At 61.1% G+C, this 55,853-nt stretch carries 54 protein-coding genes (2 of these 54 running past the window's edge); 27 read left to right on the top strand and 27 right to left on the bottom strand.

Annotated features, from left to right (window positions below):
- Positions 1-456 carry the 3' portion of a YdcF family protein gene (locus PPUTUW4_RS24200; RefSeq protein WP_015096966.1) on the top strand. The gene continues 324 nt to the left of window position 1, outside the view, so the window shows 456 of its 780 coding nt (coding positions 325-780); its start codon lies off the left edge, out of view; the stop codon is at positions 454-456.
- 132 nt (positions 457-588) lie between these two features.
- Here the strand turns inward: PPUTUW4_RS24200 and lnt are convergent, their stop codons facing one another.
- From lnt to miaB, 5 genes are all read right to left on the bottom strand, one after another.
- A complete protein-coding gene (gene lnt, locus PPUTUW4_RS24195; RefSeq protein ID WP_015096965.1) occupies positions 589-2,112 on the bottom strand; it encodes an apolipoprotein N-acyltransferase in 1,524 nt (507 codons plus the stop codon).
- A gap of 8 nt (positions 2,113-2,120) precedes the next feature.
- On the bottom strand, positions 2,121-2,960 hold the full coding sequence (locus PPUTUW4_RS24190; protein ID WP_015096964.1) for an HlyC/CorC family transporter: 840 nt from the start codon (positions 2,958-2,960) through the stop codon (positions 2,121-2,123).
- Positions 2,961-2,965: 5 nt separating this feature from the next.
- Positions 2,966-3,460, bottom strand: a complete 495-nt coding sequence (ybeY, locus tag PPUTUW4_RS24185; protein ID WP_015096963.1) for an rRNA maturation RNase YbeY — start codon at positions 3,458-3,460, stop codon at positions 2,966-2,968.
- Positions 3,453-4,460, bottom strand: coding sequence for a PhoH family protein (locus PPUTUW4_RS24180; RefSeq protein WP_015096962.1), 1,008 nt, complete (start codon positions 4,458-4,460; stop codon positions 3,453-3,455). The genes ybeY and PPUTUW4_RS24180 overlap by 8 nt, the downstream gene beginning before the upstream one ends.
- 215 nt (positions 4,461-4,675) lie before the next feature.
- Positions 4,676-6,004, bottom strand: a complete 1,329-nt coding sequence (gene miaB / locus PPUTUW4_RS24175; protein WP_015096961.1) for a tRNA (N6-isopentenyl adenosine(37)-C2)-methylthiotransferase MiaB — start codon at positions 6,002-6,004, stop codon at positions 4,676-4,678.
- Positions 6,005-6,139: 135 nt separating this feature from the next.
- On the opposite strand from miaB, the gene PPUTUW4_RS24170 reads away from it, so the two are divergent.
- A complete protein-coding gene (locus PPUTUW4_RS24170; RefSeq protein ID WP_003185742.1) occupies positions 6,140-6,469 on the top strand; it encodes a DUF1820 family protein in 330 nt (109 codons plus the stop codon).
- 129 nt (positions 6,470-6,598) lie between these two features.
- Here PPUTUW4_RS24170 and PPUTUW4_RS24165 read toward each other — a convergent pair whose 3' ends face one another.
- The 4 genes from PPUTUW4_RS24165 to PPUTUW4_RS24150 all read right to left on the bottom strand — a co-directional run bounded on the left by PPUTUW4_RS24165 (position 6,599) and on the right by PPUTUW4_RS24150 (position 10,124).
- Complete coding sequence (locus tag PPUTUW4_RS24165; RefSeq protein ID WP_007975852.1) at positions 6,599-7,153, bottom strand: tetratricopeptide repeat protein; 555 nt, start codon at positions 7,151-7,153, stop codon at positions 6,599-6,601.
- Positions 7,154-7,377: 224 nt separating this feature from the next.
- Complete coding sequence (hemL, locus tag PPUTUW4_RS24160; RefSeq protein ID WP_008052405.1) at positions 7,378-8,661, bottom strand: glutamate-1-semialdehyde 2,1-aminomutase; 1,284 nt, start codon at positions 8,659-8,661, stop codon at positions 7,378-7,380.
- Positions 8,662-8,671: 10 nt separating this feature from the next.
- Entirely contained in the window at positions 8,672-9,295 is a 624-nt protein-coding gene (thiE, locus tag PPUTUW4_RS24155; RefSeq protein WP_015096960.1) for a thiamine phosphate synthase, read from the bottom strand.
- 31 nt (positions 9,296-9,326) lie between these two features.
- The gene (locus tag PPUTUW4_RS24150) at positions 9,327-10,124 is read right to left on the bottom strand and encodes a hydroxymethylpyrimidine/phosphomethylpyrimidine kinase (RefSeq protein WP_008052407.1); all 798 of its coding nucleotides are present in this window, start codon (positions 10,122-10,124) and stop codon (positions 9,327-9,329) included.
- A gap of 388 nt (positions 10,125-10,512) precedes the next feature.
- On the opposite strand from PPUTUW4_RS24150, the gene PPUTUW4_RS24145 reads away from it, so the two are divergent.
- The 4 genes from PPUTUW4_RS24145 (at position 10,513) to PPUTUW4_RS24130 (ending at position 17,007) form a co-directional block, all read left to right on the top strand.
- Positions 10,513-12,897 carry a hybrid sensor histidine kinase/response regulator gene (locus PPUTUW4_RS24145; RefSeq protein WP_015096959.1) on the top strand — a complete coding sequence of 795 codons (2,385 nt, stop codon included), beginning with the start codon at positions 10,513-10,515 and terminating at the stop codon, positions 12,895-12,897.
- A gap of 74 nt (positions 12,898-12,971) precedes the next feature.
- Positions 12,972-14,621, top strand: coding sequence for an acyl-CoA dehydrogenase family protein (locus PPUTUW4_RS24140; RefSeq protein WP_015096958.1), 1,650 nt, complete (start codon positions 12,972-12,974; stop codon positions 14,619-14,621).
- A 176-nt stretch (positions 14,622-14,797) separates the two neighbouring features.
- Positions 14,798-16,297 (top strand): AMP nucleosidase, encoded by a 1,500-nt coding sequence (gene amn / locus PPUTUW4_RS24135; RefSeq protein ID WP_177325105.1) that lies wholly within the window; start codon positions 14,798-14,800, stop codon positions 16,295-16,297.
- Between the two features lie 71 nt (positions 16,298-16,368).
- Positions 16,369-17,007: a pseudouridine synthase gene (locus PPUTUW4_RS24130; RefSeq protein WP_015096956.1), complete on the top strand. Its 639-nt coding sequence runs from the start codon at positions 16,369-16,371 to the stop codon at positions 17,005-17,007.
- Here the strand turns inward: PPUTUW4_RS24130 and PPUTUW4_RS24125 are convergent.
- On the bottom strand, positions 17,002-17,211 hold the full coding sequence (locus PPUTUW4_RS24125) for a DUF2788 domain-containing protein (protein ID WP_015096955.1): 210 nt from the start codon (positions 17,209-17,211) through the stop codon (positions 17,002-17,004). The genes PPUTUW4_RS24130 and PPUTUW4_RS24125 overlap by 6 nt on opposite strands.
- Before the next feature lie 214 nt (positions 17,212-17,425).
- On the bottom strand, positions 17,426-17,905 hold the full coding sequence (locus PPUTUW4_RS24120) for an Lrp/AsnC family transcriptional regulator (protein WP_007937367.1): 480 nt from the start codon (positions 17,903-17,905) through the stop codon (positions 17,426-17,428).
- 438 nt (positions 17,906-18,343) lie between these two features.
- Here PPUTUW4_RS24120 and PPUTUW4_RS24115 point away from each other — a divergent pair, with 438 nt between their 5' ends.
- The gene (locus tag PPUTUW4_RS24115) at positions 18,344-19,432 is read left to right on the top strand and encodes a DUF6515 family protein (protein ID WP_015096954.1); all 1,089 of its coding nucleotides are present in this window, start codon (positions 18,344-18,346) and stop codon (positions 19,430-19,432) included.
- Here the strand turns inward: PPUTUW4_RS24115 and PPUTUW4_RS24110 are convergent.
- Both PPUTUW4_RS24110 and PPUTUW4_RS24105 read right to left on the bottom strand, forming a co-directional pair.
- A complete protein-coding gene (locus PPUTUW4_RS24110) occupies positions 19,426-20,322 on the bottom strand; it encodes a cation diffusion facilitator family transporter (protein ID WP_015096953.1) in 897 nt (298 codons plus the stop codon). The two genes, PPUTUW4_RS24115 and PPUTUW4_RS24110, sit on opposite strands and share 7 nt — an antisense overlap.
- 41 nt (positions 20,323-20,363) lie before the next feature.
- Positions 20,364-20,783 (bottom strand): hypothetical protein, encoded by a 420-nt coding sequence (locus PPUTUW4_RS24105; RefSeq protein WP_015096952.1) that lies wholly within the window; start codon positions 20,781-20,783, stop codon positions 20,364-20,366.
- Between the two features lie 109 nt (positions 20,784-20,892).
- Between PPUTUW4_RS24105 and hrpB the strand changes: the two genes are divergently transcribed.
- The gene (hrpB, locus tag PPUTUW4_RS24100) at positions 20,893-23,409 is read left to right on the top strand and encodes an ATP-dependent helicase HrpB (protein ID WP_015096951.1); all 2,517 of its coding nucleotides are present in this window, start codon (positions 20,893-20,895) and stop codon (positions 23,407-23,409) included.
- A 116-nt stretch (positions 23,410-23,525) separates the two neighbouring features.
- Here hrpB and PPUTUW4_RS24095 read toward each other — a convergent pair whose 3' ends face one another.
- Positions 23,526-24,446: a LysR substrate-binding domain-containing protein gene (locus tag PPUTUW4_RS24095; RefSeq protein ID WP_015096950.1), complete on the bottom strand. Its 921-nt coding sequence runs from the start codon at positions 24,444-24,446 to the stop codon at positions 23,526-23,528.
- Between the two features lie 226 nt (positions 24,447-24,672).
- Here PPUTUW4_RS24095 and PPUTUW4_RS24090 point away from each other — a divergent pair, with 226 nt between their 5' ends.
- The 5 genes from PPUTUW4_RS24090 to PPUTUW4_RS24070 all read left to right on the top strand — a co-directional run bounded on the left by PPUTUW4_RS24090 (position 24,673) and on the right by PPUTUW4_RS24070 (position 30,570).
- Entirely contained in the window at positions 24,673-26,163 is a 1,491-nt protein-coding gene (locus tag PPUTUW4_RS24090; protein ID WP_015096949.1) for an aldehyde dehydrogenase, read from the top strand.
- A gap of 21 nt (positions 26,164-26,184) precedes the next feature.
- The gene (locus PPUTUW4_RS24085; protein WP_015096948.1) at positions 26,185-27,555 is read left to right on the top strand and encodes an aspartate aminotransferase family protein; all 1,371 of its coding nucleotides are present in this window, start codon (positions 26,185-26,187) and stop codon (positions 27,553-27,555) included.
- A 395-nt stretch (positions 27,556-27,950) separates the two neighbouring features.
- Complete coding sequence (locus tag PPUTUW4_RS24080) at positions 27,951-28,937, top strand: ABC transporter substrate-binding protein (protein ID WP_015096947.1); 987 nt, start codon at positions 27,951-27,953, stop codon at positions 28,935-28,937.
- 8 nt (positions 28,938-28,945) lie between these two features.
- Positions 28,946-29,749, top strand: a complete 804-nt coding sequence (locus tag PPUTUW4_RS24075; RefSeq protein ID WP_007975817.1) for an ABC transporter permease — start codon at positions 28,946-28,948, stop codon at positions 29,747-29,749.
- Positions 29,737-30,570, top strand: coding sequence for an ABC transporter ATP-binding protein (locus PPUTUW4_RS24070; protein WP_007975815.1), 834 nt, complete (start codon positions 29,737-29,739; stop codon positions 30,568-30,570). Before PPUTUW4_RS24075 ends, PPUTUW4_RS24070 begins: the two co-directional genes overlap by 13 nt.
- Positions 30,571-30,713: 143 nt before the next feature.
- Here the strand turns inward: PPUTUW4_RS24070 and PPUTUW4_RS24065 are convergent, their stop codons facing one another.
- Positions 30,714-31,793 (bottom strand): endonuclease/exonuclease/phosphatase family protein, encoded by a 1,080-nt coding sequence (locus PPUTUW4_RS24065; RefSeq protein ID WP_015096946.1) that lies wholly within the window; start codon positions 31,791-31,793, stop codon positions 30,714-30,716.
- A 66-nt stretch (positions 31,794-31,859) separates the two neighbouring features.
- Positions 31,860-32,534, bottom strand: coding sequence for a YciC family protein (locus PPUTUW4_RS24060; RefSeq protein WP_015096945.1), 675 nt, complete (start codon positions 32,532-32,534; stop codon positions 31,860-31,862).
- A 178-nt stretch (positions 32,535-32,712) separates the two neighbouring features.
- Here PPUTUW4_RS24060 and PPUTUW4_RS24055 point away from each other — a divergent pair, with 178 nt between their 5' ends.
- The 3 genes from PPUTUW4_RS24055 (at position 32,713) to PPUTUW4_RS24045 (ending at position 34,721) form a co-directional block, all read left to right on the top strand.
- Positions 32,713-33,489 carry a DUF2076 domain-containing protein gene (locus PPUTUW4_RS24055; RefSeq protein ID WP_015096944.1) on the top strand — a complete coding sequence of 259 codons (777 nt, stop codon included), beginning with the start codon at positions 32,713-32,715 and terminating at the stop codon, positions 33,487-33,489.
- A gap of 124 nt (positions 33,490-33,613) precedes the next feature.
- On the top strand, positions 33,614-34,093 hold the full coding sequence (locus PPUTUW4_RS24050; protein ID WP_015096943.1) for an NYN domain-containing protein: 480 nt from the start codon (positions 33,614-33,616) through the stop codon (positions 34,091-34,093).
- A 22-nt stretch (positions 34,094-34,115) separates the two neighbouring features.
- Positions 34,116-34,721: a 3'-5' exonuclease gene (locus PPUTUW4_RS24045; protein ID WP_015096942.1), complete on the top strand. Its 606-nt coding sequence runs from the start codon at positions 34,116-34,118 to the stop codon at positions 34,719-34,721.
- A gap of 120 nt (positions 34,722-34,841) precedes the next feature.
- Here the strand turns inward: PPUTUW4_RS24045 and PPUTUW4_RS24040 are convergent, their stop codons facing one another.
- Positions 34,842-35,297, bottom strand: a complete 456-nt coding sequence (locus PPUTUW4_RS24040; RefSeq protein ID WP_007994028.1) for an Lrp/AsnC family transcriptional regulator — start codon at positions 35,295-35,297, stop codon at positions 34,842-34,844.
- A gap of 165 nt (positions 35,298-35,462) precedes the next feature.
- Here PPUTUW4_RS24040 and yedA point away from each other — a divergent pair, with 165 nt between their 5' ends.
- Together yedA and PPUTUW4_RS24030 are read left to right on the top strand one after the other, a co-directional pair.
- Entirely contained in the window at positions 35,463-36,392 is a 930-nt protein-coding gene (gene yedA / locus PPUTUW4_RS24035) for a drug/metabolite exporter YedA (protein ID WP_015096941.1), read from the top strand.
- A 78-nt stretch (positions 36,393-36,470) separates the two neighbouring features.
- Complete coding sequence (locus PPUTUW4_RS24030) at positions 36,471-37,811, top strand: DEAD/DEAH box helicase (RefSeq protein ID WP_015096940.1); 1,341 nt, start codon at positions 36,471-36,473, stop codon at positions 37,809-37,811.
- 133 nt (positions 37,812-37,944) lie between these two features.
- Here the strand turns inward: PPUTUW4_RS24030 and PPUTUW4_RS24025 are convergent, their stop codons facing one another.
- Positions 37,945-39,186: a TIGR03862 family flavoprotein gene (locus tag PPUTUW4_RS24025; protein ID WP_041474958.1), complete on the bottom strand. Its 1,242-nt coding sequence runs from the start codon at positions 39,184-39,186 to the stop codon at positions 37,945-37,947.
- Positions 39,187-39,468: 282 nt separating this feature from the next.
- On the bottom strand, positions 39,469-40,389 hold the full coding sequence (locus PPUTUW4_RS24020; RefSeq protein ID WP_015096938.1) for a histone deacetylase: 921 nt from the start codon (positions 40,387-40,389) through the stop codon (positions 39,469-39,471).
- A gap of 79 nt (positions 40,390-40,468) precedes the next feature.
- On the opposite strand from PPUTUW4_RS24020, the gene PPUTUW4_RS24015 reads away from it, so the two are divergent.
- The 3 genes from PPUTUW4_RS24015 to PPUTUW4_RS24005 all read left to right on the top strand — a co-directional run bounded on the left by PPUTUW4_RS24015 (position 40,469) and on the right by PPUTUW4_RS24005 (position 42,603).
- Positions 40,469-41,038: a GNAT family N-acetyltransferase gene (locus tag PPUTUW4_RS24015; RefSeq protein WP_015096937.1), complete on the top strand. Its 570-nt coding sequence runs from the start codon at positions 40,469-40,471 to the stop codon at positions 41,036-41,038.
- Positions 41,039-41,143: 105 nt separating this feature from the next.
- Positions 41,144-42,013: an acyl-CoA thioesterase II gene (gene tesB / locus PPUTUW4_RS24010; RefSeq protein ID WP_015096936.1), complete on the top strand. Its 870-nt coding sequence runs from the start codon at positions 41,144-41,146 to the stop codon at positions 42,011-42,013.
- On the top strand, positions 42,010-42,603 hold the full coding sequence (locus tag PPUTUW4_RS24005) for an HAD family hydrolase (RefSeq protein ID WP_015096935.1): 594 nt from the start codon (positions 42,010-42,012) through the stop codon (positions 42,601-42,603). The genes tesB and PPUTUW4_RS24005 overlap by 4 nt, the downstream gene beginning before the upstream one ends.
- A 125-nt stretch (positions 42,604-42,728) precedes the next feature.
- Here PPUTUW4_RS24005 and PPUTUW4_RS24000 read toward each other — a convergent pair whose 3' ends face one another.
- Positions 42,729-43,688, bottom strand: a complete 960-nt coding sequence (locus tag PPUTUW4_RS24000; protein WP_015096934.1) for an alpha/beta hydrolase — start codon at positions 43,686-43,688, stop codon at positions 42,729-42,731.
- On the bottom strand, positions 43,689-44,582 hold the full coding sequence (locus PPUTUW4_RS23995; protein WP_015096933.1) for a neutral zinc metallopeptidase: 894 nt from the start codon (positions 44,580-44,582) through the stop codon (positions 43,689-43,691). It lies immediately after the preceding gene.
- 166 nt (positions 44,583-44,748) lie between these two features.
- On the opposite strand from PPUTUW4_RS23995, the gene PPUTUW4_RS23990 reads away from it, so the two are divergent.
- Positions 44,749-45,525, top strand: coding sequence for an IclR family transcriptional regulator (locus tag PPUTUW4_RS23990; RefSeq protein ID WP_015096932.1), 777 nt, complete (start codon positions 44,749-44,751; stop codon positions 45,523-45,525).
- 125 nt (positions 45,526-45,650) lie between these two features.
- Entirely contained in the window at positions 45,651-46,535 is an 885-nt protein-coding gene (locus PPUTUW4_RS23985; protein ID WP_015096931.1) for a DMT family transporter, read from the top strand.
- Positions 46,536-46,598: 63 nt separating this feature from the next.
- Here the strand turns inward: PPUTUW4_RS23985 and PPUTUW4_RS23980 are convergent, their stop codons facing one another.
- Positions 46,599-47,912, bottom strand: coding sequence for an MFS transporter (locus tag PPUTUW4_RS23980; protein WP_227698142.1), 1,314 nt, complete (start codon positions 47,910-47,912; stop codon positions 46,599-46,601).
- Between the two features lie 567 nt (positions 47,913-48,479).
- Between PPUTUW4_RS23980 and quiC the strand changes: the two genes are divergently transcribed.
- Positions 48,480-50,381: a 3-dehydroshikimate dehydratase QuiC gene (quiC, locus tag PPUTUW4_RS23975; protein ID WP_015096929.1), complete on the top strand. Its 1,902-nt coding sequence runs from the start codon at positions 48,480-48,482 to the stop codon at positions 50,379-50,381.
- A 102-nt stretch (positions 50,382-50,483) separates the two neighbouring features.
- A complete protein-coding gene (locus tag PPUTUW4_RS23970; protein ID WP_015096928.1) occupies positions 50,484-51,161 on the top strand; it encodes a TetR/AcrR family transcriptional regulator in 678 nt (225 codons plus the stop codon).
- 79 nt (positions 51,162-51,240) lie between these two features.
- On the opposite strand, the gene PPUTUW4_RS23965 is transcribed toward PPUTUW4_RS23970, so the two are convergent.
- From PPUTUW4_RS23965 to PPUTUW4_RS23955, 3 genes are all read right to left on the bottom strand, one after another.
- Positions 51,241-52,095 (bottom strand): shikimate dehydrogenase, encoded by an 855-nt coding sequence (locus tag PPUTUW4_RS23965; protein WP_015096927.1) that lies wholly within the window; start codon positions 52,093-52,095, stop codon positions 51,241-51,243.
- A gap of 5 nt (positions 52,096-52,100) precedes the next feature.
- The gene (aroQ, locus tag PPUTUW4_RS23960) at positions 52,101-52,541 is read right to left on the bottom strand and encodes a type II 3-dehydroquinate dehydratase (protein WP_015096926.1); all 441 of its coding nucleotides are present in this window, start codon (positions 52,539-52,541) and stop codon (positions 52,101-52,103) included.
- A 140-nt stretch (positions 52,542-52,681) separates the two neighbouring features.
- Entirely contained in the window at positions 52,682-53,593 is a 912-nt protein-coding gene (locus PPUTUW4_RS23955) for a LysR family transcriptional regulator (RefSeq protein ID WP_015096925.1), read from the bottom strand.
- 226 nt (positions 53,594-53,819) lie between these two features.
- Between PPUTUW4_RS23955 and PPUTUW4_RS23950 the strand changes: the two genes are divergently transcribed.
- On the top strand, positions 53,820-54,248 hold the full coding sequence (locus tag PPUTUW4_RS23950) for a hypothetical protein (protein WP_015096924.1): 429 nt from the start codon (positions 53,820-53,822) through the stop codon (positions 54,246-54,248).
- Complete coding sequence (locus PPUTUW4_RS23945; RefSeq protein WP_015096923.1) at positions 54,245-54,691, top strand: DUF2442 domain-containing protein; 447 nt, start codon at positions 54,245-54,247, stop codon at positions 54,689-54,691. The genes PPUTUW4_RS23950 and PPUTUW4_RS23945 overlap by 4 nt, the downstream gene beginning before the upstream one ends.
- Before the next feature lie 53 nt (positions 54,692-54,744).
- Here PPUTUW4_RS23945 and trmA read toward each other — a convergent pair whose 3' ends face one another.
- Together trmA and PPUTUW4_RS23935 are read right to left on the bottom strand one after the other, a co-directional pair.
- Positions 54,745-55,824 carry a tRNA (uridine(54)-C5)-methyltransferase TrmA gene (gene trmA, locus PPUTUW4_RS23940; protein ID WP_015096922.1) on the bottom strand — a complete coding sequence of 360 codons (1,080 nt, stop codon included), beginning with the start codon at positions 55,822-55,824 and terminating at the stop codon, positions 54,745-54,747.
- Positions 55,821-55,853, bottom strand: the 3' end of a protein-coding gene (locus PPUTUW4_RS23935) for an NCS2 family permease (RefSeq protein WP_007975781.1). It continues 1,263 nt past the right edge of the window; only the last 33 of its 1,296 coding nucleotides appear in the window; the start codon falls outside the window, past its right edge; it ends in the stop codon at positions 55,821-55,823. The genes trmA and PPUTUW4_RS23935 overlap by 4 nt, the downstream gene beginning before the upstream one ends.

Here is a 55,853-nt window from a genome sequence, read left to right as displayed (position 1 = left end):
CGCCAGCGCTTTGCCGCGCGGCTGGCCAAGGCTTCCGGATTGCCGGTACTGACCAGCGGCGGCCTGCATTACGGCACGCCGCCCAGCGAGGCGCAGATGATGGCTGACGCCTTGCGTGACGATTTTGGATTGAGCGTGCGCTGGCAGGAAGGGCGCAGCCGCACGACCTGGGAAAATGCGCAGTTCAGCGCCGAGCTGTTGCTTCCCCAGGGCATCAAGCGTGTGGTGCTTGTGACTCAGGCCTGGCATATGCCGCGGGCGGCCTGGAGTTTTCGCAAGGCCGGTTTTGAGGTGGTGCCGGCGCCGGTAGGGTTTCTGGGCGGCGATAACGCGCGGCCGCTGGGTGGCTGGATGCCGGAATTCAAGGCGATCTGGCAGAGCGGGCAGTTGATGAACGAGGCGGTGGGGCAGGTCGGTTATTCGTTGTTCTATCGAGGTGATGTCGGCACTGATTGATGCGGTGCCTGTGATGCCGCTTTCGTCGGATCGCCGCCCGGAGCAAGCCCGCTCCCACATTTGATCGGCGTCGTACACAAATACTGTGATCGACTTAGATCCAGTGTGGGAGCGGGCTTGCTCGCGAAGCTTTTAAAGGGTCTTGGCCATCCGGCTGGCAATCAGTGCCCAACCAAACAACAGCACACAGACAATGATCAGCGGCCATGAACGCCATTCCAGGTACGGCGTCAGGTTGTGCATCGGCACCACTTCGCCATACAGGATGCCGCGTTCGAACTGCGGGATCTGGTCGGTAATCTGACCGAACGGGTTGATCAGGCCGGACACACCATTGTTGGTGGCACGGATCATCCAGCGGCCGGCTTCCAGCGCGCGCATCTGTGCCATCTGCAGGTGTTGCAGCGGGCCAATGGAGGTGCCGAACCAGGTGTCGTTGCTGATGGTCAGCAACAGGTCGCTGCGGGCGGCAAGGCTGGCGGCGAACTCCGGATAAACCACTTCATAGCAGATGAACGGTGCGATCTGATAACCCTTGGCTTGCAACAGCGGCTGGTCAGCCGGGCCGCGAGCGAAGTCCGACATTGGCAGGTCGAAGAAGGCGATCAGCCCGCGCAGGATGTCCTGCAAGGGAACATATTCACCAAAGGGCACCAGTTTTTGCTTGAGGTAAGTGCCGTCGCCTTCACCGGTCACGGTGATGCCATTGAAGAAACGCTTCTCGTGGCGTACCTCCATGCGGACCGGGATGCCGGTAATCAACGCCGATTTACGTTCGGCCGCGAAGTCGCCCATCATGTTCAGGTAGCCCTCGGCGGACTCCTTGAGCACCGGGATCGCCGTTTCCGGCCAGATGAGCAGATCGACGCGTTTGGAGCTGAAGCTCATGTCGCGGTACAGCGCCAACTGTGCGTTGAGCTGTGCCGGATCCCACTTCATGCTTTGTTCGATGTTGCCCTGAATGGCGGCGACGCTCAGTGGCGGGCCCGAAGGGCTGGTCCAGGCGTGGTGCTTGAGCGCCATGCCGACCAGCCATGGGCCGACCAGCAGCAATACACCGGCAGCGATGAAGCCTTTGCGTCCCGTGCGAACCAGGCGCAAGCCGTTGTAGATCAGCGCCGCTGTCAGCGCCAGGGTAAAGGAAATCAGCCACATCCCGCCGAGAGGGGCGAGCCCGGCCAGCGGGCCGTCAAGCTGGCTGTAACCGGAATACAGCCACGGGAAACCGGTCAGGAACCAGCCGCGGAAGGCTTCCTGGGCGACCCACAGCGCAGCGAAGGCCAGGGCGTCGGCCAGTGGCGCCTCATTGCGGCGCAGCCAGCGCGCCCAAATCCAGGCGGGCAGGGCAAAGAACCAGGCAATCGCCGCCGTGAAAAGCAGCATCAGGAAACCGGCCAGCAATACCGAAGCGCCGCCGAAGTGGTGAATGCTGTAGTAGATCCAGCTGGTGCCGGCACCGAACAGGCCGAAACCGAAACACCAGCCGCGACCCAAGGCTTGACGTGGGCTCAGTTCGCGCAGGCCGGCATAGAACAGGCCGACGGCGAGCAGTGCCAGTGGCCAGATATCGAACGGCGCCAGGGCCAGGGTGGTGATTGCACCGGCCGCCACGGCCAGCAGGTTACCGGGCCAGCCGGGGCGGGTTGTCCAGCGCATTTCAATCCTTAGCGAGCAATGGGCGTCAGGCGAAGCAAGTGAATCCGACGGCTGTCGGCGTTCAGGATGCGGAAGCGGTATGTGCCGATTTCAGTGATTTCGTTACGTTTTGGCAGATGCCCGAACGCACTCATCACCAGACCGCCAACGGTGTCGAATTCATCGTCGGAGAACTCGCTGTCGAAAAACTCGTTGAAGTTCTCGATCGGCGTCAGGGCCTTGATCAGGAAATCACCGCTCGGCAGCGGCTTGATGTAGCTGTCTTCTTCGACATCGTGTTCGTCTTCGATGTCGCCGACGATTTGTTCCAGCACGTCTTCGATGGTGACCAGGCCTGCCACGCCACCGTACTCGTCGATAACGATGGCCATGTGGTTGTGGTTGGCGCGAAATTCGCGCAGCAGCACGTTAAGGCGCTTGGATTCCGGCACGAAGGTGGCTGGACGCAGCAGATCCTTGATGTTGAAGCTGTCGCCGTTCTCCTTGAGGATCAACGGCAGCAAGTCCTTGGCCAGCAGCACGCCCATCACGTCATCGTGACTTTCGCCGATGACCGGGTAGCGCGAGTGAGCCGAGTCGACCACGGCAGGCAGGAACTCGCGGGGTGTCTGGTTCGCCTTGATGCTGACCATTTGCGAGCGCGGGACCATGATGTCCCGCACCTGCAAGTCAGCCACCTGGATGGCGCCTTCGACGATGGCCAGCGCTTCGCTGTCCAACAGTTTGTTCTGGTGTGCATCGCGCAGCAGCTCCAAAAGCTCCTGGCGGTTTTTCGGCTCGTGGGCAAAAGCCTGGGTGAGCTTCCCCAGCCATGACTTCTGCCCGTTGCTCGATCGATCTTCGCTCATAGCGATTACTCTGAATCCTTTGTTGTTTCTGTGGGGGATAAATCGGTTTCGTCGTCCGCGTACGGATCGGGAAAGCCCAGTTCTGCAAGCAACGTTCGTTCCAGTGCTTCCATCTCCTCGGCTTCGTCGTCATCAATATGGTCGTAACCAAGCAGATGCAAGCAGCCGTGAATCACCAGATGTGCCCAATGGGCCTTGAGTTGCTTGCCTTGTTCGGCGGCTTCACGCTCGACCACGGCGACACAGATCACCAGATCGCCCAGCAGCGGGATGTCGAGGAACTCATCCGGCACATCGGCCGGAAATGACAAGACGTTAGTTGCGTAATCCTTTTGCCGCCAGGTGTGGTTCAGCTCGCGTCCTTCGGCTTCGTCGACCAGGCGAATGGTCATTTCCGAGTCGGCGCTGCGCTGGCGCAAAGCCAGTTCGCACCACTGGCGGAACTCGGCTTCGCTGGGGGCGGGGGCTTGGGTAGCGATTTGCAGGTCAAGCTCAAGCATCGCGGCGGCTATCCTTGGCGGCTGCATCATCGGCCGCACGGGTTTCGAAGCGCTCGTAGGCTTCAACGATGCGCTGTACCAGCGGATGGCGCACGACGTCCTTGGGCTGGAAATGGGTGAAGCTGATCCCCGGCACTTCCTTGAGCACTTCAATCACATGGTGCAGGCCGGACTTGGTGCCGCGTGGCAGGTCGACCTGGGTGATGTCCCCGGTGATGACGGCCGTGGAGCCAAAGCCGATCCGGGTCAGGAACATCTTCATTTGCTCGACCGTGGTGTTCTGGCTTTCGTCAAGAATGATGAAGCTGTTGTTCAGCGTGCGACCGCGCATGTAAGCCAGTGGCGCGACTTCGATCACCTGGCGCTCGATCAGCTTGGCGACGTATTCGAAGCCGAGCATTTCGTAGAGTGCGTCGTAGAGCGGGCGCAGGTACGGGTCGATTTTCTGCGACAGATCGCCGGGCAGGAAACCGAGTTTTTCACCCGCTTCGACCGCCGGGCGCACCAGCAGGATGCGGCGAATCTGCTCGCGCTCCAGTGCATCCACCGCGCAGGCGACGGCCAGATAGGTCTTGCCGGTACCGGCCGGGCCGATGCCGAAGTTGATGTCGTTACCGAGAATTTCCTTCACATAGCGCAGCTGATTCAAGCCGCGGGGGCGAATCATGCCTTTTTTGGTGCGCAGCGCCACGGATGGTTCGGCGGGGGAGTGGTTGTCCAGCTGTTCCACGGCAGATTCCTGCAGGAACAGGTGCACCATGTCCGGCGACAGCTCGGTACCCTTGGTTTCCCGGTACAGGCGGCGCAGGAGATTTTCCGCGGAGGTGGTGTGTTTGGGCTCGCCGATCAGCTCGAACTGGTTGCCGCGATTGCGGATCTCGATGGTCAGGCGTTGCTCGATCAAGCGCAAATGCTCGTCGAATTGCCCGCACAGATTGGCGAAGCGGCGAGCTTCAAAAGGCTCGAGGATGAAACGATGTGGTTCTATGGGTGCGTTCAAGGTCGTATTTAGCCGCCCTGGGGCAATTGATATGAAATCAAGGATAACGCCAGTGGCGCGGGTGCGAAAGCTCTTAAATGAGGCAACCCGATTCCCGCCTCTGGCGCTGTACCTGTGGGAGCGGGCTTGCTCGCGAAGACGGAGTGTCAGTCGACATTAATGGCGCTGACAGACCGCCTTCGCGAGCAAGCCCGCTCCCACAGGGATATTCGGTGTTATTGAATCAGCGAACCCCGCAGCGAGTGCGGCTGCGCGGCATCGATGTGCACGTCCGCGAACTGGCCGATCAGGGTCGGATTGTCGCAGCGGAAGTTGACGATACGGTTATTCTCGGTCCGGCCTTGCAGCTCGCCCGGGTCTTTTTTCGAGTAATCGGTCACCAGGATCCGCTGGATCGAACCGACCATTTGTCGGCTGATCTCGAAACCTTGCTGGTTCAGGCGATGTTGCAGGGCGTTCAGACGCTCTTTTTTCAGTTCTTCCGGCGTGTCATCGGCCAGGTCGGCGGCCGGAGTGCCCGGGCGTTGGCTATAGACGAACGAGTAGGAAAAGTCGAAACCGACGTCGGCAATCAGCTTCATGGTCTGTTCGAAGTCTTTCTCGGTCTCACCCGGGAAGCCGACGATGAAGTCCGAGCTGATGCAGATGCCCGGCACGGCGGCGCGCAGCTTGCGCAGTTTGGATTTGTATTCCAGCGCGGTGTGGTTGCGCTTCATCGCGGCGAGGATGCGGTCCGAGCCCGACTGCACTGGCAAGTGCAGGTGCTTGACCAGCTCCGGCACATCGGCGTGGGCCTGGATCAGGCTGTCGGAGAACTCCAGCGGATGCGACGTGGTGTAGCGGATGCGGTCGATGCCATCGACGGCGGCAACCACGCGGATCAGCTCGGCCAGATCCGCCAGGCGCCCGTCATGGGTGAGGCCGCGATAACCGTTGACGTTTTGCCCCAACAGTGTCACTTCGCGCACGCCGTTTTCGGCCAGGTGAATGATCTCGGCAATCACGTCGTCGAACGGCCGGCTGACTTCTTCGCCGCGGGTGTAGGGCACCACGCAGAACGTGCAGTACTTGCTGCAGCCTTCCATCACCGACACGTAAGCACTCGGGCCGTCGATGCGTGGCTCGGGCAAATGGTCGAACTTTTCGATTTCCGGGAACGAGACGTCGACTTGCGGCAGCTTGCTGATGCGCGCGGCGTCGATCATTTCCGGCAGGCGGTGCAGGGTTTGCGGGCCGAACACCACGTCGACGTACGGCGCGCGATCGCGGATGGCCGCACCTTCCTGGCTGGCCACGCAACCGCCGACGGCGATCACCATGTCCGGGTTGGCCAGCTTCAGTTCGCGCCAGCGCCCGAGTTGGGAGTAGACGCGGTCCTGCGCACGTTCGCGGATCGAGCAGGTGTTGAGCAGGATGACGTCGGCGTCTTCAGCGCGCGCGGTGACTTCCAAGGCCTGGTGTTCGCCCAGCAGATCGACCATGCGCGAGCTGTCGTACTCGTTCATCTGGCAACCGTGGGTTTCGATGTAAAGCTTCTTGGCCATGGAAAGAGTCATCACGTGATTCAAAGAACCGCGCATTATAGGGAACATGTTCCAAGGTTCCTACCGCTGTGCGTCCGGCGGCTATGCTATAGTTCGCGCCCTCTTTTTTATCCCTCGATGTGTTACCCGCCCACCATGACCAAACGTGAAGCTCCAATCTACAAGGTGATTTTCCTCAACCAGGGCCAGGTGTTCGAAATGTACGCCAAGCAGATCTATCAAAGTGATCTGTGGGGCTTCCTGGAAGTGGAAGAGTTCGTCTTTGGCGAGCGCACGCAAGTGGTCGTCGATCCGAGCGAAGAAAAGCTCAAGGCTCAGTTCGAGGGCGTGGTGCGCAGTTTTGTGCCGATGCATTCGATCGTACGTATCGACGAAGTCGAGCGTCTGGGAACCCCGAAAATCAGCGAAGCCCGCGGCGCGGTTGGCAATGTCATGCCGTTTCCAATGCCGATGCCTGAGAAGTAAGGCTCAAGATCGAGTCGCCCCTATCGCGAGCAAGCTCGCTCCCACATTTGACCGTATTTCCACGAGAAAACTCGGTTAACTGTGGGAGCGAGCTTGCTCGCGATGGGGCCAGTCAGATCAACGCAAAAATCAGGGAAGCGGCGCGAAAGGCGTACGCCCATCGGCGCTCTGCAGCTCCATAAGATATTTACGGAAAATTTGCCCGAGCACCTGGGTGGCAACCTCCAGTTCTTCGCGGGGCATTTTTTCGGTGACTTCGTCAGCGGTGTCCAGTGCATCTTCGGCGCCGTTGACCGCCGCCATCTTCAGCAGGATATACGCCTGAACGTTATTGGCCGGTACGCCTTCGCCGTGGAAGAACATGGTACCGAGCTTGAATTGCGCCTGGGCATGGCCTTGCAGCGAGGCTTTTTCGAAATAGCTCAGGGCTTGATTGAGGTCGCGTGGCGCGTTTTTACCTTCGTAGTAGAACTCACCCAACTCGTATTGCGCTTGCGCATCCCCTTCATCCGACGCTTTCTGGCAGGCGGCGATCGCCTGTTCCAGGTCTTGCGGCTGGGTATTGAGGGTGCAGCGACCCATCGCTGGGATCAACAACGAGTTGCCGCCTGCTTGTGCGTGCGCGAGCAGGGGCTGAAGAAGCAACAGGCAGCCCAGTGCAAGGGTGCGGCCGGTGCGGTTCATGGGAATCGACTTACCTCTGAAGGGCGCGCGGACCCATCGAGGGATCCAATAAGCGCGCATTATGAAATAAGCAGGGCCAACCTTACAAAGTCTTTACTCGTTTTTCTGCTGCGCGGGAAATATATCTCCCGTTTTGCGGAGGATTTTTGCTGGAAGTGTAGGAATGGAGGCGGGCGTGTAGGTGAAAGCTGACGCTGGCAATGGCCAACGTCAGCGCTACAGCGTTATTTCAAGGCAGCGAAGGCACGCTCGGCGGCGTCCAGGGTCAGTTTCAGCTCGGCTTCGCCGTGGGCGATCGACGTGAAACCGGCTTCGAAGGCACTCGGTGCCAGGTACACGCCACCTTCGAGCATCAGGTGGAAGAAGCGGCCGAACAGCGCGGCGTCACTGGCCATCACGTCATCGAAAGTGACGATGTCGTCGGCGCCACTGAAGTACAGGCCGAACATGCCGCCGGCTTGTGTGGTCACGAACGGAATGCCCGCCGCATCGGCGCGCTGTTGCAGACCGTCGAGCAGGCGAGTGGTGTAGTCGGTCAGCTCGGCGTGGAAGCCCGGACGGCTGATCAGGCGCAGGGTGGTCAGGCCGGCGGCCATCGCCAGCGGGTTACCGGACAGCGTACCGGCCTGGTAGACCGGACCCAGCGGTGCGATGCGCTGCATGATTTCACGCTTGCCGCCGAAACAGCCGACCGGCATGCCGCCACCGATGATCTTGCCGAAGGTGGTCAGGTCCGGCGTCACGCCGTAGTACGCCTGGGCTCCGCCGAGGGCGACGCGGAAACCGGTCATCACTTCGTCGAAAATCAGCACCACGCCGTGCTTGTCGCACAGGGTCCGCAGGCCTTCGAGGAAACCCGGTGCCGGCGGCACGCAGTTCATGTTGCCGGCCACTGGCTCGACGATGATGCAGGCCACATCCTGGCCGACTTCGGCGAGCATGGCTTCAACGGCGTCGATGTCGTTGAACGGCAGGGTCAGGGTATGTTTGGCGAACGCTGCCGGTACGCCGGCCGAACTCGGTACGCCCTGGGTCAGTGCGCCCGAGCCGGCCTTGACCAGCAGGCTGTCGGAGTGACCGTGGTAGCAGCCTTCGAACTTGATGATGCTGTCGCGACCGGTGAAGCCTCGGGCCAGGCGAATGGCGCTCATGGTCGCTTCGGTGCCGGAGCTGACCATGCGCACCATTTCCATCGACGGCACGAGGGAGCAGACCAGGTCGGCCATCTGCGTTTCCATCTCGGTCGGCGCGCCGTAGGACAGGCCGTGCTCCAGCTGCTTGCGCACCGCGTCCAGCACATCCGGGTGGCTGTGGCCGAGGATCATCGGGCCCCAGGAACCGACGTAATCCACATAGCGCTTGTCGTCTTCGTCGGTGACGTAGGCGCCTTCGGCGTGCTTGAAGAACAACGGCGTGCCGCCGACGCTCTTGAACGCGCGAACCGGCGAGTTCACGCCACCGGGAATGTGTTTCTGGGCATTGGCAAACAGCGTTTCGGAACGAGACATGATCGGGTTCTCAGATTTTAAGTAATTCGTTAAAGGCGCGGGCACGGCGGGTGACTTCAGCTGTGCTCTCGGCGCCGAACAGTCCATGCACCACGGCCAGCAGATCGACCCCATGGGCCACCAGCGGGGCGGCGTTTTCCAGGGTGATGCCGCCGATCGCGCAGATTGGCAGGTGCAGTTGCTTGCGCGCCTGGTCGAGCAGTTCGAGGCTGCAGGTCGGTGCGCCGGGCTTGGTGTTGGAATTGAAGAAGCGGCCGAAGGCAACATAACTGGCACCCTCTTTGGCAGCCTGTTCGGCTAGTTCGAGTTGCGCGTGGCATGTCGAGCCGATGATGGCTTTGGAACCGAGCAGGGCGCGGGTCGGTGACAGCGGACCATCGGTTTGGCCCAGGTGCACGCCCACATTCAGGCGCGCGGCCAGTTCGGCATCATCGTTGATGATCAGATGGGTCTTGTAGCGTTCGCACAGCTCGCGCAAGGCTTCGGCCTCACGCAGGCGGCGGGCCTCGTCGCTGCTTTTGTCGCGGTACTGCAGCAAGGTGACGCCGCCTTCCAGCGCCGCCTCCACGTACTTGAGCAACTTACCATCCAGCAAATGGCTGTCGGTAATGGCGTACAGGCCACGTAATTTCATCGGACAAGCCTCACCGCATTACAAAAGGAAGTTACGAACAGAAATCCAGCGGCAGGCGGCGCGGCACAAACTGGCCTTTGCCCAGCTGCTCGGCGTCACGCAGGGTGCGCCATGTGTAGTTAAGCGCGGTCTGCACGGCGCTGGCGAGGTTTTCACCCTGGGCCAGACGACCGGCCAGCGCGCTGGCCAGGGTGCAACCGGAACCGTGATAACTGCCGGGCAGGCGCTGGCAGGTATAGGTTTCGCGCAGGCCGTCGCGGCTGTACAGGCGATTGTGGATTTCGGTTTCGTCGCCATGGCCGCCGGTGATCAGCAGGTGTTTGACGAACGGCAAGAGTTTTTCAGCGCACTCGTCCGCGGTGCCTTCGGGCAGTTCGGCGAGGATCCGGGCTTCGGGAAGGTTGGGAGTGGCAATGATCGACAGGGGCAGCAGGCGTTCGCGCATGGCATAGCCGACTTCGTCCTTGCCCAGGCGTCCGCCACCGCCGGCGCGCAGCACCGGGTCGCAGACCACTGGCAAATGCGGGTGCGCCGATAGCAGTTCGACCACGGTGTCGACCATTTCCAGGGAGCCGAGCATGCCCAGTTTGACCGCCGCGACTTCGGAATCGTTGAGCACGGCATTGGCCTGGGCCAGTACCCACTCACGGTCGAGGACGCGGAAGTCAGTGACATTGACGGTGTCTTGCACGGTCAGGGCGGTGACGGCCGGAGCCGCATGGCAACCCTGGGCGAGCAGGGCTTCGATATCTGCCTGCAAGCCGGCGCCACCACTTGGGTCGTGGCCGGAGAGACAGAGGACAACGGGGCGAGAGCTGTAGATATTCATGGTGCGCGAGCTTACCACCAAACATTCTTTTTCGGGTGCAGCGACACTCCATTGTGGCGAGGGAGCTTGTTGGGTCGCCGCACCCTCCCGTCGGGGCGCGAAGCGGCCCCAAAAAATCCTCATGTTCATTGCGTCGACTGGTTTTACGACTGCTTCGCAGCCGAGCGGGAGCAAGCTCCCTCGCCACAGTCGTCTTCGTGCCACTGTTTGTGTCGCTGAAACGCCCGTCCTAGAGCCTTTTCTTGAAAAATTTCAATGGTATTTAATGGCCATCAACGGCTATGCTAGAGTGGATCCAAACCAATAACAGGTGATACCGGTTTTACGTCTGCTCAAAAGGAATGGGGGGGCTTCCTGACAGAACCGGACAGGCCACGCTGGGGCTTCAATGCGATATTTGCTGATGTTGCTGTTGTGTTTGCCCCTCCTGGCAAACGCCGTCGAGTTCGATGAGTTCACTCAGAGCCTCCCCTTGGGCCGAACCCTGCAGGTCTATGAGGACGCAGGTGGTCAGGCGACCATCGCGGATATCCGCGCGCAAGCGGCGGCCGGCAACTTCAAGGCGCACAACAAAGACACGCTCAACGCCGGGTACTCGCGCTCGGTGTTCTGGCTGAAAATCGACCTGCATTACCGCCCGACCGATCCGGCGGCGCAACGGACCTGGCTGCTGGAACTGGCCTATCCACCCCTCGATCATCTCGATCTCTATTTGCCCGATGCGGCCGGCAACTATCAGTTGGTCAGGCAGACCGGCGATGCCTTGCCCTTCGCCAGCCGCGAGATTCGTCAGAACAACTATCTGTTCGACCTGACGTTCAAACCTGAGCAGGCCGAAACCCTATTCCTGCGATTGCAAAGCGAAGGCTCGATCCAGGCACCGGTAACCTTGTGGTCGAGCACCGCCTACCTCGAAGAGCAGCCTGTGCGCCTCTACGTACTGGGGCTGATCTACGGCGTGTTGCTGGGGATGCTGGTCTACAACCTGTTCATCTACCTCAGCGTGCGCGACACCAGTTACCTCTACTACATCTTCTATATCGCTTCGTTCGGCTTGTATCAGCTGTCGGTCAATGGCGCGGCGGTGCAGTATTTCTGGCCGGACAACCCTTGGTGGGCCAACGCCGCGACGCCGTTTTTCATCGGCTGCGCGGGCCTGTTCGGCAGTCAGTTCGCCCGCAGTTTCCTGCAAATGGCTATCCACAGTCGTTGGCTCGATCGCTTGTTGCTGGCGCTGGTCGCCTTCGGTGCGCTGGTGGTCGGCCTGTCATTGATGAGCAGCTACGCCCTGGCCTTGCGCCTGGCCACGGCCCTGGCGCTGACGTTCACCGTGGTGATTTTTGCCGCCGGGATCTTTGCCTGGCTGCGGGGCCTGCGCGTCGCGCGGTATTTCATTATTGCCTGGTCGGCGTTTTTGCTCGGCGGCATCGTCAATACATTGATGGTGCTGGGATACCTGCCGAATGTGTTCCTGACCATGTATTCCAGCCAGATCGGCTCGGCCATCGAAGTGGCGTTGTTGTCCCTGGCACTGGCCGACCGCATTAACGACATGCGCGAGCAGCAGGCGCAAACGCTATTCGACGCCAGCCAGAAGCTTGAAATCCTCAACCAGCAACTGGCTCGCAGTAACAAGCTCAAGGACGAATTCCTGGCCACCCTGACCCACGAACTTCGCACGCCCATGAACGGTGTGATCGGTTCACTGGAATTGATGCAGACGGTCGAAATGAACCCGGAGCTTGAGCAGTATCAGCAGACGGCTTCGGGGTCGGCGCGGGACATGATGCGCATGGTCAACGGTATCCTGACCCTCACCGAACTGCAGGCCGGCAAGCTCCAGGCCTCGGCCGACACCTTCAGCTTGCGCGGCATGGTCGAGGCGCTGCGCACGCAGTTCGAGGGCAACGCTTCGAGCAAGTCGCTGGACTTCAAGGTCGACGTCGCATCCGGTGTGCCGGATCGCGTGCACGGCGACAACGCCAAGATTGCGCAATGTCTGGAGTGTCTGCTGGACAACGCCATCAAGTTCACCCGGGTCGGCGGCCTGGCCTTACGGGTGACCGGCAATGTCACTGGGGCCGACCGGCTGGCGTTGACCTTTGCGGTGATCGACACGGGCATTGGCTTCACCGATCTGGGAGAGGCCACGATGTATCAACGGTTCTTCCAGATCGATGGCTCTATGACCCGTGAATACGGTGGCCTGGGTGTTGGCCTGGCGATTTGCCGACAGTTGGTCGAATTGCTTGGTGGACGCCTGACGCATCGTTCCGAGCCAGGACGCGGCAGCCGGTTTCAGCTGGATGTGGAAGTCGGGCTGCCGGTGGCCGAACGCCCGCTGGCGCCGTTGATGTCCCGGGATTTTCCGCGCCTGCGCTTGCCTCAGGATTGTGCCGTGTTGTTGGTGGATGACAACAGCATCAGCCAGTTGGTGATGCGCGGCATGTTGCTCAAGCTGGGTTTCCGCGTGCGTACGGCCGACGGAGCCGATGTCGCGCTCGATCTCCTGCAGCGCGAAGTGTTTGACGCGGTGCTGGTCGATTGCCAGTTGCCGCGCCAGGACGGTGAGTCGCTGTGCTGCCGGATCCGCGCGCTGCCGGGCTATGCCGAGCTGCCGTTGTTCATGATCGCCCTGGGAGTTGACCGTGAACGCTGCCCGACCGGCGCGTTGATTGATTACTTGAGCAAGCCAGTGAAATTCGAAGACTTGCAGGCCGCGCTCTACCGCCGGGTGCTCTGCTCGCAACAGGGCGAAAGCGCCGACAGTTAGGCGGATATGACACTTTGTTCGGTTGAGGGGCGGTGCTTAACTGAAGTCCCTTGGCCGACCAAAGGAGCCCAGTCATGAACCTGCATCAGTTTGCCGAAACCCACGAAGTCACCAACCAGCCACCGTCCCTGGACGGCGCTAACCTCTACCGCATCGACTTGCCGTTGCAGGAATGGTCGCGGCGGTTCGGGGCCGGTTGGGCCGAATCGCGGATCGACGCTTACGGGGCGCTGGCCGGTGGTCCGTTGATGGAAGCCGGGTTCCTCGCCAATCAGAACAAGCCGGTGTTCAACAGTCATGACCGATTTGGTCATCGCATCGATCTGGTGGAATTTCATCCGGCCTATCACCAACTGATGCGCACGGCAGTCGAGCACGGCCTGACCTCGTTGCCTTGGGCGCACCCGCAGGACGGCGCTCATGTGGCCCGCGCTTGTATGTCGTATCTGCATAGCCAGGCCGAAGCCGGCAGTGGCTGTCCGTTGACCATGACCTTCGCCAGCGTTCCGGCCATGCGCCTGCAGCCGGACCTGGCGCAAAAGTGGTTGCCGAAAATCCTCGCCACTGAATACGACCCGCGCAACGTCGGCATGGCCCACAAGGCCGGGGTCACCATCGGCATGGCCATGACCGAGAAGCAGGGCGGCACCGATGTGCGGGCCAATACCACCAAGGCATATCCGGTCGGAGCCAGCGGTCCGGGCCAGGCCTATGAGTTGGTGGGGCACAAGTGGTTTTGCTCGGCGCCGATGTGCGACGCCTTCCTGACACTGGCGCAGACCGACAAGGGCCTGACCTGTTTCCTGCTGCCGCGCCATCGCCCGGACGACAGACGCAATCAGTTCTACATCCAGCGCCTGAAGAACAAGCTCGGCAATTGCTCCAACGCTTCCAGCGAAGTGGAGTTCCGCGGCGCACTGGCGTGGATGATCGGTGAAGAGGGGCGTGGTGTTCCAACGATCATCGAGATGGTCGCCATGACCCGCTTCGATTGCATGGTCGGTTCCAGTTCGCTGATGCGTCAGGCGTTGACCCAGGCCAGCCATCATTGCGCTCATCGTTCGGTCGGCGGCAAATTGCTCAGCGAACAGCCGTTGATGCAGAACGTGCTGGCGGACCTGGCGCTGGAAAGCGAAGCCGCCCTGGCCTTGAGCCTGCGTATGGGCCGGGCGCTGGATCATCTGGACGATTCGCAGGAAGCCAGGTTCGCCCGGTTGGTAACGGCGGTGGGCAAGTACTGGATCTGCAAGCGGGCGCCGGCCATGATCAACGAAGCCGCCGAATGCATGGGCGGTGCGGGTTATGTCGAAGACAGCATTCTGCCGCGGCTTTACCGCGAGGCACCGGTGAATTCGACGTGGGAAGGTTCCGGCAATGTGCAGTGCCTGGACGTGCTGCGTGCCCTGTCAAAGGAACCGGGCGTGCTCGATGCACTGTTCAGCGAGCTGGGCGATGGCCATGGCGACAAGCGCCTTGCCGCGCACATCCAGCAATTGCAGGCAGCCTTCAAGGACACCAGCGACATTCAGTACCGCGCCCGACAACTGACTGAAGACATCGCCCTGGGTCTGCAGGCCAAGTTGCTGCTGGAAGCCGGGAATTCGGTGGTCAGTGATGCCTTCATCGCCAGTCGCCTGGACGGTGGCGGCCGAGTGTACGGTGCGTTGCCACGCGGCCTGGACGTGGAAGCCATTGTCGCCCGATCGACCCCGCAAGGCTTCTAAGCGACACCGGCCTCCTGTGGGAGCGAGTCTGCTCGCGAAAGCAGTGTCATATTCAACATTGATGTGACTGACCGACCGCTTTCGCGAGCAGGCTCGCTCCCACATTAGTTCTGTGGATACTGCAATGATGCATTGCCAACACACCACTGTTCCCGTGAAGCGACGATGCAGGCAAGATGAAGGTCTGCAAGTCAGAACACAGGATGCTGATCGTGACCGAAGCTTTTATTGTCGTTCAAACCGCCGAGCAAGCCGTGGATCGGCTTGCACTCTTGCACAATCGTGCAACCACCGCGCTGAGTCAGGCGCTCAAGCGTTACCTCAAGGACCGCGTCGAGCCTGATGCCGAGCAGCGGGCGTTGTTCCGTTATCCCGAGCTGCGCCTGACCTACCTTTGCCAGGGCGAAGTCCCGCAGACCACCCGTGCCTATGCCAAGGTCCAGCTGCCGGGCACCTACAGCGTCACCGTCACCCATCCGTCGGCTTTCCGTAAGTACCTGCTGGAACAACTGGTTCCGTTGATGCACGACTTCACCGTGACGGTGGAAGTCGGTGTCAGCCAGCAGAACATCCCGTATCCGTATGTGGTCGAGCAGGGCGATGAATTGGGAGGTTCCGGCGTCACCGCAGCCGTGCTGGCGCGGGTGTTCCCGAGTACCGACCTGTCGGCCGCGACCGACGGCATTGCCGACGGTTTGTACGACTGGGAAAACACCGATCCGCTGCCCCTGGCGTTGTTCGATGCCGCGCGGGTGGATTTCTCCCTGCGCCGATTGGTGCATTACACCGGCAGCGACTGGCGCCATGTGCAGCCGTGGATTCTGCTGACCAACTACCACCGCTATGTCGACCAGTTCATTGTCCACGGCCTGGAACAATTGCGCCAAGACCCGCGCTTCGTGCGCATGGTGCTGCCGGGTAACGTGATCATCGAAAAGAGCATGGATCACGGCGAAGCGTCGGCGATTGCCGCCGGCGTGGTCTGGCACCGTTACCAGATGCCGGCCTATCACCTGATTGCCAGTGACGGCCACGGCGTGACCCTGGTCAACATCGGTGTCGGCCCGTCCAACGCCAAGAACATCACCGACCACCTCGCCGTTCTGCGCCCGCATTGCTGGCTGATGATCGGCCACTGCGGCGGCCTGCGTCAGTCGCAGACGATTGGCGACTACGTGCTGGCCCACGCCTACATGCGTCGCGACGGCATTCTCGACCGGGTCGTGCCGCCGAACATTCCGATTCCGGCCCTGGCCGAAGTGCAGATGGCGCTTCAGCAGGCGGCGGCCAACATCACCGGCGAGAAGGGCGACGAACTGAAAAAACGCCTGCGCACCGGCACCGTGCTGACCTACGACGACCGTAACTGGGAGCTGCGCTGGGCGCAAGAAAGGCCGCTGATCAACCTGTCCCGCGCCGTGGCGGTGGACATGGAAAGTGGCACCATCGCCGCCCAGGGTTATCGTTTGCGGGTGCCGTACGGCACGTTGCTCTGCGTCTCGGACAAACCGCTGCACAGCGAAATCAAGTTGCCGGGCTCGGCCAACGCCTTCTATGAGCGCGCGGTCAGCCAGCACTTGAAGATCGGTATCGAGGCGGTGGATCTGTTGCGCACCGAACTCAACTCACTGCACTCGCGCAAACTGCGCAGCTTCGACGAGCCGCCGTTCCGCTAACGGTTGTCATGGTCATTTGACGGTCGGGGCACTAGCATTAGCAGCCCTGACCGTTAGATGTTTCCTTTCTCATGTCTCGTCCTCCTCAACGCCCCGTTTCCCGCCGCCCTGGCACGAAACCTTCGCCTGCAGCCCCGCGCCGTGTCGCCAAGGCACCACCGGCCGAGCCGAAGCTGATCTTGTTCAACAAACCCTTCGATGTGCTGACGCAATTCAGTGACGGCGAAGGGCGCGCGACGCTCAAGGACTACATCGATGTGCCGGGGATCTATCCGGCCGGACGACTGGATCGCGACAGCGAAGGCTTGTTGCTGCTGACCAACGACGGTCAGCTTCAGGCGCGGATCGCCGACCCGAAGCACAAACTGGCCAAGACTTATTGGGTGCAGGTCGAGGGCGAGCCGGGCGCGGAGCAGTTGCAGCGCTTGCGTGACGGCGTTGAATTGAACGATGGCATGACCTTGCCCGCCGAGGCGCGACAACTGGACGAGCCCGAGCTATGGCCGCGCAATCCGCCGGTGCGCTTTCGCAAAAGCGTGCCGACCAGCTGGCTGGAGTTGGTGATTCGCGAAGGGCGCAATCGGCAGGTGCGGCGCATGACCGCTGCGGTCGGTTTGCCGACCTTGCGCCTGGTGCGGGTCAGAATCGGTGACTGGACGATCGAAGGGCTCGATCAGGGACAGTGGAAAGAAGTACCGGCGCGCTTATAAGGTGCCGGATTCGATCAAGCCGATCACCACGCTCTTGATGATGAACGCGGCCACGCCCAGGCCCAGCACGAAGAACAGGATGAACGAGCCAAAGCGTCCGGCCTTGGACTTCTTCGCCAGATCCCAGACGATGAAACCCATGAAAATGATCAGGATCGTGACCAGACCGGTCATCATCCACTCTTCAAAAACTGCAGGATCCATCGAACATCTCCAGCGCGGGCGAGGCTAAAAGGGCGCGGGGAGTATACGCCTCGCTGGCTGCGTGCAGTATTGACCTGCGGCAGTGTGCCGCAGTCATTCGTCGCCTGTGCCGGCCTCTTCGCGGGCAAGCCACGCTCCCACAGGTTTTGAGTCGCTCACAAAATTGAGGTCAACACAAAACCTGTGGGAGCGTGGCTTGCCCGCGATGGGGCCTTCAGCTACGCAGATGAGTCAGCGGCAACTCAGTGCTGTTGAGCACCTGGTTCAGCACAAAACTCGAACGCACGCTGGTCACGCCTTCAATCCGGGTCAGATGCCCGAGCAGCAGTTTCTGGTAGTGATCCATGTCCGGCACCACGACCTTGAGTTGATAGTCGGCATCCATCCCGGTCACCAGGCTGCATTCGAGCACTTGGGGCAAGGTGCGAATGGCCGCTTCGAAGTTCTCGAAACGCTCCGGCGTATGACGGTCCATGCCGATCAGCACGTAGGCCGTCAGGCTCAGGCCGAGCATCTTGCGGTCGAGCAGGGCGACCTGACGGGAAATGTAGCCGTCGTCTTCCAGTTGCTTGACCCGCCGCGAGCACGGCGAAGGCGACAGACCGATGCGCTCGGCCAACTCCTGGTTGGAGATGCGTGCGTCGCGCTGCAATTCCGCCAAAATACTCAGGTCGTAACGATCGAGCTTGCTCATCAATCAGTCCTTTGTTGTAACTATTGCGGCAGATTATGTATCCGGGGTTAAAAATTGCGCAAGTGATGTTTAATCAAGCAATCTTCGCAATCCTCTGTCGGCGCTTGCGGCCTATTCTTATTACCAGAATCACTGCTCGGACAAACAGTCCAGTGCGGCTCGCCCAATCAGGCCCGCCGCGGTCGCCACCCCCACCGGGGATGTGCCGGCCCCCGAGCTACACACTGTCCAGAAGACGGCGTGAGGTGAGCCGGCGCCACAAGCGTTGAGCCAGGACGAAGTTCTCCAAGGGGAGGCCGACGGGTCTCCCCTTTTTCTTGCGTGGAATTTGACCCTCCTGGCCTCAATAAATAAGTTGCGCGACTGATAACCTGTCGCAGAACCGGTCACTGCTTTCCCAGTCTTACGTACAGGCCCTGACCCGCAATGAGGATAAGCATGAAATCGCGCATCTGGCGTTTGGCCGGTGTTGGTTTGCTGTGTGTCAGTGTCACTGCGCAAACGCTGGCCGATGATCAGCAAAACCGTGGCCATGATGGCGGGCAGTACGGCCAGGATGGGCATCAGGGTGGTAACCAGGGTGGTAACCAGGGGGGGAGTCAGGGCCGTGGTGGCAACAACCAGCCACGCCCGCAGAGCGGCCCGCCACAGAACCAGCCGCGTGCGCAGAACAACGACAACCGCCAGTACGAGCACAACGGCCAGAATCAACATCAGAACAATAGCCAGAGGCAGCCCCGTCCGGCGCCGGATTTCAACAGCCCGGTTCGCTCACCGCCGCCACCGCCGCAGGCACCGGCCACTGACATGCCGATCCAGCCCCGCCCCGACACCGTACGCCAGACCCAGCCACCGCAGCGCCATGACTACCAGGATCAGCACTACCAGGATCAGCCGCATCGCTACGATTACAATCAGCGCTGGAAGGGCTATATCGGTGCGCCGACCAATGACAATCACTGGGACGGACGCCCGAGTGGACGCGGTTACGGCTGGGGGCCAGGTCCCAGGTATCGCCCCGGCCAGGTGATCGATCGCTTCCCCGAGCGTAACTTGCGCGTGCCTTACCGTGGCATGGATTACTACTATTCCGGTGGCTACTGGTATCGCCCGCTGGGCCCGCGTTATGAGGTGGTAGCGCCTCCACGCGGGATTCGCGTCAACTACCTTCCTGATTACGCCGAGCAGATATGGATCGGCGGGGCGCTACTGTTCCTCGCGGCCGGTTCGTATTACGCCTATCAGGAGAGCACCCGGGATTACGTCGTGGTCGAGCCGCCGATTGGCCAACCGCAGTCGCCACCACCGGCCGCCAGCAATGGTTATGACGTGGAGGCGTACCCGGCCAACGGCCAGTCGCCGGAGCAGGTCAGTCGCGATGGCTACGAGTGTTATCAGTACGCGGTGCAGCAGAGTGGTTTCGATCCACGCACCGCCACCTACCAGCCAGACCCGTCGGTGGTGCAAGCCTACCGACAGGCCCAGGGCAATTGCCTGAGCAGTCGTGGTTATCAGGTCAACTACTGAACCCGAGCGGATTTCACCACTTCCTGCGGGTCGGCGTGCACCAGCACTTCGGCGCGCGGGTAGGCGTCGTGAATGGCCGCGGCAGCCTGATCGCTGATGCCGTGGGCCACTGACAGCGTCAGCTCCCCCGGCAGCTCCAGATGCAACTGCACAAACCACTGGTTGCCGGAGATCCGCGTGCGCAGGTCATGGGCACCCAGCACACCGGGCACGCTGCACGCCAATTCCAGCATGTGCTGGCTGACCTCCGGCGGCAGTTCTTCATCCATCAACACCGCAAAGCTCTCCCGGGCGATCTGCACTGCGCTCCATAGAATGTAGGCGGCGATTCCCAGACCGAACCAGGGGTCGACCTGATGCAGGCCATACCCGGCCAGCACCAGCGCGATCAGAATGCTGCCGTTGAGCAGCAGGTCCGAGCGGTAGTGCAGGGAGTCGGCGCGTACCGCGTTGGAGCCGGTGGCCTTGACCACCCGATGTTGCAACATCAACAACGCCAGGGTCAGTACGAGGGAGAACACAATCACGCCGATACTGATCCACGGCGCGCCGACCGGTTCGGGATGTTTGAGCCGATCATAGGCCTGCAACGCAATCAGTACCGCACTGCCGCCGATGAACAACGCCTGGGCCATGCCCGCCAATGACTCGGCCTTGCCATGCCCGTAGCGATGATCATTGTCGGCGGGGCGCAGGGCGTAATGCACCGCCAGCAGGTTGAGCAATGAGGTGACGCCGTCGAGTGTCGAGTCGGTGAGTCCGGCGAGCATGCTCACCGAGCCGCTCAGCCACCAGGCGATGGCTTTGGCGATGATCAACATGCATGCCACCGCCACCGAGGCACGGGTCGCCAGCCGCAGCAGGCGGGCGTGTTCGGAGCTGGAGGTCATGGTGGCCATCGTTTCTTGAAGAGTCCTTTCGCGTGTAGGGGTTACGCGGCCGGTTGCAGGCCGAGCATCGCCAGTTGCTGGGTGCTGCCTTTGCTCTGGATCAGGCGTGGATCGTCCAGCGGGAAGCTGCGGCCCAGCTCGCTTTCCAGAATAGTCTGCAACTTGCGGTTATCGACCTGGCCGTCGGGGCCTATGGCATCCTTGAGTTTTTGCGGATCGACCTGGGCGGTCTTGCCCGGTTCGAAATAAATCGCACCGGTGGCGAAGTCCACGGCAAACGCGATCAGGCCGGGGATGATGTAGAACAGCAGGCCCACTGCATCGAGCGCGGCGATGGCCGGGTCGATCTTGCCTTCGATCTGGCCACGGCGATCGGGGTAGAAGATCGACCCGCAGGCGGTCACTTGAGTCAGCAAGGTTGCGACCAGAACACCGCCAATCAGGCGAAAGGGAGCACGCATATGAAATCTCCTGGGTAATCTCGAAACGAAACGTCGTCGGTATGAATTAGGACCGTGATTAACGCCACGCAGTTCGCCGTTATACTCGCGGCTCTGTTTGGGAGCCAGCATGATTTCTTTGCCGATCGATGAAGTTTTACCCGCCCTGCGTGAAGCCCTCGCTACACGCCACGAAGCCGTGCTCGAAGCTCCGCCCGGCGCCGGTAAAACCACCCGCGTACCCTTGGCCTTGCTCAACGAGCCGTGGCTCGCCGGGCAGACCATCCTGATGCTTGAACCCCGCCGGTTGGCCGCACGCGCAGCGGCGGAGCGGCTGGCCAGTGAGCTGGGGGAAAAGGTCGGCGAAACCGTGGGCTATCGCATTCGCCTCGACAGCAAGGTCGGCCCCAGTACCCGAATCGAAGTGGTCACCGAAGGCATCCTCACCCGGCGCCTGCAGGATGACCCGGCGCTGGAAGGCGTGGGGCTGCTGATCTTCGACGAATTTCACGAGCGCAGTCTCGACGCTGACCTGGCCTTGGCCCTGAGCCTCAATGGCCGCGAACTGTTCCGTGACGATCAGCCGCTGAAAATTCTCTTGATGTCCGCCACGCTCGAAGGCGAACGCTTGGCCGGGTTGCTCGACGACGCGCCGATCCTGCGCAGCGAAGGGCGCATGTACCCGGTGGCGATGCGCTGGGGGCGGCCGTTCCAGGCCGGTGAATTCATCGAGCCGCGTCTGGTGCAGACCATCCTCGAAGCCTTGAACGATGAGACCGGCAGCGTGCTGGTGTTCCTGCCGGGGCAAGCGGAAATCTGCCGCGTGCATCAGCAATTGGCCGATGCCTTGGGTGACAACCCACAGGTTCTGCTGTGTCCGTTGCACGGTGAACTGGACCTGACGGCGCAACGGGCGGCGATCGATCCGGCGCCGCCGGGCAAGCGCAAAGTGGTGCTGGCCACCAATATCGCCGAAACCAGTTTGACCATCGACGGCGTGCGCGTGGTGATCGATGCCGGGCTGGCGCGGGTGCCGCGTTTCGACCCGGGCAGCGGCATGACCCGTCTCGACACCCAACGCATTTCCAAGGCCAGTGCGACCCAGCGCGCGGGCCGGGCCGGGCGTCTGGAACCCGGTGTTTGTTATCGCCTGTGGTCCCAGGATCAGCACGAGCAGCTGGCGGCTTATGGCAGCGCGGAAATCCTCTCGGCGGACCTTGCCGGGCTGGCCTTGCAGCTGGGTCGTTGGGGCGTGACGCCCGGGCAACTGGTGTGGCTCGACGTTCCACCTGTAGCGGCTTATGCACAGGCTCAGGACTTGCTGGAACGCCTGGGCGCTTTGGACGACGAAGCGCTGACCCGTCACGGCCAGGCCATGGCCGAACTGCCGGCCCATCCGCGTATCGCGCATTTGCTGTTGCGCGGCCAGGCGCTGGGTCTGGCGGATATGGCTTGCGACGTCGCCGCACTGCTCGGCGAACGCGATATTTTACGTGGCGCCGGGGCAGACTTGCACAGCCGACTGGTATTGCTGTCTGGCGAAGAACGCGCCGCACGTGGCGCGCAGGGTGGCGTGCAACGCGCACGGCAACTGGCGCGGCAGTATCGTGGTTACTTGCGCGGCAAAGCCTCGGAGCCGGTCAGCGATCCGGATCACCCGCGCTGGCTCGGTGCGTTGCTGGCGCTGGCCTATCCCGACCGCGTCGCCCAACAACGGCGCGCCGGTGGTGCGGAATATCGCCTGGCCAACGGTCGTGCCGCGCTGTTCGCCGAGGCCGACAGCCTGATGAAGCAGCCGTGGCTGGTGATCGCCGATCTGGGCAGTCGCCAGGGGCAGCGAGAAGAGCGGATTTACCTGGCGACGGATTTCGATCCGGCACTGTTCGACTCAGTGCTGGCCGAGCAGGTGCGTTGCGTCGATCAACTCGATTGGGATGAGCGCGAAGGTGTGCTGCGTGCCGAGCGTCAGCGCAAGGTTGGTGAATTGATCCTCAGCCGTGAACCGCTCACCGGTCTCGACGAAAGCGCCCGCAGCCAGGCGCTGGTGAATCTGGTGCGGCGCAAAGGCCTGGAGCTGTTGCCATGGACCCCGGAGCTGCGTCAGTGGCAGGCACGAGTGGCGTTGTTGCGGCAACTGGACCTCGCCGGCAAGGGCGAGAGCGAGTGGCCGGATGTCAGCGATGCCGCGTTGCTCAAAAGCCTGGAGCACTGGCTGATGCCGTATCTGGGCAAGGTTTCCCGGCTCAGTCACTTCGCCAATCTGGACCTGTCGAGCATCGTCCACAACCTGCTGCCGTGGCCGCTGCCGCAGCGGCTGGACGAGTTGGCGCCGCATCATTTGAGCGTGCCGTCGGGCTCTTCGATTCGTCTGGACTACAGTGAACAGCCGCCGATTCTGGCGGTGCGTCTGCAGGAGTTGTTCGGCCTGGCCGAAACCCCGCGCATCGCCGGAGGGCGGCAAGTGGTCAAGCTGCATCTGTTGTCCCCGGCGCGGCGGCCGGTACAGGTGACGCAGGACCTGGCGAACTTCTGGCGCAGCACCTACGCCGAAGTGAAGAAGGATTTGAAAGGGCGGTACCCGAAGCATTACTGGCCGGATGATCCGCTGGTGGCCGAAGCGACTGCGCGGATCAAGCCGCGTAAATAGTCATTTGGATGCGAACTCTGTGGCGAGGGGGCTTGCCCCCGTTGGGTCGCGCAGCGGCCCCAGCTCCAGGGCCTGCTACGCAGTCCAACGGGGGCAAGCCCCCTCGCCACAGGGGATCAGTCTGAGCGTTCGGACTTGGCGGTCAATTGCTCGCGGCAATAGTCGGCAAACAACTGCGCCGGTTTGGTCAGTTGCCCGCGCTTGAGCCAGGCCGCCACCAGCCCGGAGCCAGTGACGTCTTCGGCGATGTCCACGCACACGACTTTCTGCCCGTCGTAGGTGCACTCCGAATGCGGCTTGGTCACCAGGATCGAGAAACCAAAGCCTTGTCCGACCATGCCGCGCACCATCTCGATCGATGGCGAGCTGAAGGCAATGCGCGGGGTCAGGTCCAGCTCTTCGAACAGGCTGACGAAATAGGTCCGGCTCGGTTGCACGTCCAAAAGAATCATCGGCTCCAGGTACAGGTCCCGCAATGAGACTTGTGCCTGCTGGGCAAAACGGTGATCGGCCGGCAGCAGCGCGTAAGGCCGTTGCGCCGGCATCAAGGGTTCGGTTGCGATGGTGCCGTCGAGATCGTGCTCATAGAGGATCGCCAGGTCGAAGGCGCCGGAGGTCAGGCCCTGCACCAGTTCCTGCTGCTCGCCGTCGCGGATGCGGATTTCCACTCCCGGGTACAACGCCGAAAACCCGGCGATCAATTGCGGCAGGTACAGCGGCGCGACGGTTTCGAAGCAGCCGATATCGATCTGCCCGGACACCACATCGTTGTCGGCCAGGGCGTTCTGCTCGAACTCCTTGGCCATGCGCAGCAGTTCCTGGGCCTTGCGGTAGAAGCGTGCACCGCTGGGCGTCAATGACACGCCCTGTGCATGGTGACGAATCAGCAATTGCACACCGAAGCTGTCTTCCAGCCCTTTGATGGCCGTGGAGATCGACGGCTGGGCGATGTACAGCTTGCGCGAGGCCTCGGCGACGCTGCCGCACTCGACGGTGGTGATGAAGTATTTCAGTTGACGCAGATTGTAGGCAGCCACAGCAAACCTCGGGGGAGAACGACTCAGGCATCCAGGCAATTTGCGCGCCACCCTTATCCGCTCGGGTAGCGATTTGTTGTGGTTGAACAATAACCACATGCTGCGCCAGAAGGGAGATTGGCTACGTAGTTTTTTCTTGGCCTGCGAACACATTTTTACTGGTTTTCCACCGCTCGGGCCTGAGCGACTATCCAATACACAAGAATGTCCTCTGGAGCATCCGAACGTGTTCGAGCTTGAGTATTGGCAACGCAAAGCCGCTTCCCTGCGGTTTCCCGACCAGGCCGTGATCGATGGCCAGCGCCGAGCGGCGCAATCGGGGCAAACTTTCGCCGCGATCAACCCCGCCACCGGGCAATGCCTGGCCAATGTCGCGGCCTGTGGCGAGGAAGATGTGAATGCGGCGGTGCGCAATGCGCGGCAAGTGTTTGAAGCCGGCACCTGGTCGGCACGTTCGCCGACTGAACGTAAACAGGTGCTGCTGCGCCTGGCCGACTTGATCCTCGAAAACCGTGAAGAACTGGCGCTGCTCGATTCGCTGAACATGGGCAAGCCCGTCACGGACGCCTACAACATCGATGTGCCGGGTGCCGCCGGGGTGTTGCGCTGGTACGCCGAGAGCCTCGACAAACTCTACGACCAGGTCGCACCGAGTGCGCAGAACGTGCTGGCGACCATCACCCGCGAAGCCCTCGGCGTGGTGGCTGCGGTGGTGCCGTGGAATTTTCCGCTGGACATGGCCGCGTGGAAACTCGCCCCGGCCCTGGCCGCGGGTAACTCGGTGATTCTCAAGCCGGCCGAGCAGTCGCCGTTTTCGGCTTTGCGTCTGGCGGAGCTGGCGCTTGAGGCCGGTGTGCCAGCGGGTGTGTTGAACGTGCTGCCGGGTTTGGGCGAGCAGACCGGCAAGGCCCTTGGCTTGCACCCGGACGTCGATTGCCTGGTATTCACCGGCTCCACTGAGGTCGGCAAATATTTCATGCAGTACTCGGCCCAGTCGAACCTGAAACAGGTGTGGCTGGAGTGCGGCGGCAAGAGCGCCAACCTGGTATTCGCCGATTGTCAGGATCTGGACTTGGCCGCCGAGAAAGCCGCGTTCGGCATCTTCTTCAATCAGGGCGAAGTCTGTTCGGCCAACTCGCGATTGCTGGTGCAGCGCTCGATTCATGACGCGTTCGTCGAACGTCTCAAGGCCCAGGCCGAACGCTGGTTGCCGGGCGATCCGCTGGACCCGTCGAGCGCTGCCGGTGCCATCGTCGACAGCCGTCAGACCGCGCGCATCATGAAGTTCATCCAGCAGGCCGAGCAGCAAGGTGCGACCAGGATCTGTGGTGGTCGGCAGTCGATCTTCAACGGCTCCGACAACTTCATCCAGCCGACGATCTTTACCGGCGTGACGCCGGACATGCCGCTGTTTCGCGACGAAGTATTCGGCCCGGTTCTGGCGGTCACGGCGTTTGATGACGAGGCCCATGCGTTGCACTTGGCCAACGACAGCGTCTACGGTCTGGCGGCTTCGCTGTGGACTGACGACCTCAACCGCGCCCACCGCGTGGCGCGACAATTGCGAGCGGGCACGGTGTCGGTCAACAGCGTCGATGCACTGGACGTGACCGTTCCTTTTGGCGGCGGCAAGCAGTCCGGTTTCGGCCGTGACCTGTCCCTGCATTCATTCGATAAATACACCCAGTTGAAGACCACCTGGTTTCAATTGCGCTGATAACAAAACGGAGAACTGGCGATGACCACACCACGTGAAACCCGCGACTACCAGGCCGCCGACGCTGCGCACCACATCCATGCGTTCGTCGATCAGAAAGCCCTCAACGACGAGGGGCCAAGGGTGATGGTCCGTGGCGAGCGCCTGCACCTGTGGGACAACGATGGCCGCCGTTACCTCGATGGCATGTCCGGGCTGTGGTGCACCAACCTCGGTTACGGGCGCAAGGATTTGGCGGCTGCGGCGAGCCAGCAACTGGAACAGCTGCCGTACTACAACATGTTTTTCCACACCACCCACCCGCAGGTGATCGAGCTGTCCGAGCTGCTGTTCAGCCTGCTGCCGGGTCACTACAGCCACGCGATCTACACCAACTCCGGCTCCGAGGCCAACGAGGTGTTGATCCGCACGGTACGGCGTTACTGGCAGGTGCTCGGCAAGCCCGAGAAGAAGATCATGATCGGCCGCTGGAACGGTTACCACGGTTCGACCCTGGCCGCGACGGCGCTGGGCGGCATGAAATTCATGCACGAAATGGGCGGCATGATTCCGGACATCGAGCACATCGACGAGCCGTACTTCTTCGCTCACGAGGGCAACCTGACACCAGCCGAATTCGGTCTGCGCGCGGCCCGGCAACTGGAAGCGAAGATTCTCGAACTGGGTGCGGACAAGGTCGCAGGCTTCATCGCCGAACCCTTCCAGGGCGCTGGCGGGATGATCTTCCCGCCGGAAAGCTACTGGCCGGAAATCCAGCGCATTTGCCGCAAGTACGATGTGCTGCTGTGCGCCGATGAGGTTATCGGCGGCTTCGGTCGTACCGGCGAATGGTTCGCCCACGAGTACTTCGGTTTCGAGCCGGACACCCTGTCCATCGCCAAGGGCCTGACCTCGGGTTACATCCCCATGGGCGGCCTGATCCTGTCGAAGAAAATGGCCTCGGTGCTGGTGGAGCAGGGCGGCGTGTTTGCCCACGGCCTGACCTATTCCGGGCACCCGGTGGCGGCGGCGGTGGCGATTGCCAACCTCAAGGCCCTGCGCGATGAAGGCGTGGTGACGCGGGTCAAGGACGACATCGGCCCGTACCTGCAACAGTGCCTGCGCGAAGTGTTCGGCAAGCACCCGTTGGTGGGCGATATCCAGGGCACCGGCATGGTCGCGGCGCTGCAACTGGCCGAAGACAAATCCACTCGCAAGCGCTTCGCCAATGAGAACGACATCGCCTGGCGTTGCCGTACGATTGGCTTTGAGGAGGGGGTGATCATTCGCTCGACTTTAGGCCGGATGATCATGGCGCCGGCGTTGATTGCCAGCCGTGAAGAGATTGACGAACTGATCGCCAAGACCTTGAAAGCGGTGGATCGTACGGCGCAGGAATACGGTCGGCTCTAAGATCGTCTGAAGGTCCTGCGGACCTTATTCGCGAGCAGGCTCGCTCCCACATTGGATTTGTGTCGATCTCATTAATAGGGTCGGCATAGACCCCCTGTGGGAGCGAGCCTGCTCGCGAATGCTATTGACCATTCGACACATTTTTCATGCCTTGCACTGACCTTGTGCATCCTCGCCATTGCCGCCTTTTGGCGGTGCGCGCTAACCAGTTTTTTCATCACTCGCATCCACAAATTTCCTCATTTTCCTAATCCCGCCCTTGAGCCAACATCGATCTCGCCAGCCCGCCGAATGCTGCCCGCCGAAGGGTCCCTCAGAGACCACAGGTTGCAGCCAATTCAGGGCTCGCCGTACTGCCCATGACAAAACTAAATCAACAGCTTTGGGAGTGCTCCATGATCAAGTCCTTGCTTACCCGCGTTGTCCATCCACTGGCGGTCACCGCCATCGCCGCGACGGTCGCTACCAGCGCCCAGGCCGGCACTCTGTCCATCGGCCATACCACCTGGGTCGGCTACGGCACCCTGTACCTGGCCCGGGACCTGGGCTACTTCAAGGAAAACGGTTTGACCGTCGAGTTGCCGGTGGTCGAAGAGGCGGCGATGTACATGGCCGCACAAGCGTCTGGCGAGCTGTCCGGCTCGGCGTCGACCATTGATGAGGTGCTCAAGTACCGCCCGCAATTCTGCTTCAAGGCTGTGGCCGCGCTGGACGACAGCCATGGTGGCGACGGTGTGCTGGTAGGCAAGGACGTCAAGAGCCTGCAGGAACTCAAAGGCAAGGCCGTTGCGGTCAACGAAGGGTCGACCTCGCAGTTCTGGTTGTCGTACCTGCTGAAAAAGAACGGCATGAAGATGAGCGACATCACCGTGCAGAACATGACGGCTGACGATGCCGCCACCGCGTTCATCGCCGGTCGCGTACCCGCTGCCGTGACCTGGGAGCCGCACCTGTCGATGGTGCGCGACAAGAAGCAGGGCAAGGTGCTGATCGACAGCAGCAGCACACCGGGGGTGATCGTCGACGTGGTGGCACTGAACTGCACCGTCATCGAAAAGCAGCCGGAAGACGTCAAGGCACTGGTGGCCGGTTTGTACAAAGCCGTGCAGTACACCAAGGATCATCCGCAGGAAGCCTACAAAATCATGGCCAAGGGTGTCGGCGGCTACCTGGCCGATCCGAAGGAAATGGAAGCGGCCGCCCAGGGCGTGCGCTTCTACGATCAGGCCATGAGCGAGAAACTGCTGGGTTCGCCGGGCAAGTCGGGTGACAGCGCACCGCTGATCAAACTGGCCAACGAGACCGCCAGCGAGCTGCAAGGCAAGCCCTACAACGTCAGCAATGACGACCTGATCGACAACCGTTTCGTCACCCCGCTCTAGGAGGCTGCATGTTCAAGCGCAATTCGTGGCTGAGCCGCTGCATCACGCCCAAGACCGGGTTGCCGGTCTCGGTGATCTGGAGCGCGAGTGGTCTGGCCTGGGTGCTGTTGGTCGGCCTGTGGGCCGGGTTGTCCTACGGCGGTGTGGTGCCGGGCATGTTCCTGCCGACGCCAGGCGCGGTGGTCGAGGCCGCTGTGCGCCTGGGTCGCGACGGCACCCTCGGTCAGCATGTGTGGGCCAGCGTCGAAGTGGTGATGGTCGGCTTCATCGTGTCGTCCCTGGTGGCGGTGCCGCTGGGGCTGTTGATGGGCAGCTTCCGCATCGTCCAGGCGTTCCTGGAGCCGATGGTCAACTTCATTCGCTACCTGCCGGTGACGTCGTTCGTACCGCTGTTCATCCTGTGGATCGGCATCGGTCTGGAACAGCGGGTCTCGGTGATCATTTTCGGCGTGTTCTTCCAGCAACTGGTGATGATCGCGGACGTGTCCAAAGGCATCTCCAAGGACCTGATCAACGCCTCCTATACCCTCGGTTCGAACCGTCGTGACGCGGTGCTGCATGTGATCGCCCCGGCTTCCCTGCCAGGCGTGCTCGACACCCTGCGGGTGACCATGGGCTGGGCCTGGACTTACCTGGTGGTGGCTGAACTGGTCGCCGCCTCCAGTGGCCTGGGTTACCTGAGCCTCAAGGCCATGCGCGGCTTCCAGGTGGATGTGATTTTCCTCGCCATCGCGATCATCGGCCTGCTGGGCCTGGTCACCGATCAACTGTTCCGTTTCCTACGTCTGAGGATTACCGCATGGGCTCAGTAACCGCCGCCACTCATCGTTTTGTCGCCCCTCAGGCTGCCCCGGTGAACGCGCCTCGGCTGCAAGTGGATAAGGTCAGCCTGCGTTACAAGAAGCCGGATGGCGGGACCTTTACCGCGTTGGAAGAAGTGTCGTTTGAGGTGCCGGACCAGCAATTTGCCGTACTGGTGGGGCCGTCCGGTTGTGGCAAGTCGAGCCTGCTGTACCTCACCGCCGGCCTGGCGGAACCGACGTCGGGGGAGATCTACGTCGGTGGCCAACAGGTGGAAGGCCCCGGCGCGGATCGAGGCATGGTGTTCCAGAGCTACACGCTGTTCCCGTGGCTGACCGTGCGGCAGAACGTCGAGTTCGGCCTCAAGCGGCGCGGCATGCCGGCGGCGCAGCGCAAGGATATTGTCGACTACTACGTCAATGAGGTGGGCCTGAGCGGCTTTGCCGACAACTACGCCAAGCAGTTGTCTGGCGGGATGATGCAGCGCGTCGCCATTGCCCGCGCCTTGGCCAACGACCCGCAGATCCTGCTGATGGACGAACCCTTCGGCGCCCTAGACAGCCAGACGCGCCTGCAAATGCAGCAGTTGTTGCTGCGGGTGTGGGGCAACAGCAAGAAGACCGTGTTGTTCGTGACCCACGACATCGACGAGGCGATTCTGCTCGGCGACCGGGTCTACGTCATGGGCGCAAGGCCGGGGCGGATCAAGCAGATCCTCGATGTGCCGATCGAGCGTCCGCGCAACCTGGACATGGTCATGGAGCGCTCATTCATCGAGATGAAGCGCGAGATCTTCGGGCTGCTGCATGATGATCTGGAAGAGGTGCATTAAGCCTGATCTGGAGCCACGCGCCATCCCTGTGGGAGCGGGCTTGCCCGCGATAGCGGAGTGTCAGTCAACAATAATGTTGAATGTGATGGCCCCATCGCGGGCAAGCCCGCTCCCACAGGGACTGCATCTGACTTCGGTTGGTATTAAGGCGCAACCGGCAACAGGAACCGCGCAATCACCGGCAAGTGATCGGAGATGCGCAGCGTATCGTCCTGCCGCACCATCGCCTCCACCCGTTTGATCCGCGGACTGTAGAACAGGTAGTCGACGGTCCGGTCCGGGCCGTTCAGCCCGGGGTCGTTCGGGTAGTGGGTCAGCCAGCGCTCGCGGTCGATCCCGCTGGCTTCGTTGTTGGCCGGGATCATCGGGTACTTGTCCCATAGCAGGTGCAACGGGCTGTCGGCGGAGTAGGGCGCGCGTTGCGCATCGGACAGGCGTCGATACTGACCCAGCGGCAACAGGTTGAAATCCCCACCGATCAACCACGGCGTGCCACGGCTTTCGAGTTTATCGAGGGTCCGGGCCACGGCGTTCACCTGGTTTTGCAAGGTGTTGTCGGCTTGGGTCGCACGCTCCAGATGGGTATTGAGCACCGCCATCTGCCCGCCGTCACTCAACGGCAAGTAGCTCACCAGCAAGGCGTTTCTGGGTTTGAATTGGCGGCTGAGCGGATTACCCGAGACGACGGGCAGTTGCAGGCGTTGGGCATGTTTGATCCGGTAACGGCTCAGGGTTGCCAGTTGCCGGCCGACGCTGCCGAAGATGTGCGGGTCCGGGACGAAATCAGCCTTCCAGTCGAAGGCGCTGACGCTGCATGGGTACAAATCGGCGAGCCGTTCTTGCAGCAGTTTGAACTGATGCTGGTAATCGCTGGCCTTGGCGCCGTCGTCCAGCTCCTGCAACAGCACGATGTCCGGTTGTTCGTCGCGAATCACCCGCGCCACTTCGTCGAGGCTGAAGGCCATGTCTTCCGCTGTGGGGCGTTCGTCGGTACCGGCGGCCAGGTCATTCCAGAACACGTAACGCTTGCCGGCCAGGTACTGGACGTTCCAGGTCATCACTTTCAGTGCCTGCCCGGGGACCAGGGTGGGTGCCTGGCCGCTGCAACTCACTGGCAACACTTCTTTGGCTTCGGGGCGCCAGGTCAGGCTGTAGGTCATCACGGCGATCAAGCCGATCACGATCAGCAGGCCCAGCAGGATGTGGCGCAGTAGACGGGTCATGGCTCAGCTTATTGGCGTTGCAAAATTGTTCCCGAGCATACCCGAGAGCGATGGGCGCGCCCAAGGTCAGAGCGAGCTGTCATTTCTCTCAGGCAACGGGTTGATCAGCATGAACAAACGGAACAGCACCACACTGGTAAACAGCTGCAGGAAACTGTGGGCGCTGTCGATCAGCAGCGAGATCACCGGGTTCTGCGGTTCGGGGTACGCCGCCAGGGTCGCCCCCTTGAGCAGCCACAGCGGCCCCATCACACACAGAATGCACAGCAGGATGCGCAGGAAGTGACCTTGGGTCATGCGCAGGCTTTCCTTCATGGCCGCCAGCGGCGCCGTGCCGCGCAACACCAGCAGGTATTCGCCAAACGCCAGGGTCACCATCAGATAGATACCCGGCAGGAAATACAGCGACAGGCCCAGCAAAATCAGCACGGTATTGAGCGCCGTCAGCAGGGCGAAGCGCGGCCACAGGCTCGCCGCCATCGCCAGCAGGTCGCGGTTGCGCGGTGATTCACCCCGGCTGCGGGCGTCAAGAAACAGAATCAGCGCGGCGGTGTACAGCGGGTACACCAGCAAGCCGACAATCACGCTGATGCCGGGGAAACTGTCCGGCTCGGTGGAGTGGTCGACCACTTGTTGCAGCAACGCCTCCAGGATCACCAGCGGCAGGCACAGCTGCACGATCTGGCCCAGATTGCGCTTGAAGAAATACAGGGAGTCACGCAGCACATCTAACGGATTCATCGGTTGGTATCGCAGGTTGAAAGCAGTGGTCCACTTTAACCGATCAGGTGCCGGGAGACGCAAACGTAAACGTTCAGTAAAGGTCATTGAAACAGTTTGTTTCAGCCTCCATTAAGGTCGGGCACCTTATCCTCGTTGGATAAAGGCAACGATTTTCCCGGCAATCTACGAGGTCGCCATGAACAGCGAAGAACAAACCCTGATCGATGGACTGTTTTCCCGGCTGCAACAGGCCGAAACGGACTCAGCCCCGCGTGACGCCCAGGCCGAGGCGCGGATCAAGGAACACCTGACGCGCCAGCCTGCGGCAGGATATTTCATGACCCAGGCGATTCTGGTGCAAGAGGCAGCGATCAAGAGCCTCGATGAGCAGAACCAGCAACTGACCCGGCAAGTCCAGCAATTGCAGGCCGAACTGCAACAGGCCAAGGCCCAGGCGAGCCCGGCTCCAGCGTCGAGCGGCGGTGGCTTTTTGTCGAGTATCTTTGGCGGCGCTTCCCGTGATCCACAACCGGCACCGACCCAGAGTTCGGCGCCATCGAGCGGTGGCTGGCGTGAGCCGGGGCGCTCGTCGTTCGGTTCGCAAGCGCCACAGCAGAACTTCGGTGCTGCGCAACAGACCTTTCCACAACCGGGCTATGGCCCGCAGCAGCAAGCACCGGCAGCGGCCGGCAGCAGTTTCCTCGGTGGAGCGCTGAAAACCGCCGCTGGCGTGGCGGGTGGCGTGATGCTGGCACAAGGCATCAGCAGCCTGTTCCATCACAATCAGCAACCGGAAGTCGTCGAAGTCATCAAGGAAGAGCCGGCCCAGGTCAACGACCAGGGCAACAATGGTTGGGGCGATGACCAGCGCATGGCCGTCAATGATTCCTGGAGCAACGATCAGGGTGGCTTTAGCGACGCTGACTACAGCGATGATTCGTTGTTCGGCGGCGACGACGATTCCTTCGTCTGACACATCTGTGGCGAGGGAGCAATCTCCCTCGCCACATAGCCGATTATTCGCGGAACAATCCTCCGGGCTGGCATACTGGGCGACCTTTCGGGCCTGGTGCCTGAATCAGCCTTGAGGAAAACCGGTGAAAAAAATCGCAGTGTTCGCCGATGTCCAGAACCTCTACTACACCGTGCGTCAGGCTTATGGTTGCCACTTCAACTATGCCGCGCTGTGGGCTGACATCAGCCAGCAGGGCGAGATCGTCGAAGCCTACGCCTACGCCATCGACCGTGGCGACAGCAAACAGCAGCAGTTCCAGCAGATCCTGCGTAACCTCGGTTTCACCGTGAAGCTCAAGCCCTACATCCAGCGCAGCGATGGTTCGGCCAAGGGTGACTGGGACGTGGGTATCACCCTCGACATCATGGACGCCGCCGACCATGTCGACGAGATCGTGCTGGCTTCCGGCGATGGCGATTTCGACATGCTGCTCGAACGCATCATCAGCAAGCATGGCGTGCAAGCCGTGGCCTACGGCGTGCCGGGCCTGACGGCCAACTCGCTGATCCGCGCCGCCAGCCGCTACGTGCCGATCGAAGGCGCGTTGTTGCTCAAGAATTGATTTTTACGGAGTTGAAACAGGTTTGGAACGCATCGCAGTCATCGACTTTGAAACCACCGGGATCTCCCCGAGCAGCAGCTGCCGGGCCACGGAAATTGCCGTGGTGATCCTTGAACAGGGACGCATCGTCGAGCGTTACCAAAGCCTGATGAACGCCGGCGTGCGCGTCCCGGCTTTCATCGAGCAGCTTACCGGCATCAGCAACGCCATGCTGCGCACCGCGCCGTCGGCGGAGCAGGTGATGAACGAAGTGAATGAGTTCGTCGGCACCACACCCTTGCTCGCGCATAACGCCGCGTTCGACCAGAAGTTCTGGGACTTCGAACTCGGGCGAATCAAACGCACCCGCTTGCAGAACTTTGCCTGTTCGCTGCTCTTGGCCCGCCGCCTGATGCCTGGCGCGCCGAACCACAAACTCGGCACCCTCACCACGTTTGCCAATTTGCCGCACACCGGCAAGGCCCACCGGGCCATGGCCGATGCCGAGATGGCGGCCAACCTGACGGCGCACCTGGAGGAAGAGTTGCTCCAGAAGCATGGCCTGCGCGAGCTGTCCCATGACTTGCTGTGCAAGTTGCAGAAGGTGCCGGCGGCGAAGGTGGGTGAACATCTCAAGCGCTATCGCTGATCCCGAACTCACCACAATTCCCCTGTAGGAGCGAGCCTGCTCGCGACGGGGTGTCAGGTTTCCCGCTTTATCGTTGGCGACCATCGCGAGCAGGCTCGCTCCTACAGGTTCCGCGTTCGATCAAAGCTTGCCGTTGCCCTCGATATGCCCCAACGGCACCCGCTTCTCTATCGCACTGGACAACACGATCGACGTCTTGCTGAACCCGAACGTGGCGATCCGGTTGATCAACTCTTCCAGCTCCGGCATCGAACCCACCGCGGCTTGCATGATCACGCACGGATCGCCGGTCACCCGATGGCATTCGGTCAATTGCGGGATTTTGATCAGGTCGTCGTAGGCCTTCTGGTTGCCGTGCTGGTTCAGGCGCAGTTCGATCACGCACTGGATCGGCAGGCCCAGCTTGGCCATGTCGACCTTCGCCTGATAGCCGGTGATCACGCCGCTGGCTTCGAGCTTGGCCACGCGCTCGGCCACGGCGGGGGCTGACAGGTTGACCTTGCGCGCCAGGTCCGCGTAGGACGCGCGACCGTTTTCCAGCAGGGCGCTGAGCAGCATGCGGTCGTATTTGTCCATGGTGCGACTCCTGAAAGTGGTCGACTTTCGAAAACACGGTTTATAGCGCTGAACTCCGTGTTTTGAAAAGTGTACTGGCGCTTTAAACAGGTTTTGTAACTTATTTTCCGTCTCCAGCCTTTCTAGAATAGCCGTTCACTTGTCCTTGCCTGTGAGCTGCCCCCCATGTCCGGCCTTCGTCGCTTTCCCTTACCTTTGATCGCTGCCTTTTTCGCCTTGTACGTGATTTGGGGCTCGACTTACCTGGTGATCCGTATCGGTGTGGAATATTGGCCGCCGCTGCTGCTCGCCGGGATCCGCTTCGTCATTGCCGGGACCTTGATGTACGCTTTCCTGCGCTGGCGCGGGGCGCCGGCACCGACCTGGGCGCAGTGGAAAGCCGCCGGGGTCATTGGCGTGTTGCTGCTCGCCTGTGGCAATGGCGCGGTCAGTGTCGCCGAGCACACCGGGGTCGCTTCTGGTGTCGCCGCATTGGCGGTAGCGACGGTGCCGCTGTTTACCCTGCTTTGTGGGTATTTCTGGGGCGCGCGCAATACCCGTCTGGAGTGGGCCGGGATTGTGCTCGGGCTGATCGGCATTGCCATGCTCAACCTGGGTTCCAATCTGCAATCGAGCCCATTGGGCGCGGCGTTGCTGGTCTTTGCCGCGGCGACCTGGGCGTTCGGCTCGGTATGGAGCAAACACTTGCCATTGCCACAAGGGGCAATGGCAAGTGCCGTGGAAATGTTGGTCGGTGGTGTAGTGCTGCTGATCGCCAGTGCGGTCAGCGGTGAACACCTGGAAAAGGTGCCGCCCATCGAAGGTTGGGCAGCCCTGGCGTATTTGACCGTGTTCGGCTCGATCATCGCCTTCAACGCCTACATGTACCTGTTGAAACACGTGCGCCCGGCGGCGGCTACCAGTTATGCCTACGTCAATCCTGCAGTGGCGGTGTTGTTGGGGATCGTGTTTGTCGGCGAGACCATCGGCATCGAAGAAGCACTGGCGATGGCTGTGATCATCAGCGCCGTGGTGCTGATCGGATTGCCGCAGTGGCGTCGGGCGCCGGTTAAGCCTGTGGTGACGGTGGTGCCGACAGAATCCCGAGTGAATTAGGGTAAACTGCGCGGCATTGCATCTTGTTTTGCACACTTGTTTTGAACAACCCGCGCTGAATTTTCCTACGGTACTCCCATGACTTTCGCCACCCTTGGCCTGATCGAACCCTTGCTGCGCTCACTTGAGACGCTCGGCTACCAGACTCCGACGCCGGTTCAGGCGCAAGCCATTCCGGCGGTGCTGGCCGGTCGCGACCTGATGGCCGCCGCTCAGACCGGCACCGGCAAGACCGCCGGTTTCGCCCTGCCGCTGTTGCAACTGCTGGCCATGGAAGGGCCGAAAGTCACCGCCAACTCGGTCCGCGCGCTGATCCTGGTACCGACCCGTGAACTGGCCGAGCAGGTTCACGAAGCCGTGCGCCAGTACGCCGAAAATCTGCCGCTGCGTACTTACGCGGTGTATGGCGGCGTCAGCATCAACCCGCAAATGATGAAGCTGCGCAGCGGTGTCGACCTGCTGGTGGCAACCCCGGGCCGCTTGCTCGACCTGTTCCGCCAGAACGCGCTGAAGTTCAACCAGCTGCAAACCCTGGTGCTGGACGAAGCCGACCGCATGCTCGACCTGGGCTTTTCCGAGGAGCTGGCGAACATTTACCGCGCGCTGCCGAAGAAACGTCAGACGCTGCTGTTCTCCGCGACCTTCTCCGATGATATCCGCCTGCTGGCCGGGCAGATGCTCAACGACCCGCTGAGCATCGAAGTCAGCCCGCGCAACGTGGCGGCCAATACGGTCAAGCAATGGATCGTGACGGTGGACAAGAAGCGCAAGCCGGAACTGTTCGTGCATCTGATGCGCAAGGGCAAGTGGAAGCAGGTTCTGGTGTTCGCCAAGACCCGCAACGGCGTGGACGCGCTGGTGGAAAAACTCCAGGGGCTGGGCATCAACGCCGACGGCATCCACGGCGACAAGCCCCAGGCGACTCGCCAGCGCGCGCTCGACCGCTTCAAGGCGAGTGAAGTGCAGATTCTGGTCGCTACCGACGTGGCGGCCCGTGGCCTGGACATCGAAGACCTGCCGCTGGTGGTCAACTTCGACTTGCCGATCGTTGCCGAGGATTACATCCACCGCATCGGTCGTACCGGTCGCGCGGGCTCGACCGGCGAGGCGATTTCCCTGGTGTGCGCCGATGAAGTGAATCTGCTGTCAGCCATCGAGATGCTGACCCGCCAGACCTTGAAGCGGCAGAACGAGCCCGACTTCGAGCCGGAGCACCGCGTACCTGACACCGATGCCAGCGGTCAGGTCGTCAAGAAGCCGAAGAAACCGAAGAAGCCCAAGGCTTCCGGTGGTGGCGGTGGCAAACGCAATCTTGGCAAGTGGGTGGATAGCGGAGAGGTTGCACCAGCGGAGCCTTCGATCAAGCCGGTGCGCAAAGTGCCGGTGTTCAATACCGGGCCGCGTAAGCGTAAGCCTTAATAATCGCGGCGCCTGTTAATCCGCCTTCGCGAGCAGGCTCGCTCCCACAATGGATCTGTGTCGTTCACAAACTCTGTGTTCACAGAAGATCAATGTGGGAGCGAGCCTGCTCGCGAAGGGGACGCCTCGGTCTTTAGCCCTTGCGCCGCAACCACTCCACCATCCCCAACCCAGCCACTCGCCCACTGGCAAAACACGCGGTCAGCAGATAACCGCCTGTCGGCGCTTCCCAATCAAGCATTTCCCCGGCGCAAAACACGCCCGGCATTTGCTTGAGCATCAATCGCTCATCCATCGCCTCGAACAGCACACCGCCCGCGCTGCTGATGGCCTCGTCCAGTGGACGGGTTTTCACCAGTGTCAGTGGCAATGCCTTGATCGCCTTGGCCAGCAAGGCCATATCGGCAAAGCACTCGACGCTGGTCAGTTCACGCAAAAGCGCCGCTTTTACCCCATCGATGCCCAACTGACTGTGCAGATGCTTGGCCATCGAGCGTGAACCTCGTGGTTTGCTCAACGCCGCCAGCACTTTATCCACAGGCCGGCCGGGCAGCAGGTCCAGATGAATCGTCGCTGTACCGTGCTGGTTGATCGCTTCGCGAATGGGCGCCGACAGGGCGTAGATCAAACTGCCCTCGATCCCGGTGGCAGTGATCACACATTCGCCGAGCCGGGGCACATCATCATTGAGACCGATGGCGATATTTTTCAGCGGCGCGCCGGCGAATTTGCTGACCATCAATTCACTCCAGGCCTGCACCTCGAAGCCGCAATTGCTCGGTTGCAACGGAGCCAGTCCTACGCCGTGCTGCTCCAGTGCCAGCATCCAGGCGCCGTCCGAACCCAGCCGTGACCAACTGCCGCCACCGAGGGCGAGCAGGGTGGCATCGGCTTGCACGGTTTTTTCGCCTTCCGGGCTGTCGATGCGCAAACCGCCATGCTCGTTCCAGCCGAGCCAGCGATGGCGGGTGTGGATAACTACACCGCTGTCGCGCAGGCGCTTGAGCCAGGCGCGCAGCAGCGGTGCGGCTTTCATGTCGGTGGGGAATACCCGGCCGGAGCTGCCGACGAAGGTCTCGATGCCCAGCTCGTGAATCCACTGGCACAGCGCTTCGGCGCCGAAGCCGCGCAACAGCGGGGCGATTTGCGGGGCGCGTTCGGCGTAACGCGAGAGAAACGCCGGGTAGGCTTCGGAGTGAGTGATGTTCATGCCGCCGACACCGGCCAGGAGGAATTTTCGTCCAACCGAAGGCATGCCGTCGTACAGGTCGACCTTGATCCCGGCCTGGCTCAGCACTTCAGCTGCCATCAAACCGGCAGGACCGCCGCCGATGATGGCGACGTGAGGGGGGAGGGCTGGCGAGGATCGGGTCATGGGATGCGCTGCGGTCTGGCGGGATAAGCCGGGCATTCTACCAGCCCGAATCCCTGTGGGAGCGAGCCTGCTCGCGAAAGCGTTGTATCAGTCGACACCTATGTTGAAGGGCAGATTGCCTTCGCGAGCAGGCTCGCTCCCACAGTTGACTTGTGGCGTTTTCAATGGGTGGTTAAAAAACAACCAATGCTCTGTAGCCTATAGGCGGCATGACCTGCAGACCCTTTCACTCAGGTTATCCACAGGCAGCTCCACAGGCATTGTGGGTAAAGCATCCACAACTCAGTGACAACCTGATGACTGCCAGACGCGCTGCGCGCTGTGATGGAGGATGCCGTGGCGGCGGGCCAGGGCCTGGCGGTCCTTGCTGTAGCCGCCGCCGATCACCCCGACCAGCGGGATGTCGCGGCCCAGGCAATGGCGCATCACACTTTCATCGCGGGCGGCGACGCCTTCGTCTGTCAGCTTCAGATAACCCAGGGCGTCGTCCTTATGCACATCGACCCCGGCGTCATACAGCACCAGATCCGGTTGATAGAGTGGCAGCAGGTAGTTGAGCGCATCGTCCACCACCTTCAGGTAGTCGGCATCGCCCATGCCGTTGGGCAGCGGAATGTCCCAGTCACTTTCGGCCTTGCGTGCAGGAAAGTTCTTTTCGCAGTGCAGGGAAACGGTTACCGCTTCCGGGGTGTTGTGCAGGATTCGTGCGGTCCCGTCGCCTTGATGCACGTCGCAATCGAATATCAGCACCCGGTTCACCCGACCACTTTCCAGCAGGTAATGGCTGATCACCGCCAGATCATTGAAGATGCAGAACCCGGCCGGGTAGTCGTAGTGCGCATGATGGGTGCCGCCCGCCAGGTGACAGGCCAGGCCATGTTCCAGCGCCTGCTCGGCCGCCAGCAGCGAGCCGCCGACTGCGCGCACCGTGCGCCGGGCCAGGGCTTCGGTCCAGGGCAGGCCGAGGCGGCGCTGGTCTTCGCGGGACAAATCGCCACTCATGTAGCGGTCGATATACGAAGGGTCATGGGCGAGGGCGAGAATGTCTGCCGGACAAAGATCCGGGCGCAGCAGGTCGGCGTCGCGGGTCAGGCCGCTGTCCACCAGGTGATCGCGCAGCAGGCGGAACTTTTCCATGGGGAAGCGGTGATCCGCCGGAAACTCGGGACTGTAGTCTTCGTGATAAATCAGCGGCAGTGGCATGGTCATTTCATGTAGGAATGAGAGAAGGATCCTACCAGCGTTGTAGACTGGCGACATTGAAATGGAGGGGCGGGGCACGATGGAGCCAATACTGGAGCTTGAAAGCGCTCGGCTGCTGTTGCGCCAGTGGCGCGATGAAGATCTGGCGGATTTTGCGGCGATGTGTGCCGATCCGCAGGTGATGCGCTATTTTCCAGGCACTTTGAGTCGGCTGGAAAGCGCGTCATTGATCGGGCGAATCCGTGGTCATTTCGCCGAGCATGGTTATGGGCTCTGGGCCTTGCAGCGAAAGGACTCTGGCCAGTTCATCGGGTTTACCGGGCTCAATGTGGTCGGATTCGACGCGCCATTCACCCCCGCAACGGAAATCGGCTGGCGCCTGGCCCGCGAGCACTGGGGCCTCGGTTACGCTAGTGAAGCGGCGTGGACCGCTCTGCGCTGCGGGTTCGACCGACTGCCGCTGAAAGAGGTGGTGGCCTTCACGACGCAAACCAATCTGCCGTCAGAAAAAGTCATGCAGGCCATCGGCATGCACCATGACCCGGCGGATGACTTCGAACACCCGCGACTCGAATCCGATCATCCGTTGCGTCGGCACGTTCTGTATCGCATCAGTCGCGAACAATGGCTGCAAACCTTGCATGGATAAGCTGGCACGGACGTTTACAATGGCCCCATGCTGGCCCGGGCCGGAAACTGAATCGACCGTTGCAGCCAAGACTGCGCGGCAATGTTTTGCGTGAGGAGAGTCTGAATGAGCCAAGTTTTGGAAGATCTGGTCGACTTGCTGACCCTGGAACCGATCGAGGAAAACCTGTTCCGCGGCCGTAGCCAGGACCTGGGTTTCCGTCAGCTGTTCGGTGGCCAGGTACTCGGCCAGTCGCTGTCGGCGGCGAGTCAGACGGTGGAAGAGGCGCGCCACGTGCATTCGATGCACGGCTATTTCCTGCGTCCGGGTGATGCCGGTTTGCCGGTGGTGTATCAGGTTGACCGGGTGCGTGACGGCGGCAGTTTCAGCACGCGCCGGGTGACGGCGATCCAGAAGGGCCACCCGATCTTCACGTGCAGTGCGTCGTTTCAGTACGACGAGGACGGCTTTGAGCACCAGAGCGAAATGCCGGTTGTGGTTGGCCCGGAAAATCTGCCTTCGGAGCTGGAAATCACCCAGCAGCGCGCGCACCTGATTCCCGAGAAAATGCGCGAAAAGCTGTTGTGCCCCAAGCCGATCGAATTCCGCCCGGTGACTGAAAAAGATCCCTACAACCCGCTGCCGTGCGATCCGGTCAAGTACGTCTGGTTCCGCGCCGACGGGGCCTTGGCCGATTCGCCGGCGCTGCATAAATACCTGCTGGCCTATGCATCGGACTTCGGCCTGCTGGTCACCTCGATGCAGCCCCACGGCAAATCGGTCTGGCACAAGGACATGCAAGTCGCCAGCCTCGATCACGCACTGTGGTTCCACCAGAATCTGCGTGCCGATGACTGGCTGCTTTACGCGATGGACAGCCCGTGGGCCGGCAACTCCCGCGGATTCTCCCGAGGCAGTGTGTTCAACCGCGCCGGGCAACTGGTGGCCTCGGTCACTCAGGAAGGCTTGATCCGTCACCGCAAGGATTGGGCGTGAGCCTGGTCGACGTGCGTCACTGGGTGTTCGACATGGACGGCACCCTGACCGTGGCCGTGCACGACTTCGCAGCGATTCGCGTAGCCTTGGCGATTCCTGCCGAACACGACATCCTGACCCACCTCGCCGCACTGCCAGCCGATGAAGCCGCTGCCAAGCATGCGTGGTTGCTGGAGCACGAACGGGACCTGGCCCTCGGTTCGAAACCGGCGCCGGGCGCAGTGGAGTTGGTGCGCGAGCTGGCCGGGCGCGGTTATCGCCTGGGCATTCTCACGCGCAATGCCCGGGAGCTGGCGCATGTCACGCTGGAGGCCATTGGTCTGGCCGACTGCTTTGCGGTCGAGGACGTGCTGGGGCGTGATGAAGCACCGCCCAAGCCTCATCCGGGCGGTTTACTGAAACTGGCCGAAGCGTGGAAGGTGCCGGCAAGCGAGATGGTGATGGTCGGTGATTACCGTTTTGATCTGGATTGCGGGCGAGCGGCGGGGGCACGCACGGTGCTGGTGAATCTGCCGGATAATCCGTGGCCGGAATTGACCGATTGGCATGCGGCGGATTGTGTTGAGTTGCGTCAGATGTTGTCGGCTTGAGGAAATGGTTGGCTGATCTGACGCCTTCGCGAGCAAGCCCGCTCCCACAAGGGATTTGTGAACGACACAGATCCAGTGTGGGAGCGGGCTTGCTCGCGAAGAGGCAGGCCCAGGCACTACAAGAGTCATTCCCCAAACAATGCCTTCTGCCCCTCCGGCGAGGTAAACATCCCGTCCCCGCTATGCCCGACTCCGGGTACTTCAATCAGTTGCTGCTTCAGCCCTTGCGGTTGCAGCCGCTTCAGGTAATCAAAGTAAAAACGCCCGCGCGCCAACCGATACGGCCCTTGCGCCCTGGCCTCACAGCTTTTATCCAGCGCCGGATGATTCGGGTCGGTGTCCTGCTGGCCCAGTAGGTAAACGATGTCACGCTTAAGGTACTTTTCCTGCAGTTGTGTGGGAGTTTGTCCTTCGGCGTAGGCGGGCAAATCCGCTAGCCCATACTTCCAGCGATTGAATTGCGGGCAACCGGCGTGACTGAACGCCACGGGCCGGCGCTCATCGAAATAGGCGTAGGACGACGGGTTGGCAATCACGTATCGAACCTGTACGCCGGCCGCCTCGAGGGCTGGCTGATCATGACCGAGCAACGCATAGCGCTGAACCACCTGCGCGCCCCCGGAGTGCCCGGCGATGACGATTTGCTTCACATCCGGAAACTGCTGGCGATCTCCCAGGCGGGCAATGATTTCGTCGAGCGCGGCGTAGGAACTCAGCCGAAACGGCGCCGTGGATTCGCCGCCGGCCATCCATTCATTGCCTTGCCAGCGCAAAACGGTGTCGGCCACCGGATGAACCGCAACATCGGTTTCATTGAGGAATTGCGGCGCGATCACCAGGGTCGTTGCGCTTTGCCCGGCCAGTTCGACCGCGTGCTCACCGCTCTGCAGATAGGTTTGCGCGTTGCGCAAGCGACCGTGGAGGATGATCAGCACCCGTTCGATTTTTGCCGGGGCGGGGCTGATGCCCACCGCGATTTCGCCTGATTTCAACAGCAGGCGCCCGGGACTGAGTTCCTTGACCTCATGCTCGGCGGCCTGGGACGTTGCGCAAGTAAACAGAACAACCAACAACCACTTCTTCATTTACAGATTTTTCGTCGCAAAGGTATCGCACTGGCTTACCTGGCCTTGGGCGAAACCGGTTTTGAACCAGCGCACCCGTTGCGCTGACGTACCGTGGGTGAACGAATCCGGGACCACGCGGCCCTGACCCTGTTGCTGCAAACGATCGTCACCGATGGCGTTCGCTGCGTTCAGTGCTTCTTCGATGTCGCCCGGTTCCAGCCAGTTCAGGCGCTTCTGCGCATTGTTGGCCCAGACACCGGCCAGGCAATCGGCCTGCAGTTCCTGACGAACCAGCAAACCGCCGTCGCCTTCCATCTGCCGGCCTTGTTGGCGGGCTGCCTGAATTTTTGCAGACACTCCAAGCAGGGTCTGCACATGGTGTCCGACTTCGTGAGCGATTACGTAGGCCTGGGCGAAGTCGCCCGCGGCGGAAAAGCGTTGGGACATTTCCTGGAAGAACGCCATGTCCAGGTAGACCTTCTGGTCCGCCGGGCAATAGAACGGCCCGGTGGCCGAGGTAGCCAGACCGCAGGCCGAGTTCACGCGGTTGCTGAACAGCACCAGGGTCGGGTCTTTGTATTGACGGCCGGCCTGCTGGAATATCGTGCCCCAGGTGTCTTCGGTGTCGCCGAGGATCGAGCGCACGAACTCCGCGCCTTCGTCATTGGCCGGCGGTGCCTTGCGGCTCTGGTTGGTGGCGGGTGCCGATTGCTGGTCCATTTGCCCGGTCAGTTGTCCGAGGATTTGCAGCGGATCCTGGCCGGTGATCCAGCCGATGCCGACGATCAGCAGGATCGCCGTCAGGCTCAGGCCCTTGCCACCGCCGAAGCGCATCCCGCCGCCGCCACTGCCGACATCATCACCACGGGCATCGACCACGTTGTCGCTGCGTCGGCCTTTTTTCCATAGCATGTGTGAATCCTCTTCTGTTCCGGGTCACGAGCCGTGCGATGAGTGTTGCTGCCAAGTGGGAGCCGCGCCAGTCCGGTCGTCAGACTGCCGGTTGTGTGACTGGTTCCATATTTTGCTTCGTGGGGCTTCTCTTCTAGAATCAGCCAAATTTTGTTTGGGACATACCATGGCTGGCAGTCAGATCGAACGTGTCTTCAGCGTGCTGGAAAGCCTGACCGGTGAACCGCAGGGTTTGCCGATGCAGACGTTGGCCGAGCAACTGGAAATCCCTAAAAGCGCGACTCATCGTTTGCTCGCTGAACTGATTCGCCTGGGGTACGTGCGGCAGAATCCGGACAACCTGCGCTATCACCTGTCGACCAAGCTGGTGGCCATGGGCTTTCGATACTTATCCGGCAGCGGCGCGGATATCATCCAGCCAGTGCTCGATCGTCTGGCCGGGGAAACCGGTGAACTGGTGCGTCTGGGGGTGATCCAGGGGGAGCGCCAGGTGTGGATCGCCAAGTCCCAGGGTGCCCGTTCCGGTCTGCGCTACGACCCGGACATGGGGCGCGATGCGCCTTTGTTCTACACGGCCTCCGGGCACGCGTGGCTGGCGTGCATGAGCGATGCCGAGGCGCTGTTGCTGGTTGAGCGGCAAGGGACCGAGTTGCCTCAAGACGTCGGGCCTAATGCACCGCGTTCGAATATTGAACTGCTGGAGCGCTTGCGTCTGGCGCGGGAGCAGGGTTATGCCTGGGTCGAGGAAAGTTCGGCGGTGGGCACCTCGGCGATTGCCGCCGTGGTGCGTCATCCACTGGATGGCCGGGTCATCGGCGTGCTCAGTATTGCCGGGCCAAGTGCGCGAATGCCCGGCGCGCGATTGCATGAATTGGCGCCAACCTTGTTGAAATACGCCGATGAGCTTTCGCTGGCGAGCCAGGCATCAGAGTTGTTCAGTTGAACCTGAAGTCTGCTTGAATAAACAGTGTGCGGTATTCGCCCACTTTCTTGAGTCGTAGATTTCATAAAATGGAACCAGGTTCTAAATTATTCATGTCTCGCCTCAACCCATAAAAGGACTTTGTCTTGACGTCGCCCAGCAGTACCCCGCTTTCCGGCGTCAATCAGCCCTTCAAAGGGATCCTGCTGATCGTTGTCGCGACTTTCCTGTTTTCCAGCCACGACGCCTTTTCCAAATACCTCTCCGGTTTCTATCCCATTGTCATGGTGGTCTGGGCGCGTTACGTGGTTCACACCTTGCTGATGGCCGGGATTTTCCTGCCGCAATCCGGGCTACGAGTGTTGCGTACCAAGCGGCCATTTCTGCAATTGATCCGGGCATTGTGCCTGCTGGGCACCAGTCTGTTTTTCACCACGGGGCTGATGTACATCCCGTTGGCGGAGGCCACGTCGGTCAACTTCCTGGCGCCGGTGCTGGTCACCGCGCTGTCGGTGCCGCTGCTTGGCGAGCGGGTGACGCGGGGGCAATGGCTGGCGGTGATCTGCGGTTTTATCGGGGTGCTGATCATCGTTCACCCGGGGGGAGATCTGTTTACCCCGGCGGTGTTGCTGCCGTTCTGCTCGGCGCTGTTTTTCTGCTTCTATCAACTGCTGACGCGCAAGCTCAGTGAGATCGACAGCCCGACCACCAGCAACTTTTTCGCGGGCCTGTGCAACACGCTGGTGATGAGTGCACTGGTGCCGTTCTTCTGGCAGACACCGAACCTGGTGCATGGCGCGATGATGCTGGCGCTGGGGGCCTGCGGGATGACGGCGCACCTGTTCCTGACCCAGGCTTTTCGTCTCGCGGCACCGGCACTGCTGGCGCCGTTCAGCTATTGCCAGATCATCTTCGCCGGCCTGCTGGGCTGGCTGCTGTTTTCCCACACGCCGACACTGACCACCGTGCTCGGCATTGCCGTGATCTGTTGCAGCGGGTTGGCAGCGGCCTGGCAGCAAAGTCGCCGCTAAGCTGCGGCAAAACGTAGGCAAAAAAAAGCGCAGACCCGAGATCGGGCCTGCGCGGAGGGAGCATCAGACTTCTACTGTCGGAATCTTGCGCGGTGCCATGAAGTACATCCAGATCAGCGCAATGAAGTACATCGCCGGAATCATGGTGAACAGCACGGTGTAGTTGTTGTTGGTGATGGTCAGGATATGGCCGACCAACTGAGTCATGAACATCCCGCCAATCGCCGCACACATGCCGCCGAAGCCGAATACCGTACTCATCATGTGCTTGGGCGTGTAGTCCATCACCAGGCTCCAGATGTTAGCTGTCCAGGCCTGGTGCGCGCCGATGGCCAGGGAGATGGCGGCTACGGCGACCCACAGATTGCTGGAGCCGGCAGCCATGATGACGCCGATGATGCAGCAGGCGAACAGGAACATGGACATCAGTCGCGCCTTGATCGGGTTGACGCCGCGACCGATCAGGAACGAGGAGAGGATGCCGCCGCCGACGCTGCCGAAGTCGGCGGTGAGGTAGATGATGATCAGCGGAATGCCCATCTGGGTCACGTTGATGCCCAGGTTGTATTGCTGATTGAGGAACGGCGGCAGCCAGTACAGGTAGAACCAGAACACCGGCGCGGTCATCGAGTAGGCGAGGGCGAAGGCCCAGGTGCCGCGCATGCGCAGGATCTTCGAGAACGGCACGCGGGATTGTTCCGGCTCGACTTCCTTCTGGATGTAGTCCAGTTCCGATTGTTTGACGCTCGGATGCTCTTCCGGGTTGAAGTACTTCAGGCCCCAGAACAGCAACCAGATCCCGCCCAGTGCCGACATGCACAGGAACGCGGCCTGCCAGCCCCATGCGTGGAGGATCAGCGGCAGCATCATCGGGGTGACCATCGCACCGACGTTGGTCCCGGCATTGAATATCCCGGTGGCCACGGCGCGCTCGCCGGCCGGGAACCACAGGCGGGTGGTTTTCACGCAGGCCGGATAGTTGGCGGCTTCGGTCAGGCCAAGGATGAAACGGCAGACCATGAAGCCGGCCGCCGAAGTGGCCAGGCCATGGGCGCCGGTTGCCAGGCTCCAGAGCAACACCGCGCAGAAGAACACGCGCTTGACGCCGACCCGGTCGATCAAGCGGCCTTGCAGCACGAAGCCGATGGCGTAACCGACCTGGAACCAGAAGTTGATGTTGGCGTAGTCCATCGCCGTCCAGCTCATCTCCTTGGCCAGGATAGGCTGCATTACGCCCAGGGCGGCGCGGTCGATGTAGTTCAGGGTAGTGGCGAAAAACACCAGCGCCAGCATGCCCCAACGGGTTTTGCCGACCGCCATGGCGCCGCGGATTTTATCGCCGATGCCGCCAGAGGCAGCGCTCATGGCCGGAGCCATGCGTGAGCTAGGTGCAGGATTCATGTGTGCCATCCGTTCAATGACTGACAAGCGAAGCTCGTCGGGACTTCAAGGGCGCGTGATCAATCGATGGCGACGGGCGCGGTTGGACTGATCGGCTGTGTTCGTCGGTTGACGAGTTATTCAGCGAGCGGCACGCGAGTGCCAGCGGTGCGCGGGGGGCGGATGGACGCCAGGCAAGGCGTAATGACGGTTGAGTGATCGAGCAAGGCGTTGAAGGAGCGCATGAGCGTATACCCGTTTTTTGAAATTTTTATGTGGTGTTCTGGGTCTTGTTAACTGGGAACCGGTGATTCATGACCGGACCCAATGTGGTGTTGATGTTGCGCAGTGGACAAAAAATCGTCAATTCGCCAACCACCATTGTGTTCGATAATCGAACACAAAACTAACCGGATAGTACACTTTGAATTGCTGTGCGGGATCGCCAAGCCAATAATTTACCCAGGACAAACACTACCCCTGTAGGAGCGGCCGAAGGCTCCTACAGGGATCGGGCGTGCGATGCCCCCTAACAAGATGGTCCCCATTACCGGGAGTCGAAATATGCAGCGTTCCATTGCCACCGTATCCTTGAGCGGTACCCTGCCGGAAAAACTCGAAGCCATTGCCGCCGCCGGGTTCGACGGTGTGGAGATTTTCGAGAACGACCTTCTCTACTACGACGGCAGCCCAAGGGAAATTAAACAGATGTGCGCCGATCTCGGGATCGCCATCACCCTGTTTCAACCTTTTCGTGATTTCGAAGGCTGCCGGCGTGATCGGCTGTCGCGCAATCTGGAGCGCGCCGAGCGCAAATTCGACCTGATGCAGGAACTGGGCACCGACCTGGTGCTGGTGTGCAGCAACGCCTCGGCCGACTCCATCGGTGATGAACAGATTCTGGTCGACGATCTGCGACTGCTGGCTGAGCGTGCCGGGGCCCGTGGTCTACGCATCGGTTACGAAGCGCTGGCCTGGGGCCGGCATGTGAACACCTATCAACAGGTGTGGAACATCGTGCGTCAGGCCGATCATCCAAGCCTTGGCGTGTTGCTGGACAGCTTTCACACCTTGTCGCTCAAGGGCGATCCAAGTGCTATCGCCGAGATTCCCGGCGACAAGATCTTCTTCGTGCAAATGGCCGACGCACCGATCCTGGCCATGGACGTGCTGGAGTGGAGCCGGCATTTTCGCTGCTTCCCGGGCCAGGGTGAGTTCGACTTGCCAGGGTTCCTCGCGCCGATCATCCAGAGCGGCTACACCGGGCCATTGTCGCTGGAGATCTTCAACGACGGCTTCCGCGCCGCGCCGCCACGGGCCAATGCCGCCGACGGCTTGCGCTCGTTGTTGTACCTGGAAGAGAAAACCCGCGAGCGTCTGGCGCAGGAAACCAGGCCTGCGGCCAACCCCGGGATTCTGTTCGAAACACCCAAGGCCAGCGAGTACAACGGCATCGAATTTCTCGAATTCGCCGTGGATGAAAGCCTCGGCGCCAAGCTCTCCCATTGGCTGGAGCGACTGGGTTTCGTCAAGGCCGGGCAGCATCGCTCCAAGAGCGTCAGCCTGCTGCGTCAGGGCGATATCAACCTGATCCTGAACTCGGAGCCTTACTCATTCGGCCACAGCTTTTTCGAAGCCCACGGCCCTTCGCTGTGCGCTACGGCCGTGCGGGTCAAGGACAGCGCCAGCGCACTGGCCCGCGCCGTAGCCTACAAGGGCCAGCCCTATCGCGGGCTGGTCGGCCCCAACGAGCTGGAGCTGGCGGCGGTGCGTGCGCCGGATGGCAGCCTGATCTATCTGGTGGATCAACACGCCGATGTTTATGGCACGGACTTCAATCTGTACCCGCAAGCGCCTGTCAGCGGCGGCCTCAAGCGCATTGACCACATGGCCATGGCGCTGCCGGCCGACAGCCTCGACAGTTGGGTACTGTTCTATAAGAGCCTGCTGGATTTCGAGGCGGACGATGAAGTGGTGCTGCCGGACCCTTATGGTCTGGTGAAGAGCCGTGCCTTGCGCAGTCGCGACAGTTCGATCCGCTTGCCGCTGAACATTTCCGAGAATCGCAACACCGCGATCTCACACGCGCTGTCGAGTTATCGCGGCTCCGGAGTGCATCACATAGCCTTTGATTGTGATGACATCTTTGCCCAGGTCAGCCGTGCAAAAGAGGCGGGCGTGCCGCTGCTGGATATCCCGCTCAACTACTACGATGACCTGGCGGCGCGGTTTGACTTCGACGACGATTTCCTCAGCGAACTGGCCTACTACAACGTGTTGTATGACCGCGACGCCCAGGGCGGGGAGCTGTTTCACGTGTATACCGAGCCGTTCGAGGGGCGGTTTTTCTTTGAAATCATCCAGCGTAAAAACGGATACGCCGGCTACGGCGCGGCCAACGTGGCGGTGCGGCTGGCGGCCATGGCCAAATCCCGAAGCGGAGCCATCCGTCAGGCCAAGTTGTAGGAAATTCGTAAACGCGGGATTAAACGTGGGCCGCGCGGCTTCCTTCACCGTGCCGCGCAGCCCATAATCGCCAGCCTGTGCAGTGATGGCCGTGAGCCCGCAATGACAATGACTTCAGAACTCCCCGCAGCCTCCGTAGAACCTGGTACCGAGCCGCGCAAGAGTCGCAAGAACAACCCGGAAAAGACCCGCGAAAACATCCTGCAGGAGGCGATTGTCGAATTCGTCCAGCAGGGGCTTTCCGGGGCCCGCGTCGATGCCATCGCCGAGCGCATTCACACCTCCAAGCGCATGATCTACTACTACTTCGGCAGCAAGGAGCAGCTCTACGTCGAGGTCCTGGAAAAACTTTACGGCGATATCCGCAGCACTGAAAGCCGTTTGCACCTGACCGAACTGGCACCGGTGGAAGCGATTCGGCGGCTGGTTGAATTCACATTCGATCACCACGATCGCAACGTCGATTTCGTGCGCATCGTCAGCATTGAAAACATTCACAACGCCGAGTACGTGAAGCGCTCCGATGCGATCAGGGCGATGAACAATACCGTTCTCGATTCCCTCGATGTGATCCTGCGTCGGGGCGTTGAAGAGGGTGTATTCCGCGCCGGCCTGGTGCCGCTGGATGTGCATCTGCTGATCAGTTCGTTCTGCTTTTATCGCGTATCGAACCGCCATACCGTGGGTGAGATTTTCCAGATCGACTTGCCGGATGAGCGCATCAAGCAGCGTCATCGGGAGATGATTTGCGAGTCGGTGCTGCGTTATTTGCAGGCTTGAAAAGATCGCAGCCTTCGGCAGTTCCTACAGATCAATGCGATTGACGTAGGCGCTGCCGAAGGCTGCGATCTTTTGATCTTCAGTCATTCATGCCCTGGAAATGCTCGAGCATTCTCTGGGCATCCGGCACCACGCCGCTGAACAACTCGAATGCCTTCACCGCCTGAAACACGGCCATGTTGCCGCCGTCCAGCGTCCGGCAGCCGAGGGCGCGGGCGTTGCGCAGCAGTTCGGTTTCCAGCGGGAAGTAAACGATCTCCGCCACCCACAACTCGGCTCGAAGCAACTCGACCGGCACCGGCATGCCCGGCAGTTTTTTCATGCCCATCGGCGTGGTGTTGACCAGGCCGTCAGCCTGGGCCAGGGCGCTCGGCAGGTCATACCCGGCCATCGCCAGACCGACTCCGAAATGCTGGTTGAGGTTGTCGGCCAGATCCTGAGCGCGGCGGATGTCCACGTCAAAAATGCTCAGTTGCCGTACGCCTTCGCTCAGCAGGGCGTGGGCCACCGCCGCCCCTGCGCCGCCGGCGCCCATCTGTACGACACGTTCAACGGCAACGCCTTTCAGACCCCGTCGAAAGCCCTCGGCAAAGCCCAGGCAATCGGTGTTGTGGCCGATGCGTTTGCCATCCTTGAGCACCACCGTGTTGACCGCACCGATACCGCGGGCCTCCGGCGAGAGTTCGTCCAGCAGCGGGATGATTGCCTGTTTGCAGGGAAAGGTGATGTTCAAACCGGTGAAGTTCATGCGCTCGGCGGCTATCAACAGGTCGGGCAAGGCGTTGCTGTCGAGCTTCAACTGATCAAGATCAATCAGACGATAGAGGTAGCGCAGCCCTTGGGCATCACCTTCATGCTCGTGCAAGGCCGGTGTGCGGGAAGCCTGGATGCCGGCGCCGATCAGCCCGGCCAGTACCACGTTGTTCTGAGTCACGGCGATCACCCCTTCAAACGATGACTGAAGTGTTCCAGCGCCAGGCGATAGCCGTGACTGCCGAAGCCGGCCATCACCGCCGTTGCAATAGCGGATACGAACGAGTGGTGGCGGAAGGTCTCGCGGGCGTGCACGTTGGACAGGTGGACTTCGATGACCGGCAGCTCGCTGGCGACCAGGGCGTCGCGGATGGCGACCGAGGTGTGAGTCCACGCGGCGGGATTGATGACGATCCCGGCGCAGCGACCGCGGGCCGCGTGAATCCAGTCGAGCAATTCGCCCTCATGGTTGGTCTGGCGAAACTCCACCGCCAGGCCGAACTCTTCGGCGGCGCGTCCGCACAGGGCCGAAATGTCTGCCAGGGTTTCGTGGCCGTAAGTCGCCGGTTCACGGGTGCCGAGCAGGTTCAGGTTCGGGCCGTTGAGCACCAGAACGATAGGGGACATCGGAATCTCTCCACTTTTTATTGTTGGAATCGGCCATGGTTCTCAGCCTGTGGAGATAAATTGTACTAACTAGTTAATTCGGTCAATTGAAGAGAGGGCACGCTGGCGGTTTGTGGGCGATGATCGGACACTTTCTGTGTTCAGCGCGGCAAATGTTCCACCAGAAAATCAATGAACGCCCTCAAGCGCAGCGGTACATGTCGACTTTGCGGGTACAGCAGGGTGAAAGGTCGCGAGCGCCCGCCATAGGGCTTGAGCACTTCCACCAGTGAGCCGTCGGCCAGTTCCTTTTCCACGATAAAACGATAGGTCTGAAACAACCCTGCCCCGTGTTTGGCCAGCGTCACCCCGCCCAATACATCATCGGAACAACTGAGGTTGCCCTCGGCCAGAATCTCCCGGGGCACGCCTTCATCGTTGAACAACCAGGCAATGCGCCGGCCGCTGCTGGGTAACTCGTATTGAATGCATTCGTGGTGTTCGAGGTCGTCGAGGGTTTGCGGCATGCCGGCCTGTTTCAGGTAATCAGGGCTGGCGATCAGCACCAGGGCGGCATCTTCCAACTGGCGGGCTATCAGGCCTGAATCCGGGATGGCTCGCACGCGAATCGCCATGTCGTAGCCTTCGCCGACGAAATCGATGTTGCGATTGCTGATATGCGACTCGACTTTCACCGCGGGATAGCGCGCCCGAAATTCGGGCAGCAGCGGCAGGATTCGATGATGCGCGTAGGTGGTCGGAATACTGATGCGCAAAGTACCGGACGGCACTTGCTGCTGGCCCATGACCTCGCGCTGGGCCTCGACCAGTTGCGCAAGGGCCTGGCGACATTCTTCGTAATAACGGCGACCACTGTCAGTGAGCTTCACGCTACGCGTGGTACGCGCGAACAGCCGCACGCCCAGGCGTTCTTCCATGCGCGACACCGATCGGCTCACGGCAGCGGGCGTGACACCTGCCACCAGCGCCGCGGCAGTAAAACTGCCAGCCTCGGCGGCCAGGCAAAACAGCTCAATGCTGCCCAACTGAAGATCGTCGAATTGTCGCTGCATGATTGATTACACCGGGGATCAGATGAAGACGCTGGATCAGTATTTATCAGGTGCCAGCGCTGTAAAGAAAGGATTTCTTACCAATTCGCGCGGGGTTACGCAGGTCCGGGAAGCACCAGAACGCTAGCCTGAGGACGGGAGAAATGATTCGGCTTCCAATGCCAGCGGTCGGATTTTCAAGGGAATGCCGGATCCTCGGATTCAAAAACCTAACGGATGGGTTAGCATGAAGGTATGCAGTTTCAAAGGGCTGTCGGTAGTGATCATGTTGCGAGACGAGCATTGTCCGCCTCATGCGCATGTGGAAGCGGGTACGTGGAGTGCGAGATTCAGGTTCAGCTTTTGGCATAACGGTGTCGAGCTCTGGGATGTCGTTCCGCTTTCGCGTCGGCCGCCATTGGCGGTGCTTGAGGGTTTGCGCCAATCGCTCAAGCAACCTGCCCATTTGCGACGCGCCCGCGGCATCTGGTGGCGAAAACTACAAACGGCCTGTCTTGATAATCAATTATGGGACTGGCAAAGCAACGAAGTCGTTGTGGTGAAACGGGTTGTCAGCACGACCAATATGATTGGATCGGCTTGCTATGTACCTGAATCGAACAAGACATTGCTGTCCCTGATCGGTGCACAGGAAAGTGTGGAGATCGAGTTATGAAAACGATAAAAGCCAAGGTTCAGGCCGATAATCCCGTAACGGAAAGTAGCCTGGACAAAGCCATTGAACGGGGCGAACTACGTAGAAAAAATAGCCTGCAAGCGACAGCGGTTACCTACCTGGCTCCCTGTCTGGCAGTGCTCTTCGAAGATGGCAGCGGCGTATTGTTGCCCGTGGCCAATTATCCGGAGTTCGATGATTTTGAGCCGAAGGACTACGCCAGCCTGACTGTCGGCTATGCGGGGACTGCACTGTGCCATGAAGGCAAGGACCTGCATGTGTCTATCGCCGGGATGATTTCTGCGAGCAAGCCGTTGATGGCCATGGCGGCCTCGGTCGTCGCTTCGCGCAATGGTCGCCAGAGCAGCGCCGCAAAGTCTGAAGCCGCGCGGGCCAACGGCAGGAAAGGCGGGCGCCCGCGCAAGGTCGATGTTGTCGTGTAAGTGCCCACAAAAAGCCGTCGTGAAGACGGCTTTTTTGTGCCTGGCAGATGCCATCAACGCCGGGTCAGCATCACTCCGGATTCCATGTGATGGGTCCACGGGAACTGGTCGAACATCGCACACCGGCTGATGCGGTGGGTGTCGTGCAGTTGGGCGATGTTGGCTGCCAGAGTCTCCGGATTGCAGGAGATGTACAGGATGTTGTCGAAGCGCCGGGTCAGCTCGCAGGTGTCCGGGTCCATGCCGGCGCGGGGCGGGTCGACGAACACGCTGCCGAACTCGTAGCTCTTGAGGTCGATGCCGTGCAGGCGGCGGAACGGACGCACTTCGTTCAGGGCTTCGGTCAGCTCTTCGGCGGACAAGCGCACCAGGGTGACGTTATCCACCGCGTTTTCGCTGAGATTGCTCAGCGCCGCGTTGACCGAGGTCTTGCTGATTTCGGTGGCCAGCACCTTGCGTACGCGGGTGGCGAGGGGCAGGGTGAAGTTGCCGTTGCCGCAATACAGTTCCAGCAAATCATCTGCGCGATCCCCGAGCGCATCGTATGCCCAGTTGAGCATCTTCTGGTTCACCGTACCGTTGGGCTGGGTGAACGCGCCTTCCGGCTGGCGGTAGCTGAAGGTGCGGCCGCCGACGTCCAGTTGCTCGACCACGTAATCGTGACCGATGACTTCGCGCTTGCCCTTGGAGCGACCGATGATGCTGACGTTCAGGTCCGTCGCCAGTTTCGAAGCCGCCGCGTGCCAGTGCTCGTCCAGCGGGCGGTGATAGCACAGAGTGATCATTGCGTCGCCGGCCAGCGTGGTCAGGAATTCCACCTGGAACAGCTTGTGGCTCAGGGCCGCACTGGCTTGCCACGCTGCCTTGAGCTGCGGCATCAACTGGTTGATGCGCAGGCTGGCAATCGGGAACTCTTCGATCAGGATGGGCGTACGTTTGTCTTCCTGGGAAAACATCGCGTAATGCCGCTCGCCGGCCTCACGCCACAGGCGGAACTCGGCGCGCAGGCGGAAGTTTTTCAGCGGCGAATCGAAAACGGCCGGCTCGGGTGCATCGAACGGGGCCAGCAGGTCTCGCAAACGCGTGACCTTCTCTTCGAGTTGAACGGCATAGGCCTGGGAATCAAAAGTCATGCGTTGAACCAACCCAGCTTGATCACGAA

The sequence above is a fragment of the Pseudomonas sp. UW4 genome (genome assembly GCF_000316175.1).
GTDB lineage: Bacteria > Pseudomonadota > Gammaproteobacteria > Pseudomonadales > Pseudomonadaceae > Aquipseudomonas > Aquipseudomonas laurylsulfatiphila.
This window is presented reverse-complemented; position numbering and strand designations above follow the sequence as displayed.

Bases quoted from the DNA above. Each gene is read 5' to 3' on its own strand.
- PPUTUW4_RS23990 (WP_015096932.1), top strand. From the start codon at position 44,749: ATGGCTGGCAGTCAGATCGAACGTGTCTTCAGCGTGCTGGAAAGCCTG.
- PPUTUW4_RS24125 (WP_015096955.1), bottom strand. From the start codon at position 17,211: ATGGATCCTGCAGTTTTTGAAGAGTGGATGATGACCGGTCTGGTCACG.
- PPUTUW4_RS24015 (WP_015096937.1), top strand. From the start codon at position 40,469: ATGGAGCCAATACTGGAGCTTGAAAGCGCTCGGCTGCTGTTGCGCCAG.
- PPUTUW4_RS24120 (WP_007937367.1), bottom strand. From the start codon at position 17,905: ATGAGCAAGCTCGATCGTTACGACCTGAGTATTTTGGCGGAATTGCAG.
- PPUTUW4_RS24130 (WP_015096956.1), top strand. From the start codon at position 16,369: ATGTCTCGTCCTCCTCAACGCCCCGTTTCCCGCCGCCCTGGCACGAAA.
- PPUTUW4_RS23980 (WP_227698142.1), bottom strand. From the start codon at position 47,912: ATGGCTCCGGCCATGAGCGCTGCCTCTGGCGGCATCGGCGATAAAATC.
- PPUTUW4_RS24150 (WP_008052407.1), bottom strand. From the start codon at position 10,124: ATGAATATCTACAGCTCTCGCCCCGTTGTCCTCTGTCTCTCCGGCCAC.
- amn (WP_177325105.1), top strand. From the start codon at position 14,798: ATGAAGGTCTGCAAGTCAGAACACAGGATGCTGATCGTGACCGAAGCT.
- trmA (WP_015096922.1), bottom strand. From the start codon at position 55,824: ATGACTTTTGATTCCCAGGCCTATGCCGTTCAACTCGAAGAGAAGGTC.
- PPUTUW4_RS23945 (WP_015096923.1), top strand. From the start codon at position 54,245: ATGAAAACGATAAAAGCCAAGGTTCAGGCCGATAATCCCGTAACGGAA.
- PPUTUW4_RS24105 (WP_015096952.1), bottom strand. From the start codon at position 20,783: ATGCGTGCTCCCTTTCGCCTGATTGGCGGTGTTCTGGTCGCAACCTTG.
- thiE (WP_015096960.1), bottom strand. From the start codon at position 9,295: ATGAAATTACGTGGCCTGTACGCCATTACCGACAGCCATTTGCTGGAT.
- PPUTUW4_RS24060 (WP_015096945.1), bottom strand. From the start codon at position 32,534: ATGAATCCGTTAGATGTGCTGCGTGACTCCCTGTATTTCTTCAAGCGC.
- PPUTUW4_RS24020 (WP_015096938.1), bottom strand. From the start codon at position 40,389: ATGCCACTGCCGCTGATTTATCACGAAGACTACAGTCCCGAGTTTCCG.
- lnt (WP_015096965.1), bottom strand. From the start codon at position 2,112: ATGCGCTGGACAACCCGCCCCGGCTGGCCCGGTAACCTGCTGGCCGTG.
- PPUTUW4_RS24085 (WP_015096948.1), top strand. From the start codon at position 26,185: ATGACCACACCACGTGAAACCCGCGACTACCAGGCCGCCGACGCTGCG.
- PPUTUW4_RS23950 (WP_015096924.1), top strand. From the start codon at position 53,820: ATGAAGGTATGCAGTTTCAAAGGGCTGTCGGTAGTGATCATGTTGCGA.
- yedA (WP_015096941.1), top strand. From the start codon at position 35,463: ATGTCCGGCCTTCGTCGCTTTCCCTTACCTTTGATCGCTGCCTTTTTC.
- miaB (WP_015096961.1), bottom strand. From the start codon at position 6,004: ATGGCCAAGAAGCTTTACATCGAAACCCACGGTTGCCAGATGAACGAG.
- PPUTUW4_RS24040 (WP_007994028.1), bottom strand. From the start codon at position 35,297: ATGGACAAATACGACCGCATGCTGCTCAGCGCCCTGCTGGAAAACGGT.
- quiC (WP_015096929.1), top strand. From the start codon at position 48,480: ATGCAGCGTTCCATTGCCACCGTATCCTTGAGCGGTACCCTGCCGGAA.
- PPUTUW4_RS24170 (WP_003185742.1), top strand. From the start codon at position 6,140: ATGACCAAACGTGAAGCTCCAATCTACAAGGTGATTTTCCTCAACCAG.
- PPUTUW4_RS24115 (WP_015096954.1), top strand. From the start codon at position 18,344: ATGAAATCGCGCATCTGGCGTTTGGCCGGTGTTGGTTTGCTGTGTGTC.
- hrpB (WP_015096951.1), top strand. From the start codon at position 20,893: ATGATTTCTTTGCCGATCGATGAAGTTTTACCCGCCCTGCGTGAAGCC.
- PPUTUW4_RS24080 (WP_015096947.1), top strand. From the start codon at position 27,951: ATGATCAAGTCCTTGCTTACCCGCGTTGTCCATCCACTGGCGGTCACC.
- aroQ (WP_015096926.1), bottom strand. From the start codon at position 52,541: ATGTCCCCTATCGTTCTGGTGCTCAACGGCCCGAACCTGAACCTGCTC.
- PPUTUW4_RS24065 (WP_015096946.1), bottom strand. From the start codon at position 31,793: ATGACCCGTCTACTGCGCCACATCCTGCTGGGCCTGCTGATCGTGATC.
- PPUTUW4_RS24000 (WP_015096934.1), bottom strand. From the start codon at position 43,688: ATGAAGAAGTGGTTGTTGGTTGTTCTGTTTACTTGCGCAACGTCCCAG.
- tesB (WP_015096936.1), top strand. From the start codon at position 41,144: ATGAGCCAAGTTTTGGAAGATCTGGTCGACTTGCTGACCCTGGAACCG.
- PPUTUW4_RS23955 (WP_015096925.1), bottom strand. From the start codon at position 53,593: ATGCAGCGACAATTCGACGATCTTCAGTTGGGCAGCATTGAGCTGTTT.
- hemL (WP_008052405.1), bottom strand. From the start codon at position 8,661: ATGTCTCGTTCCGAAACGCTGTTTGCCAATGCCCAGAAACACATTCCC.
- PPUTUW4_RS23995 (WP_015096933.1), bottom strand. From the start codon at position 44,582: ATGCTATGGAAAAAAGGCCGACGCAGCGACAACGTGGTCGATGCCCGT.
- PPUTUW4_RS24070 (WP_007975815.1), top strand. From the start codon at position 29,737: ATGGGCTCAGTAACCGCCGCCACTCATCGTTTTGTCGCCCCTCAGGCT.
- PPUTUW4_RS24140 (WP_015096958.1), top strand. From the start codon at position 12,972: ATGAACCTGCATCAGTTTGCCGAAACCCACGAAGTCACCAACCAGCCA.
- PPUTUW4_RS24055 (WP_015096944.1), top strand. From the start codon at position 32,713: ATGAACAGCGAAGAACAAACCCTGATCGATGGACTGTTTTCCCGGCTG.
- PPUTUW4_RS24190 (WP_015096964.1), bottom strand. From the start codon at position 2,960: ATGAGCGAAGATCGATCGAGCAACGGGCAGAAGTCATGGCTGGGGAAG.
- PPUTUW4_RS24110 (WP_015096953.1), bottom strand. From the start codon at position 20,322: ATGACCTCCAGCTCCGAACACGCCCGCCTGCTGCGGCTGGCGACCCGT.
- PPUTUW4_RS24075 (WP_007975817.1), top strand. From the start codon at position 28,946: ATGTTCAAGCGCAATTCGTGGCTGAGCCGCTGCATCACGCCCAAGACC.
- ybeY (WP_015096963.1), bottom strand. From the start codon at position 3,460: ATGCTTGAGCTTGACCTGCAAATCGCTACCCAAGCCCCCGCCCCCAGC.
- PPUTUW4_RS24145 (WP_015096959.1), top strand. From the start codon at position 10,513: ATGCGATATTTGCTGATGTTGCTGTTGTGTTTGCCCCTCCTGGCAAAC.
- PPUTUW4_RS24165 (WP_007975852.1), bottom strand. From the start codon at position 7,153: ATGAACCGCACCGGCCGCACCCTTGCACTGGGCTGCCTGTTGCTTCTT.
- PPUTUW4_RS23970 (WP_015096928.1), top strand. From the start codon at position 50,484: ATGACAATGACTTCAGAACTCCCCGCAGCCTCCGTAGAACCTGGTACC.
- PPUTUW4_RS24030 (WP_015096940.1), top strand. From the start codon at position 36,471: ATGACTTTCGCCACCCTTGGCCTGATCGAACCCTTGCTGCGCTCACTT.
- PPUTUW4_RS24025 (WP_041474958.1), bottom strand. From the start codon at position 39,186: ATGACCCGATCCTCGCCAGCCCTCCCCCCTCACGTCGCCATCATCGGC.